Raw genomic sequence first — 56,753 nt, 5'->3', positions numbered from 1 at the left:
GATATTTCTTGATATTGCGGACATAGGTGGTGTTGTCCTTCATGCAGTCCATAACATACTGAACATGGGAACTGTCCAGCTTCATAAACCGGGACTTTACTACCTCCGCCGGATAATCGTCTCCGGCAATACGGATGACTTTGCGGGCAGAACACACGGTATCCACGATCAGGTCAACGATCTCGTCAAGCTGCTCACGGTCGATGTGGCTGTCCTGCACCAGATAGCTGTACTCGATGTTATCCAAAATCACTTCACGATAACATTCTCTGGCTCCCATCCGATCCGTTCCCATCCTTGCCCCTGCGGGGGTAGGGGGATTTGATTGGATAGGATTTGATAGTTCCGTACTTGATAAATCAGTCTTTGGTTGATTAGTATTTAATTGTGCAGGGTTTTCCGTACACGGTTCCGCCGTATCCGGGATACCCATATCCGGGTTTTCCGTATATGGCTTTGCCGTACCCGGTAAAGGCGTACCTGGGCTTGACGGCGGCTCGCACTGAGGCATTTCGTAAATGACATACTCGGTATCCGTGATCTTGCCTTTTTCGTCCCGAAGCTGGGTGCGCCGGATATACCCGTGGTTTTCCAGCTCCTTCAATGCCGCACCGATGCTGTCCACACCTTCCCGGCAGATCGCCGCAAGACCTCTGGTGGTGTAATTCCACTCGTCAGGGAGCGACAACATCATGGACAGCAGCCCTTTGGATTTCAGGGTCAGCGTCCGATCTTTCAAGTGATGGTTCGACATGACCGTATAATCACGGGTCTTTTCAATACGAAAAACAGCCATCTTCGCACCTCCTTCCTGTGAAAATAAAAAGTGTTGATTTTGAGCGGTTTACCCGTCTGTATGCCTCCGTTTTCTCCCGCATGGGAAAACATCCACGCCCTGTTCAGAACGCAAGCCACAGGGGGAAAAACAGAAGATATCCTACTGATTTTGATACAGTTTTCAGTCGGCTACCTCTCACGGTCTTTATGGTCATAGTGGAGGTCGCCGGAAAGCACCTTCGCATGGCTACGGATTTTGATGTGCCCCTGTTCCTGATTCTCCAAAGCCTTGCTGTATCCGGCGTCAGTCAGGAACAGGCGCATTTTCTCACCTTTCCAGCCAACAGGCGAGTCATGGGTAAGAACATCAAAGACGATCATGTGTCTGGTTGCCGGGTCGAAACGCTCCAAAGCCATAATGTCATGGCCGGATAACTTCTGCGCCCCGGATTGCTGTCTGGCTTCTGCCAGCATTTCTCCGATGGTGCGGGCTTTCTCCGGCAGACGGTATTCGGCCTGCGCTTTGCGGATCAAATCCATGCACTCCTGATCCGACAGGGGACGGAGCTTGTCCAGAAGGCCTTCCGCCGTTTCTTTCGTTGCCGGGTTCGGCGCATAGCGCCATGTCATGTAAATCTCATTCATGGCGGCGTTCTGATTGGTACTTTCAATCTGAAACACCATCCTCATTTCTGCTTCTGTCAGTTTCATTGCCAGCCTCCTTCAAAATGGGTATAAAAAAACGCCATAGGTTTTCAATGCCTATGGCTTGTGGGTACAGGAAAAGGGCGCTGATACTTGCATATCAACGCCCTTTGAGCCTGTCAGTATTTGATTGTTTCGACTTCGCACCGTGTTTGCACCATGAAAAACATTGATTTCACTGACTTTTTCAATGTTTTCTTATCTGGTGCTACCATTGCGGCATCGTCCCTTTTTGTTATCTGCTTTTGTTCTGAAGCACCGGCTCAGGAAATGGCATCCACGTCCCACTTCATGCGGACGGCATCCGCGCCATCCAGTTTGATGTTCAGGGCACCGGCATTGTCCAGCACCTGCTCCGGGGTGCGGGCACCGCACAGCACATGCAGGCCGGGGATCATCCGGGCCGTCAGGGCAATGACCAGCTGGGCCATGGTGCAGTCGTATTTTCCGGTCAGGTCGTCCCACTTGGCCAGCAGGTCCAGCGCCTGCTTCCGGCGGGCGGGCTGGAAGCTGGGGTTGCTGTTCCGGGTGCTGCCCTCGGGGAAAGTGGTCTCCATGGTGACCCTGCCGGTGAGCAGACCCTGCTCCAGCGGGGAGTAGGCCTGCACCGAAACGCCCAGCTCCCTGCAGGTGGGCAGGAGCTGCTTTTCGATGCGGCGGGTCAGCAGGCTGTACTTCTCCTGAATGACATCCAGCTGGCCGTACCGGCAGTAGCCCCGGATGAGATCCGCCGTCACGTTGGACGCACCAATGGCGCGGATCTTGCCCTGCTCCTTCAGCTTCATCATGGCCTCCACGGTCTCCTCCAGCGGATAGAGGCCGAGGTCCGGGCTCTGCCAGTGGGTGTACAGCACATCCAGGTGGTCGGTGCCCAGGCGGCGCAGGCTGTCCTCCACGTCCTCAATGATGCTCTGCGCCGAGAGGTCCCGGTAGACGGCGGTGCCGTCCACGACCTTGTGGAGCACCGGCGTTTCATGCCGCCACTCCAGGCCGCATTTGGTGGAGAGCACCACCTTGTCCCGGTCGATGTGCTTCAGGGCCTCGCCCACCACGGTCTCGCTGTGGTACAGGCCGTAGATGGGCGCGGTGTCGATCCACCGGATGCCCTGCTCCACAGCAGTCTGGATGGCTTTGACCGAAAGGGCATCATCGTTGTCGCCCCACCAGCTGCCGCCGCCGATGGCCCAGGTGCCCATGCCCAGAAAAGGCACTTCGATGCCGCTGCGGCCAATGTTCAGGTTTTCCATATACGTTTCCCTCCATGCCAGCAGTGTTCCCCGCAATGGGAACCATTCATACAGAGGCTGGCATCTTTTGTTGTATTTTTGCTTTTTATAAAAAAGAGAACTGCGGTGCGAGTCAGCTCCGCACGGCAGCTCTCTTTTTTCCAATCAGATATTGCCGAACTCGCTCAATTCCAGCGTGTCGTTGTGGGTCTCAGCCCAGCGGACGGCCCAATCAGAGGTGAACAGCAGCAGACGGTTGCCCTTCATATCCTCCACAGCCTTGGTATCGCTGGTCAGATCCAGGTCGCGCAGGTTGTAGGTGTCGGGGTCGTTCTTCACCCAGCGCAGCTGCTCAAAGGGCAGCTGCTGCATCCGGATCTCCACGTTGTACTCGGTGTTCAGGCGGTACTCCAGCACTTCCAGCTGCAGCACACCGACCACGCCGACCACGACCTCCTCCATGCCGCCGCCGACTTCGCGGAAGATCTGGATGGCACCCTCCTGGGCGATCTGCTCCATACCCTTCACGAACTGCTTGCGCTTCATGGTGTCCTTCTGCTCGATGCGGGCAAAATGCTCCGGTGAGAAGGTGGGGATGCCCGCAAACTCGACCTTCTTTTTGCCGGTGCACAGGGTGTCGCCGATGGAGAAGATGCCCGGGTCAAACAGGCCGATGATATCGCCCGCGTAGGCCTCATCCACGATGGCGCGATCCTGCGCCATCAGCTGGGTGCCGGTGGCAAGCTTGATGTTCTTGCCCTCCTGCACGTGGTAAGCCTCCATGCCGCGCTCGAACTTGCCGGAGCAGATGCGCATAAAGGCGATGCGGTCACGGTGGGCCTTGTTCATGTTGGCCTGGATCTTGAAGATGAAGGCCGAGAACTCGTCGCGGCAGGGGTCCACCGGCTCGCCGGTCAGGCTGTCCACACGGGCCAGCGGGGTGGGGGTGAGCCGCAGGAAGTTTTCCAGAAAGGGCTCCACGCCGAAGTTGGTCAGAGCAGAGCCAAAGAACACGGGGCTCAGCTCACCGCGCAGCACCTTGTCGAGGTCAAATTCCTCGGCAGCGCCGTCCAGCAGCTCGATCTCGTCCACCAGCTGCTGGTGCAGGTAGGGGGTCAGCAGCTCGTCCAGTGCGGCATCGCCCAGTTCGGCCTCGGTCTCGTTGACCTTCTTCACGCCGTTGGCGCGGCCGTCGCTGGAGAAAGCCAGCACCTTGCGGGTGTTGCGGTCAAACACGCCCTTGAACTCCTTGCCGCAGCCGATGGGCCAGTTCATGGGGTAGGTCTTGATGCCCAGGATCTCCTCAATGTTCTCCATCAGCTCAAAGGGGTCGCGGGCTTCGCGGTCCATCTTGTTGATGAAGGTAAAGATGGGGATGTGACGCAGGGTGCAGACCTTGAACAGCTTGATGGTCTGGGCCTCAACGCCCTTTGCCGCATCGATGACCATGACAGCGGAGTCCGCTGCCATCAGGGTGCGGTAGGTATCCTCCGAAAAGTCCTGATGGCCCGGGGTATCCAGAATGTTCACGCACTTGCCTGCATAGTTGAACTGCAGGACAGAGGAAGTGACAGAAATACCGCGCTGCTTCTCGATGTCCATCCAGTCGGACACAGCGTGCTTGGCGCTCTGCTTGCCCTTGACGGAGCCGGCCTGATTGATGGCTCCACCGTACAGCAGCAGCTTTTCGGTCAGGGTCGTTTTGCCGGCATCGGGGTGGCTGATGATCGCAAACGTCCGGCGGCGCTCGATCTCTTCACGATTTGTCATATATTGATTTCTCCTAAATTGATGGGGGATATTTGTCAAAACAAAGATGCACTTACATCGGAAACTCCCATAGTTTCTTGCTCTTGGGCAGGCTTCGTCTTTGTACAACCTCTCCGTCATTGCTACGCAATGCCACCTCTCCTAGTAGGAGAGGCCTTGGCAAAACGGGAAAGCTTTACGCAATGCCAAGGGCTCCCCTACTAGGGGAGCTGTCGAGCGAATGCGAGACTGAGAGGTTGTACAGAGCAGAACCTGCCCTCCAAAATTACACACAACTTATATTTTACCAGCAATTCCACCTAGATGCAAGAGTTTTTGTTATTTTTTCAGGAGGAAGCAGGGCAAGGGGGCGGTATCGGCCCAATTGGCGAAACCGCAGACAAGGGCGGTGCACTGTTTCAGGGGCCGGGAGCGCATCCATTGGAGGATCTCGGTCTTTTCGTCGGAACCGATGACCTTGCCGCTGTACAGGATGGCGCTGAGCACCCCGCCGGGCCGCAGGGCCTCGAGGGCAGCTTCCAGCGCCGGGATGCTGCTTTGGGCGTGGGAGAACACCCCGTGGTCGGCACCGGGCAGCCAGCCGAAGTTGAACATCACGGCATCGACGGTGCCGGGCTGTACATATTGTAAGAGGTTGGCGTGGCTGTCGCAGTGAAGCTCTGCCGCAAGGCCCTTCCGTGCAAGGTTCTGTCGGGTGGAGGCAATGGCTTCGGGCTGGATGTCAAAGCCCAGCACTCGGTCCTCTTCGCCCACAAGGCGGCAGAGAAAGGCCGTGTCGCCCCCGTTGCCGCAGGTGGCATCGATGCAGAGCCTGGGGTCAGCCAGCCGCGCGGCGAGGAAGTCCTGCACAAGCTTCACGGCCGTCAGGTCGGGGGTGCGGCGGCGGCACAGGCCGCTGCCCTCTGCCGCAAAGCCGAACTTTGCCCAGAAGGCCAGCTCCCCCGCATCGGCAGGCAGAGGAGCCGTGAACACCGTGGCGCTCTCTTTGTCATAGCCGCCCAGGCTGCGCAATACCTCTTTTAACAGGTAGGAACCGTAGCCCTTGCGCCGCCATTCCGGCACAATGGTCAGGGCAGTGATGTCCGCGCCCTGCTCCGCGGGCCGGGCCCGGCAGGTGCCAATGATGGTTTTCTCTTTATACAGGGCATAACCGCCCGGAATCTTTTCCAGTTTCATAATTTGCTCCTTTTCGCGGGCTTGCCCTGCTGGGCTAAACCTCTCCGTCATCATCGCTTCGCTCGATGCCACCTCTCCTAGTAGGAGAGGCCTTGGCATACCGTCGCGTTTTCGTGGGTCAGCGCTTCGCTCCTGTTTGTCCTGCGGCAGGCATTGGTTTTGGAGCGCCAGCGATCATTGCGAAAAACAAATCCTCTGCCAAGGGCTCCCCTACTAGGGGAGCTGTCGCGGCAGCGCCCGCGACTGAGAGGTTTAGCAAAGCGAAGATGACGGAGAGGTTTCGCAACGCTGCCGGCTTCTGCGCTGCACCTTTAAAATACCAAGCCCCCGCGCCGCTGTCAAGGCTTCCCGCTGCGACCTTATTTCACATATTCTTCACCCGGTCAGCGATTCCTTTTCACAATTACCGGATACAATAGAAACAGTTCCAAGGAGGTGCGGCAGAAGCGCCCCCTCCGAACCATTCCCTTTGAGAAAGGAAGTAACCAGTATGGATAACGAGAACAAGTGGGAATACGATTATTCCTCTGAACATAGCCAGACCGGCGAGACCGGCTACCCCAACGTCGGCTCCTCCGGCATGAACACCGCCAACACGGCAGGCACCTACGGCGAGGCCGCACAGGCTGCCCCCCAGGCCGAGCCGAACAGCGGCAGCGATGGCGGCGCGGTGCCGCCTCCGGAAGGCCCCCGGTATCAGGCCGCACAGGGAAGCCCCAAGCAGCCTCCCAAAAAGCGCCGCCGGAAAAACGGCAATATCGCCCGCAGTGCAGTTGCGCTGGTGCTGGCAGCAGCCATGGGCTTTGTCGGCGGCTTTGTTGGAGCCCGGGTGGGCAACACAGGCGGCAAGGTGGTCATCCAGCAGGTGGCACCTTCCTCCACGTCCAGCAGTGATTCCGGCTCTGCCTCCGCGGTGAACACCGCTTCCGGCATGACCACCGCTCAGGTCTCTGAGATGGTCAGCCCCAGCGTTGTGGTCATTACCACCGAGCAGGTGGTCTACTCCCAGTGGTCCTGGTACGGCCAGAGCCAGGTGGAGAGCGGCGCTGGCAGCGGTGTCGTGATCAGCTCCGACGGTTATATCCTGACCTGTGCGCATGTTGTGTCCGGCGCGTCCAACATCACCGTAACCATCGGCGATACCGATTACCCCGCCACCGTGGTGGGCGAGGATGACACCAGCGATGTGGCTGTCCTCAAGATCGATGCCACTGACCTGACCCCCGCCACCGTTGGCAACAGCGACAGCCTTGCCGTGGGCGAGAGCGTGCTGGCCGTGGGCAACCCGCTGGGTGAGCTGGGCGGCACCGTGACCAGCGGCATCGTCAGCGCCCTGAACCGCAGCGTGACCATTCAGGGCACCAGCTCCACCAACACCATGTCCCTGATCCAGATGGATGCCTCTGTCAGCCCCGGCAACTCCGGCGGCGGCCTGTTCAACATGAACGGTGAGCTCATCGGTCTGGTCAACGCAAAGTCCTCCTCCAGCGATGCGGAGGGTCTGGGCTTTGCCATCCCCATCAACGATGCCATCAAGGTGGCACAGGATCTGCTGGAGAATGGCTATGTCTCCGGCCGCCCCTACATGGGCATCACCTATCTGGCTGTGACCGATGCCCAGACCGCCGCACAGCTCAACGTCAATGCCTACGGCGTTTACGTTGTGGATGTTGTGCAGGGCGGCCCCGCCGACAAGGCCGGTCTGAAGACCGGTGACCGCATCGTGAGCATCGACGGCACCGAGATCGCCCAGAAGGACGACCTTGGCACCCTGATCCAGCAGCATGCCGCCGGTGATACCCTTTCCATCACCGTGGCCCGGGAAGGCCAGATGCAGACCGTCAGCCTGACCCTGGGCGAAAAGAACGCCCAGACTCAGCAGGCACAGAAAAACTCCTGATTCTCCCCAATCTTTTTCCTGATCCATAAATCAAAAATCCCCTGACCGGCGTTGAACTGGTCAGGGGATTTTTAATTGCAGGTTGTCAAGCAACGGCAGACCGTATTTTTATACCTGCCCGAACACGGTGGCACTCAGGGGCAGGAGGACGGTCTGGCCGGTGCAGATGCGGCTGCTGCCCCGCCACAGGCTGGAGGAGATGCCGTCACTCAGCAGCTTCCAGCTGCCGCCGGGCAGGGTGACGACCTGCGCCGTCTCGGTGGGGTTATAGTAGACGCACAGGGCGCTCCATGCCGCGCCGTCGCCCCACTGGGCGGGGAGCCGCCAGCCCACAAGAGGCTGTTCCAGCGGGAAGAACTCGATGGCGGCAGGGCTGGCCTTGTCCAGCGCGCCCAGCCGGGGGAACGCCGCCCGCAGACCAATGAGCCCGCGGTAGTAATCCACAAGGCTGTGGAACTGTTCGGCCCGGTGCCAGTCCAGCCGGTTGAGGGCCGGGCTGGAGCGGTAGCTGTTGCCCTGCCCCTTCTTGGTGCGGGCAAACTCCTCGCCCGCCTGCCAGAAAGGCAGGCCCATGCTGGTCAGGTAGATGCCCGCTGCCAGCCGGTTCTGGGCCAGGGCGGTCTTGTCCACAGCGGCAAACTCCGGGCGGGCGTAGCGCACCATCAGGAGCTTATCCCACAGGGTAAAGTTGTCGTGGGCCGAAACGTAGCTGATGATCTGCCCCGGGGCGTGAGGCGGCAGCTTTTCACTGCGGCACCACGCCGCCACCGAAGCACCGATATCCCAGAAACTCCCGGGCTTGCCCTCCACAAAGCCCGGCTCCCGGGCATCGAAGCAGCCGCCCTTGATGGCATCCCGGGTGTTGTCGCAAAAGATGCCGATGCGCTCGTTCAGCATATTCAGGTTGTTCTTGTTGGCCTCGTACCGGTGCAGGGCGCTGCAGCCGCCCTGCCACGGCTCACCGTACATCAGGATATCCCGCCCACCGGGCAGCTTGTCCAGTTCAGCCCGGAGGAGGTTCATGGTCTCCACGTCATACAGGCCCATCAGGTCAAACCGGAAGCCGTCGATGTGATATTCCCGTGCCCAGTAGAGCACCGAATCAATGAGATAGCGCCGGGCCATGGGCCGCTCGGAGGCAAACTCGTTGCCGCAGCCGCTGCCGTTGGAGAGGGAACCGTCGTCGTTCTGGCGGAAGTAGTAGAGGGGCACCACCCGGTTCAGCACATTATCGGAGCGGTACATGTGGTTATACACCACGTCCATTACAACGCCGATGCCCGCCGCATGGAGGGCCGCGATCATCTGCTTGCACTCCCGCACCCGCACCTCACCCCGGGTGGGGTCGGTGGAGTAGCTGCCCTCGGGCACATTGAAGTTGGTGGGGTCGTAGCCCCAGTTATACTGCCGGGTCAGGGGGCGGCTCTCATCCACGCTGCCAAAATCGAAGATGGGCATGAGCTGGACATAGCTCACCCCCAGCCGTTTGAGGTAATTCAGGCAGGTGGGGTGGATGCCGTCGCTGCTCAGGGTCGTGCCCTGTTGGGTAAAGGCCAGAAATTTGCCCCGCCAGGCTGTGTGCACACCGCTGGCCGGGTCCTGCGAGAAATCCCGGACGCTGACCTCCCAAACGCTGCGCCGGGCCGGTGGGATCACCGGCCGCACATCCCGCTCCCAGCCCTGCGGGTCTACCCGGGCCGGGTCAAAGATCATGCTGCGCACCCCGTTCACCCCTGCCGAGCGGGCGTAAGGGTCCGCTGCATTGCAGGTGCCAAACGGGGTGGTAAGGGTGAAATCGTAGTATTTTCCGTGCTGGTCGCCGGGCAGATAGATGCTCCACACACCCTTGTCCTGCTGCTGCAGGGGCAGGGTGCCCACACAGGCCCCGCCGGTGCCCCGGCGGTACAGGTTCACTGCTGCCTGTTTTGCCGTGGGAGCCCACAGGCGCAGGTGTGTCCCGGCGGGGGTATACTCCACCCCCAGCGGGCCGTAGTATTCCGTCTGGCGGGCAAAGGCTTCGCTCTCAAACAGCGTCTTCCATTCAGCAGGTGTTCTTGGCTCCATGGCAATTCATCCTTTCATTTGACAATAGTGTAACGAACTTTGTCCTTTATTTCAACCCTTTCCTTGCAAAACGTACCAGACTCCACTATACTGAAAGAAAAAGCACTGCACGGAGGGAAGTTTTATGGCATACACCGATGATTGGGAAAGTCTGATGAACGGCGTGTTCGGCCCGGGGGGCAGATTCAAGGCCGCCCCCGGCACTTCTGCACCCAAAGCAGGCGGCAGCGCCGCCCTGCCTGACCTGAACGCGGCGCTTCTGGAACAACAGAAACGGCTGGATGAGCTGTTGAAGCAGCAGAACGCCCAGCTCAAAACCCAGAGCGATGCCACCGCCGCCGCGCTGGAAAGCAGCCGCCAGATGCTGCGGGACATGGAGGACGAAGGCCTGCTGGCCAGGGGCACCACCGACGTGAAGCCGGAGCACCTGGGCAGCTTTGAAGGCCTTGCCGCCGAGGTCAAGCAGACGGTGCTGGGGCAGGATGCTTTTGTGGACAGCGTGGTGCGGGCCATGCGCCGCCCCTTTGTGCTGGGCACCGAAGCCCCCGCCGCCCGCAACGTCATCCTGCTCACAGGCGGGGCAGGCACAGGCAGGCATTTTGCACTGGAAGAAACTGTCCGCTGCATGGCGGCCCGGGGCCTTTTGCAGAGCGACAGGATCGCCACGCTGGATCTGGCCCTTTACCCCAATTCCGGAGCCGAGAAGCTCTTCCTGCAGGACCTCTACGCTGCCCTGCACGCACCCGGGGAGATCCTTGCCTTTGAGCACTATGAGAGCTGCTATCCCGGCTTTCTGAAGACCCTGTCTGATCTGGCCGTCAAGGGCAGTGCCCCCCTGTCCAGCCGGTATCTCGTGAACAAAGAGGGCATCCTTGTGGATGCAGGCACGGCGCTGGCCCCGGGAGCCGTCAGCCGCATCGACCCCTGCGGCAAATACCTCATCTTCTACTCCCACAAGGGCCGGGAGGCACTGGCTGACAAATTCGGTGCGGCGCTGGTGTCGGCACTGGGGGATGTCTGCGAGACGGCCTCCTACACCCGGGAGGATCTGGCCGCCCTTGCCGCACAGCAGCTCAACGCGCTGGCCCAGAAGATCCGCACCCGGCTGGGGCTGACCCTTTCCGCCGGGGCCGATGTGCGGGACTATGTCGCAGCCCAGTGCACCGCGCAGAAGGGTGCCGCCGGGCTGGCCGAATGCTGTGACCGCATCTTCCGTGCCCTGAGCGAATACTGTCTGCGGACCGATGAAACCCTTACCGGCACCGTGACCCTGACCGCCGGGCCGGAAGGGGTGCTGTTCCGCCTGAACGACGGCGCAGACCAGCCCCTGTTCGACCTGCTGCCTGCCGCCTACACCGGCGCGCTGGATGCCATCCGCGCCGAGATCAACGAGCTGGTGGGCCTTGCCCCGGTCAAGGAATATGTGTTCGGTCTGGCCGACAACCTGCAGGTGCAGCAGCGCCGCGCCGCCGCCGGGCTCAAGACTGCCAGCCTTTCGATGCACATGATCTTCACGGGCAACCCCGGCACCGGCAAGACCACCATTGCCCGGCTGGTGGCGAAATACCTGAAAGCCATCGGTGCCCTCAATGGCGGCCAGTTGGTGGAGGTGACCCGTGCCGACCTGGTGGGCCGCTACACCGGCCACACCGCCCCCCTGACCAACAGCGTCATCGAGAGCGCGCTGGGTGGTGTGCTCTTCATTGACGAGGCATACAGCCTCTACCGCGGTGAGCAGGACAGCTTCGGGCTGGAAGCCATTGACACGCTGGTAAAGGGGATGGAGGATCACCGGGATGAGCTGGTGGTCATTCTGGCAGGTTACACCAGGGAGATGGAGACCTTCCTCACCGCCAACAGCGGCCTTGCCAGCCGTTTTCCCAACCGGATCGAGTTCCCGGACTACACCGCCGTGGAGCTGCTGCAGATCACCCAGGTCCTTGCCAAAAACAAGGGCTACACCCTGGCCGAAGCCTGCACCGAACCCCTGCTGGGCTATTATGCCCGCTGGCAGGAATCCGATGCCCGCACCGCCGGCAATGGCCGCCTTGCCCGCAACACACTGGAAAAGGCCATCTTCCACCAGAGCCGCCGCCTTGTCGCCGAGCCCGCTGCCGCGCTGGATCTGATCCTGCCCAGTGATCTGGAATTGAAGGAACCGTAAACACGCAAAAAGGACTGCTTTCGCAGTCCTTTTTTGTTATTGATGCTGTTCTGCCAGCCGGGCGGTCATCTCCCGCATTCCCTGCCGCACTTCGGGCGGGGCGACCACTTCTATCTTGCCGCCAAAGCCGCAGACCCAGCCATAGAACTGGTCACTGACGCAGATGGGGACATCAAAATGGAAGCAGCCATTCTCCTCGGGTAAAAACATGGGCGTTGCGCCAAAGCGCTCCCGCATGGCACCTTCCAGATCAGCGGTGCACCGTAGGGTAACGCGATGCTCCGGCCCGCCGTACATTCCAAAGTGCTTGCGCAGATAGGCAGGCAGGTCAAGATCCGCAAACTGCTCCTGACCCCGCCGGGGCGCATCCAGCACCCGGACCCCGCTCATCTTGTCCACCCGGTAATGGCGGATGCCCTTTTCGTCGGCAAAGGCAATGAGGTAGTAGCACCCGTTCTCCCAGGCCAGCCGCCACGGGCTGACGGTCCTTTTCTCTTTCTCGCGGCTGTCGGCTTTTCTGTAGAGGAACTCCACCATTTTACCGTTGTTGATGGCCTCGTGCAGGGCATCGATGCTGTACAGCAGGCTCTTGCTGTCGGTCTTGGGGCGGCCCTCCACATAGACCTGACGCTGCAGCTGGCTGCCCTCGTAGTTGGAGCAGAGCTTTTCCAGCTTGTGGATCAGCCGCCTGCTCGTGGTGCCGGATACCACCCGGCTTGCCTGCACGGCATCCACCAGCAGCTTGAGCTCCGCCAGATCAAAGGTTCGGCTGGCAAGGAAATACCCGCCGCCCCGGCCCCGGCGCAGCTTGATGTCATAGCCCAGCGCACCCAGTGCCTCAATATCGCTGTACACGCTCTTGCGCTCGCAGCGGATGCCCTGCGCCTCCAGCAGCTCCACCAGCTGCGGCACGTTCAGCAGGTGGTTTTCATCGGTCTGCTGCTCAAAAATGCGCAATAGCGCCAGCAGCTTGGATTTCTGGCCTTCCTGTTTGGGCATTCGGTACACCTCATTTTTTCGTGTTGTGCCAAACCTCTCAGTCTCGCTTCCAGCTCCCCCCCAGCAGGGGAGCCAGAAAAAAACAGCAGTGCTGTGTGCTGAAAAGGTTACGGCGCTTTCTTATCAAACGCCGCGCGGCGCTGGGTGGACAGGCGGAACATCTCCTCCAGCTTTTCCCGGTCATCGGCCACAAGGGCGTTGCGCATCTCGTTCAGCGCCCCGCTGAACTGGTCGATCTCGGAGATGAGGTTTTCCTTGTTCCAGAGGAACAGCTCCGCCCACATCTTATCGTTGATGCGTGCAATGCGGGTCAGGTCCCGGAAGGAATCGCCGGTGTACTCGCACAGCGAGGTATTGTCGTTGGCGCACATCAGGCTGACGGCGATGGCATGGCAGAGCTGGCTGACATAGCCGATCATCCTGTCATGCTCCTGCACGGTCAGGGTGCAGATATGCTTGAAGCCCAGCACCTCGGCCAGCTCCCTGGCCCACTGAATGGCCTCCGGGGTGTTCTTTTCCGTGGGGGTCACAATGAAGTTGGCCGGGGCAAAATTCACCTCGGCGGCGTGCTCCACGCTGGAGGTCTCACGGCCCGCCATGGGGTGGCTGGCAATGAACTCCACGCCCGGCCTGCACATGGCCTGGATGGGCTCCACCAGACCAGTCTTTACGCCCGACACATCGGTAAAGATGCAGCCCTCCTTCAGCAGGTGGCCGTAGGTCCGGAACCACTCGATCAGGGCCGTGGGGTACAAGCCAAAGATGATATGATCGGCCTGACATACCAGATCCTCAAAATCGTGGGTCTTGCCGCTGGCGATATAGCCGTGGTCGAGGGCATACTGCAGATGGCCCTCACTGCGGTTGATGCCGTCCACATGGAACCCGGCCCTGCTCAGCTCCAAGGCGTACTTGCCGCCCAGCAGGCCCAGACCCACAATGAGATAACGCTTTGATTTATCCAACATGTTCCACCTCCGCGCCCAAAGGCTTGATGGCTTCCAGAAAATCCGGCCAGCTCTTGGCAATGGCCTCGGCTCCGCTGATGGGCAGGGCCAGCCCGGCGGCCAGCGCCAGCACCGCAAGGCTCATCACCACGCGGTGGTCGTTGTGGCCGGAAAGCGGCTGCTCCGGGGCATGGAGCGCTCCGGCACAACCATGGATGGTAATGGTGCCGCCCTCGCTCTCCAGCTGCCCGCCGCAGGCCCGCAGCTCGGTCTCCATGGCCTCGATGCGGTCACTCTCCTTGATGCGGAGACGCTCGGCGTTGCGGATGACTGTGGTGCCCTCACACAGCAGGCCCAGCACCATCAGCACGGGGCCAAGGTCGGGGCAGTCGGCAAGGTCGATGTCCGTTCCGTGGAGCGGGGCCTTTTCAAACACCACGCCCTGCCCGGTGCGGGTGAATCTTGCGCCGCACCGCCGGAGGATCTCCAGAATGGCGGCATCGCCCTGCAAGGTCTCCTCAGACAGGCCGGTGATGGCCACACCGCCGGTCACAGCGCCCAGCACGGCAGGAAAAGCCGCCTGGCTGTAATCGCCTTCCACGGTGTAATCACAGGGAAGATAGTGCTGCCCGCCGGGAATTTCCAGCGTATTTTCATCCAGCCAGCGGCTCTCCACGCCAAAGGCGTGCTGCACCGCGCGGGTCATATCGATGTAGCTCCGGCTCTCCACGGGCGGGATGAGGTGCAGGGTGCTGGTGCCGCCCAGCAGGGGCAGGGCAAACAGCAGCCCGCTGATGAACTGGCTGGACACGTTGCCCGCCAGCTCGTACTCGCCCGGGGTCAGGGCACCTTCCACAGTCAGGCGGTCCGCGCCCTGCTCAAAACGCAGGCCCTGCTGCTGATACAGCGTTTTGTAGACCGACTGGGGCCGCTCCATCAGCCGCCCACGGCCTGTAAAAGTCACTTCCTGCCCGGTCAGGCTGGCCAGTGGGATGAGGAAGCGCAGGGTGCTGCCGCTCTCACAGCAGTCCACGGGGGCATCAACCGGCAGAAAGCGGCCAAGCCCCTCCACCACCGCGTCGTTTTCACCGGTGGTGACACGGGCACACAGTCGGCCCGCCGCGCCCAGCGTGGCAGAGATATCCTTGCTGAAAGCAAGATGATGGAGATGGGAGGTCCCCTTTGCCAACGCCGCGCAGAGCACCGCCCGGTGAGCCATGCTTTTGCTGGGCGGCGCAGCGATCCTGCCCGCCACTGCGCGGGCGCGTTTTACCACCACATCCATCTTACATATCCCGGCCAATGGCCCATGCGACCTGACGGCACTTTGCCATGGCCTGTGCAAAGGCATCCGGGGTCAGGCACTGTGCGCCATCGCTCCATGCGTGGCGGGGATCATAGTGGACTTCCACCTCCAGACCGTCGGCACCGGCGGCCACAGCGGCGATCATCATCGGCTCAACCAGATTGGCCTTGCCGGTGGCGTGGCTGGGGTCCACGATGATGGGCAGATGGGTCTTTTCGTGGATGATAGGCACAGCGGAGAGGTCGAGGGTGTTGCGGGTGTACTTCTCAAAGGTGCGGATGCCCCGCTCGCAGAGAATGACCTGCTCGTTGCCGCCGGCCATGATATACTCTGCGGACATGATCCACTCCTCGATGGTGTTGCACAGGCCGCGCTTGAGCAGAACAGGCTTGTGCATCTTACCCACGGCCTTGAGCAGCTGGAAATTCTGCATGTTGCGGGCACCGATCTGTACCACGTCCACATATTCCTCAAACTCCGGGATCCGGTCCTCGCTCATCAGCTCGGACACGATGGGCATTCCGGTGGCCTCCCGGGCCTTGACCATATCGAGGATGCCCTCGGTCTCCAGACCCTGGAAGGAGTAGGGAGAGGTGCGGGGCTTATAAGCGCCGCCGCGGAACAGGCTTGCACCGCCCGCCTTTACGCCGTTGGCAATGCGCAGTGCCTGCTCCTCGCCCTCGATGCTGCAGGGGCCTGCCATCACGGCGATCTTCTCGCCCCTGCCGATCTTCACGCCGCCGCAGTCGATGATGGAATCGGCGGGGTGGAACAGGCGGTTGGCCCGCTTATAGGGGGCGGACACGCGGGTGACGTTGTCGATCCAGGGGTTGGCCAGCACGTCGCGCTCATCGATCTTGGTGGTATCGCCCACCAGACCGAACACATTGTAATCCTTGCCGGTGATCAGGGTCACATCCAGGCCCTGCTTCTCGAATTTGTCTACGATCTTTTCCAGCTCTTCCTTGGGGGTGCCTTTTTTGGTCGAAATGATCATCTCTTTTGATTCCTTTCCCTTTTCTGAACCTCTCAGTCTCGCTTCGCTCGACAGCTCCCCTAATAGGGGAGCCCTTGGCAAAACCGGGAACTTCTCCTGAATGCCAAGGCCTCTCCTACTAGGAGAGGTGGCAATGCGTCAGCATTGACGGAGAGGTTGTTCATTTACTGCACTAGGTGCGTCTGCGCGCCGCCATCCAGCCGGAGCAGCTGCACAAGGTAGGCGCAGGCATGGAGATATCCGCTGATCCCCTCGCCTGCAAAGCGGCCCTGACAGCCAAAGGAGACCACATCCACGCTGCGGAAGGGCTCCTTGCCGCTGGGGTCGGCCAGCATCACTTCCACGGCGGGCACGCCGCACACCTGCAGCGCTTCCAGAATGGCTACGCTGTAATAGGCGTAGCCGCCCGGGTTGAGGATGATGCCCTCGGCCCGGCCTGCCGCCGACTGGATCTCATCGATGAGGTCACCCTCGTGGTTGGACTGAAAAAAGTCCACCTGAACATCCATCTGGGCACAGCCCGCCTCGATATAATCCAGCAGTGTATTAAAATCGATCTGCCCCTCCATGCCCGGCTCCGTGAACTGGGTCAGGTTGAGGTTGGGACCGTTAATGACTAAAAATTTCATCCAGCGCCTCCATTGCCGCCGTCACGGCATCCGCAGGGGTGGTCTTGTTGGGGATCACAGCATCCGCTGCCGCCAGATAGAGCGGGCGGCGCTGGGCTTCCATGGTTTTCAGGGCCTCTGGGCTGGTGGAAAGGGGCCTGCCGCCGCCCACCAGCAGATCTTCCAGCGGCCGGTCGATAAAGAGCACGATGCCGTTGGCGTGGAGCGCCCGGAGGTTTGCCGGGTCCTTGACCACGCCGCCGCCGCAGGAGATGACCTGCCGGTTCTCCCTGGCAAAGCGGGCGGTCTGCGCGGCCTCCAGCTTCCGGAAGCCTGCCTCCCCCTCAGCGGCAAAGATGTCCGGGATGCTCCGGCCGTCGGCCTTGACGATCTCCTCGTCCAGATCCACAAACCGCTTGCCCAGCCGTTCCGCCAGAGCGCGGCCCAGGGTGGATTTGCCCGAGGAGGGCATCCCGATGAGGGCAATGTTCAGCTGTTCCCGCCGCAGTTCGCTGGTCACACGGGCGATCTCGGCACCGGCATCCTCAAACTTGCGGTCGAGGAAAAATTCTGCCGCATACACTGCCTGCGCCACCAGCATCTCCAGGCCGCCGACGGCAACGGGCACCCCCAGCTCCTCGGCCCGGAGGATGAGCTCGGTCTTATCGGGATTATAGATAACATCGATCACGGCTTCCAGCCCGGGCATGGAGGTGATACCCAGGGCGCTCACGCCCACATTGGGGTACATGCCCACCGGCGTGGTGTTGATGATGATCTGCGCCCCGGTGGTCAGGGCCTGAGCATAAGTCAGCTCTCCCTTTTCGGGGTCGGGATGGCGGCTGACGGTATAGATCTGTTTCGCGCCCCGGTCATGGGCCACGGCCCATGTGGTGTTGTGGGTGCCGCCGGTGCCCAGAATGAGCACGGTCCTGTCCTTGAACTCCACCCCGTGTGCATCGCACAGGTAGGAGAAGCCGGGGTAATCGGTGTTGTAGCCGTAGAGCAGGCCGTTCCTGTTGACGATGGTGTTCACGGCGTTGATGGCCTTGGCGTGGGGGTCGATGTAGGAGCAGTACTCCATGACCACCAGCTTATAGGGGATGGTGACATTGATGGCCCTGAACTGCCGCCGGGTCAGAAAGGCCCGGACTTCCTCTTCCGTGGGCAGGGGGCACAGGTCGTACCGGTAGCCGCAGAGCATCTCGTGGATGACCTTGGAGTAGGAGTGGCCCAGCCGCCCGCCGATGAGTCCGTATTCCATTTACAGCACCTCCTTGCGGTAGCCGGTGGGGTCCTCCATCCAGGCCATGCCGTATTTTGCGGTGAGCAGGTCGCCCACGGCCAGCGCGGCGGCGCAGGTCTGCACAATGGCGGCCCGGGGCACGATGCAGGGGTCGTGGCGGCCCTGAATGGACAGCTCCGCGTCCTTCTTTGCCATATAATCCACCGTGTCCTGCGTTTTGTAGATGCTGGGGGTAGGCTTGACCGCCGTGCGGAACACCACGGGCATCCCGTTGGAGATGCCGCCGTTCAGGCCCGCATTGTGGTTGGTGGCGGTGACGATGCGCTCCCCCTGCATCCGGAAGGCATCGTTGGCCTCCGAGCCCTTCTGGTCCACAAAGCCGAAGCCGGAGCCGAACTCGATGCCCTTGACCGCCGGGATGGAGAAGGCCAGGTGAGCGAGCTTGCTCTCCACGCTGTCGAAATAGGGTTCACCCACGCCTGCGGGCAGGCCCAGAATGGCGGTCTCCAGCACGCCGCCCACACTGTCGCCCTCGGCACCGGCGGCACGAATGGCAGCTTTCATGGGTTCCTCCACACTGCCGTCCAGCAGGGCAAAGCCCTCGGACTTGTTCAGCAGTGTCTCGGCCTGCGCCGCCAGCGCGGCGGGATCATCCAGCGCAAAGGGGGCATCGCTGATCCCGGCACACCGCCCGATGTGCGTCACGATCTCGATCCCGGCCCGGTTCAGGGCTCCCAGCACCAAAGCGCCGCCCGCCACCAGCGCGGCGGTGACGCGGCCCGAAAAGTGGCCGCCGCCCCGGGCATCCTGATAGCCGTGGTACTTGGCGTAGGCGGTGTAATCCGCATGGCCGGGCCGCAGCAGGTCAGCCGTTTTGGCATAGTCGCCGCTGCGGGTGTTCTGGTTTTCGATCATCAGGGCAATGGCGGTGCCGGTAGTGCGGCCGTTGACCACGCCGGACAAAAACTGCACCGCATCCCCCTCCACACGGGTGGTGGAAAGGCCGTCGCCCCGGGCACGGCGCTTGTCCATGCAGGCAGCAAGAAAGGCTTCGTCCACGGGCACGCCCGCCGCCATGCCGTCCAGCACCGCGCCGACAGCCCTGCCGTGGCTCTCGCCAAAAATGGTCAGCGAAAGGTCGCTGCCAAAGGTGTTTTTCATGGCTTACTCCTCCACACCCAGCAGGGGACGCAGGCCCTCCACGGGGATGGTCTCGGCCCGCCAGCAGCCCAGACCCGGCACCTTGATTACCGTGATCTGGCCGCCCTGGGCCTTTTTATCGTGCAGCATCTCGGCCAGCACCTTTTCCTTGTTATAGGTGGTGCGGGTGGGCAGGCCAATGCGGCGGTAGACCGCCCGCACCCGCTTCTGCAGCGCCTTGGATTCGATCATGGGCAGCATCCCCAGCGCCACGCACTCGCCGTGGAACAGGCCCACGGTGCGGCGGCCCTTGATGCCCTTGACGGCCTCGATGCCGTGGCCGATGGTGTGGCCGAAGTTCAGAGCCTTGCGCATCCCGCGCTCGGTCTCATCCTGCTCCACAACGTTCTTCTTGAACCGCAGGCTGCGGTAGATGATCTCGCTGATCTGGGTGTCGATATCGCCCTTTTCAAAGATGGCGAACAGCTCGGGGTCGGCCAGCAGGCCCGCCTTGACCGCCTCCGCCAGGCCGTTGATGTAGTGGCGGCGGGGCAGGGTGGAAAGGGTGGCCGGGTCCACGATGACCAGCTTGGGCTGCCAGAACGCGCCCACGATGTTTTTGGTATCGCCCAGATCCACAGCGGTCTTGCCGCCAATGGAGGAATCGATCATGGAAAGGGTGGTGGTGGGGCAGTTGATAAAATCGATGCCCCGCATGTAGATGGCAGCGGCAAATCCGGCCAGATCACCGACCACGCCGCCGCCCACGGCCACCACCAGGTCGCCGCGGCCCATGTTGAACTCCAGCATCTGCCGGAGCACCGTTTCCAGAATCTTGAAGCTCTTGCTGGCCTCGCCCTGCGGCACCGTGATGATGGTGGATTCCCGGCACTGGTCGGCCACGCGCTGGGCATACTCGGCAGGCACGCCGCTGTCGGTGACAACGGCCACCTTGCGGTCCAGCCGGGCAAACTGGTACAGGTTTTCCAGTGCACCGTTTTTCAGGATGATATCATAACTGCGCTCGCCCAGATTCATGGTGAGCTTTGTCCCGATGAAATCGCTCATTTCGTATACACTCCTAACAGCCGTACCGTGCGGCAGACATGATTCAGCTCGCGCAGCAGCGCGGCGGTCTCGTCGGCTGTGGGATCGCCCACCAGCTCGACGTAAAAATAATACTCAAACGGCACATGGGGCATGGGCCGGCTCTTGATGGACTCCATATTGAAGCCGCTGGCACCGATGATCTGGATCACCTCGGCCAGCTTGCCGGGCTTGTTGTCCACCGTGAACAGCAGCGAGAACCGGTTGCCCGCCGTGGGCTTTTCGCGGCTGAGCACGATAAAGCGGGTGGTGTTGTCGCCGTCGGTGTTGATGCGCGGCACCAACACCTCCAGCCCGTACAGGGCGGCCGTTTCCACGCTGGCAATGGCGGCCTTGGTCCGATCGCCCGTTTCGGCCACATATTTTGCCGCCATGGCCGTGTTGGGCATGGCCGTGGCCGGCAGGCGGAACTGTTTTAAGAACGTCTCGCTCTGGGCAATGGCCTGCTGGTGGCTGTACACATGGGTCAGGTCCGCCAGCTGGGTGCCGGGCAGCACCAGCAAGTTCTGGGAGATGGGCAGATCGTAGACATCCACCACCCACAGATCCGGGTGGTTGTAGCACAGATCCAGCACCGCCGACACATCCCCCGCGTGGCTGTTTTCAAAGGGCACCACGCCGTGGGCGGCATCGCCCTTTTCCACAGCATCGAACACCTCATCCCAGGTGGCATAGCTCACGGCCTCGGCATGGGGAAAGAGCGCCCGGAGCGCGATGTGGGCAAAGGCACCCTCCACACCCTGATAGGCGGCGCGGCTGCGGCCCAGCACCTCGGCCTCGTACTGCTTGGCCACGTCCATCATGTTCTGCACATGGTCCCGGTAATAGGGGCGCAGGGCCGGGTCCCCGATCCGCGCTTCGGCCTTGTCCAGCACCACCTTTTCGCGGGCGGCATCAAAGATGGGCAGGCCGTGGGCCTTTTTGTATTCCGCCACGCTGAGCACCGCCTTCATCCGCCGCTCAAACAGGGCAGCCAGCTGGGCATCCACCGTGTCGATCTCCCGGCGGGCCTGTTCCAGTGCGTCCATCATTCCACATCCTTTGCATTTCGTGATACTGGATTAGTATACCATAACTCGGACACGGAAACAACAAAGGGCGCACGGTTTCAGGGTGGACAACTTTTCAACTAGCACCTGTAAAAAGCGAATAGAATTGAAGAGGTGCCGCCCGTGGCAGCACCTCTTCAGCGTTTCAGATCTTCCCGGCTTCGCGCCGTTCCATAGTATCTCCCATAGGGGTTTTCCAGCTCAGCGGCACGGGGCGGAACAGCCGCGGCAGGCGGTTCCGGCGCGGGGGCCGGGCGGCGGGGCGCGCCTTTTTCCCGGCGCAGGATACGAAACCGCATCGGCTCACCTCTCCGCTTCCACGGTGGAGACTGCCCCGGCGGTCAGTGCCTGCCAGAGCTCCTCGCCTCCCGCAAGGTTCTCCTCGGTGCCGGTGTTCCAGGCTCCGCGCATCCCGACGTAGAAATCCGCAAGATAGGTCTGGCTGTCGCCGCCCTGGGCGTGGGTGGTGTCGGCGCGGTACTCGCCCAGGTCCAGCCCGGTCAGCACCGGGCAGTCCGTCCAGCGGTAGACCATGTTCCACCAGTCGCTGTCGCTTCCGGCTTCGGGCAGGGTGCCGTCCAGATACCGCAGGGAGCCGGTGCTCTCCTGAAAGCCTGCCGGGTCATACAGCAGGAACACCGAACTCAGGCCGCCCGCCACATCTGTGGCCAGCTTGGTGGTGCCCGCCATGGTCAGGTAGGCATCGCTCTCGGTCTGGGTATCCCCGGCAGAATAATCCAGCGTGTAGACATTCAGGGTCACGACCGTTTTGCCGTCGCCGTTCAGGTCCTCGCCGTACCGGGCCAGCTGCTCCTGCAGGGCGGTCACGGTGTCATCCGGCAGGTAGTAGGGGGCCACCGCTGCCACATTATAATCGGGCTTGGTGGTAAAGAAATACTGCCCGATGAAGCTGTAAGCCACAAAGGCCGCTGCAATGCCGATCAGGAGGACCCACTTGAGGTTATAATCCCACCAGTTGGCCCAGCGCTCTTTGCGGGTATACTGTTTTTCCGCCCGCGGGGCAAGGTCTGCGGGGTCGATGTCCCGCTCGTAACGATAGCTTGCCATAGTTCTCCTTACAGTTGGGCCAGAATGGTCTGGCGCACGGCATCGGGCAGCTGCTTCTGTTCCGCCTTGCTCATGCCTGCGGTCTGGATGGCGGGCAGGATGCGCACCCGGATATCGCCGGGCGTGGCCCGCAGGCCGTGGCCCTCAAACAGGCCCCGCGCACCGGAGATGGCCACCGGCACCACGGGCACCCCCGTCTTGATGGCAATGCGGAAGGCACCGGCCTTGAACTCGCCCGCGCCGCCCTCTTCGCCCTTGTAGCGGGTGCCCTCGGGGAAGATGACGAAGCTCCGGCCGCTCTCCACGATGGCGGTGGCATCGTTCAGGGCCTTGACGGAAGCGCGGATGTCATCCCGCTTGACGAACACACAGCCCAGCAGCTTCATCCAGCGGTTGAGCAGGGGGATCTTTTCCAGCTCCTCCTTTGCCAGAATGCCGTGGGGCGCGTCCAGCGCGGTCAGCAGGATGGGGATATCATAGTAGCTGCGGTGGTTGCCCACGAACACGCAGGGCCCCGCCGGGATATTCTTCTGCCCTTCCACCGTCATCCGGGCCCCCGTAACACGCAGGATGCCCCGGCTCCAACGGGGGATGTTGGCCTTGACGATCTGCTCCACCGTGTCCAGATCCCCGGCAGCCAGGGCACGCTCGGCCCGGCGCAGGGTGGCATAGTGCACGATCATATAGCCAAACAGATAAACGAATAACGCAATGGTGCGTAAAATGCTCAAATTCCTTTCCTCCTTCCGGCCAAAAAGGCCAGTATCATTGTAACATACTTTGGGACAAAATGGGAGAGAACACACTTTTTTTACAAATACGTGCTTTTTAGCTTGCAAAATCCACAAAATCCGGGTATATTTATAAGCAGAAAGATAGCACAATGGCATTGCTGCCCATTACAAAAGAGAGGTATTCCGGAACAAATGGGTTTATTTCCTTCTTCTAAAGATTTCAAGGACGGGCCGGGCGTTGAAAAGGACACGCCCCGCAAAACGGGCGTAGGCCGCTTTTTTGAGCTGGTGGGCCGCGATATGAGCGGCATGTTCCTTGCAAACCTGCTCACCTGCATCGGCTTTCTGCCGGTGATCTGCCTGGTGTACATCGGCTTCCTGATGAACAACCTGACCGTGATGATCGTCAGCGCCATTGCGGGCGGCATCCTTGCAGGCCCCGCGCTGGCCGGCATGTATGATACGGTGCTGCGCGCCCTGCGTGACGAGGCCGGTTACTGGTGGACGACTTACCGCCGGGCCTTCCGGCAGAACTTCAAGGCCAGCATCCTGCCCGGCATCCTGTACTGCGTGGTCGTCACAGTGCAGATCTTCCTGGTCTATTTCTGCTTCAACATGCTGTACCACGGCACCAACGTGGGCGTTCCCATGTGGGTGGCCACGGTGCTGAACCTTGTGCTGTTCCACATGCTGTTTTCCTACATGTGGCCCCAGATCGTGCTGCTGGATCAGCCCCTGCGCCTGACGCTGAAAAACAGCCTGAACTGCATGATCGCGTTCCTGCCCCACGCGCTGGCCGCAGCGCTGGTCACCATCCTGTTCTGGGGCCTGGTGATCCTGTGCATGCCGCTGGGCCTGCTGCTGATGCTGGTGTTCGGCTTCTGGTTCCAGTGCGAGATCTGCTGCCAGATCGTCTACGGCGACCTGAACCGGGTGTTCCACATTGAGGAGAGCATCCAGAAGCTCCACGATGCCCAGCTGGAAAAGGAGCTGCGCGCCGAGCGCGGCCAGGACACCCCCGAAGAATAACACTGCGCCGTCCACAGCGCGCAAAGGAGAGAAGTGCGGATGGAACAACGGAACAATCTGGTGCTGCACGGCACCGAGACCTTCTCCCGGGGCGCACTGGACAATGTGGCGCTGGAAAGCGGCGCGGTGGTGCTGGATTCCTCCGCCGGCCGCTACCTGCCCTACGGCAGCTATACCACCCCGGAGTTCGCCATGCCGGCCTTCTGCAACCTGAATGTCAGCTGGAACGCCAGCGCCCCCCACAACACCATGGTCGAGGTGCGCTGCCGGGTCTATGCCGGGAACACCTGGACCGGCTGGCTCAGCTTTGGCAAGTGGGCACCGGATTACCCTCGCTGCAGCATCAAAGCCCAGAGCGAGGACGGGCTGGTGTTCCTGATGGGGGACACCGTCACCGTTGCCACGCCGGGCGGCGGCACCGGCATCCAGCTGCAGGTGAATCTTTCCACCAACGATGACAAGGCAACTCCGGCTGTCCGGCTGCTGGCCGCCGCCGCACGCCCCCTTGCCTGGGAGAAGCACAACGGCCACCCGCTGAACCGGCGGCTCTACCTGCCGGAATACTGCCTGAGCGCCCACGACCCCAGCTTTGGCCGGGAGATGGACCTGCCCCTTGTGATGGCGGCCCTGATGAACCGCTACGGCGAGGATATCCTGCCTGAGGAAGTGGCCTACGCTATGGAGGACAAAGCCACCAGCTCCACCGGTAATGCCGCCTTTGCGGCTGCTGCGGCGGGCTGCTGCGGCTACCCCTGCTGGCAGGCCTGGATGGATCTGGCCGACCTGCGCGCCCAGATCCACGATGACTGCTCCATCGCAGTCCGGGTGGAGCGCCGCATCCGGGGCCAGCGGGACCCCGTGGGGGTCTGGATGGGCCTGCGGGGCTTTGGGCACGATGATGCCGTTCTGGCGGATTTCGTGCTGCTGAACGACCCCACTGCCGACAGCGACGGTGCCGTGAACTGCACCATGGCGCTGACGGATTTTATGCGATATTTCACGGGCCGGGCCATTGCCCTGCGGCCCAAGCAGCGGGAAGTGGCCGCCGACCTGCCCAACCGGGTGCGGTGCGACCTGACCCGCGCCGAGGATGGCAGCTATTTCTTTGAGCAGCGGGGCCAGCAGGACCCGCTGCCGGAGGATTTTTCCGGCTGGGCGGCCTATGCCGTCCATGATGGCGTGGCCCACGCCACCACCGCCCACCGCACCTTCCGCCGGATGGAGCGCACGCCCGAGGGCGGGCTGCTCTTCCCGCCCGAACAGCTGGCCGCAGGCGGCCGCTGCAGCGTGTACGCGGTGGACCAGACCGGGCGGATGCGGGTGGCGGAAGTTCGTCTCCCCGCGCCCCCCAAGCCCGCGGCAGAGCCTGCCGCACCCCAACAGGACCCAAGCACCGTGCAGCCCGGCCTCTGAGCCGGCAGCGCAAAGCGCTTTTCGGGATAGAAACCACAACATAGGGAGGAACACATTATGGCAAAAACGATCATCACCATTGGACGTGAGTACTGCACCGGCGGCAACTACATCGCAGAGGATGTTGCAAACGCACTGGGCATCAAGCTCTACGACAAGGAGCTGATCACCATGGCCGCAAAGCACTCCGGCCTCTCGGAGGAAGCCGTAGCCGCCAGCGAAAAACGCCGCACCCACAGCCTGCTGTACAGCCTGTATACCATGGGCAACGAGCTCCCGCTGGGTGATCAGGTGTTCATCCTGCAGAGCCGCATCATCAAGCAGCTGGCCGAGGAAGGCCCCTGCGTCATTCTGGGCCGCTGCGGTGACTATGTGCTGCGGGAGCGCAAGGATGTGCTGCGCGTGTTCATCTACGCACCGGTGGAATGGCGGCGTGAGCTGGCCAAGACCGACCCGTTGGTCAAAGCACACGACGAGAAGGGCATCAAGGAAGAGATCGAAAAGACCGACCGCAACCGTGCTGCCTACTACAACTACTACACCCAGAACCGCTGGGGCGATGCCCACAACTATGATCTGGCCATCAACGCCGCCCTGGGCCGCGAGACCTGCGTCAAGATGATCCTGGACGCTGTCGCCGCCAAGGAAAAGACCATGGCTGAGTGATCCCCGCCGGGCCGGACGGCCCAAAAAACAATGCTGCTTCGTGGGTAGGGTGCTTTTGTGCTCTGCCCACGTTTTTGGCAACGGCAACGACCACCGCCAGTGGCGGATGAAGGGAGGAGCCGTTGGCGCGGCGGTCAGCGAAACGCGGGTGCTGTTTACAGCACGAAGCGATCGCCGGACACCACAGGAGGGGCGGGACACCTCCCTCCTGTTCAAGCATAAACCCTCGTCTATCATTCAACGTCAAAAGGAGAAATCGTGGAAAACAAACAGCTCAATCTTTCCGAACCCGAAAATATCATGGGCACCATGGATGTCAACCCGCTGCTGATCAAGCTCAGCATCCCGATGATGATCTCCATGCTGGTGCAGGCACTGTACAACGTGGTGGACTCGATCTTTGTCGCCCGTGTCAGTGAGAACGCTCTGACCGCCGTCTCTCTGGCCTTTTCGCTGCAGAACATGATGTTCGCCGTGGGCATCGGCACCGGCGTGGGTGTCAACGCCCTGCTCTCCAAGAGCCTGGGCGAAAAGAACCAGTCCCGCGCCAACAAGACCGCCGAGAACGGCCTGTTCCTGGCACTGTGCAGCTACCTGGTCTTTCTGGTGCTGGGCCTGACCGTTGTGCGCCCCTACTTCTACGCCCAGACCGCCGATGCCGACATCGCCGAGCAGGGCATCCGCTACCTGACCATCTGCTGCGTGCTCAGCCTGGGCATGTTCATGCAGGTGATGAACGAGAAACTGCTGGCCGCCACCAGCCGCACCACCCTGAGCATGATCAGCCAGCTGGTGGGTGCCATCGTCAACATCATCCTTGACCCCATCTTCATCTTCGGCTACTGCGGCGAGGCTCTGTCCGGCACCACCGGTGCAGCTTTGGCCACCGTCATCGGCCAGTTCTGCGGCGCAGGGGTCTCCTTCTACCTCAACCTCCGCAAGAACCCCGATATCCAGCTGGATTTCAAGGGCTTCCGCCCCAGCGCCGAAGCCATCAAGCGGATCTACGTTGTCGGCCTGCCCAGCATCGCCATGCAGTGCGTGGGCAGCGTGATGACCTTCCTGATGAACCAGATCCTGATGGCCTTTACCGCCACCGCCGTGGCCGTGTTCGGCGTTTACTTCAAGCTGCAGAGCTTCGTGTTCATGCCCATCTTTGGCATGAACAACGGCATGGTGCCCATCATCGGCTACAACTACGGTGCCCGCAAGCCCGACCGCGTCAAAAAGACCATCAAGTGCGCCATGTTCTATGCCGAGGCCATCATGCTGGTCGGCTTCCTGCTGTTCCAGTTCCTGCCCGACAAGCTGCTGGGCCTGTTCTCCGCCAGCGAGGCCATGCTGGCCATCGGCAAGCCTGCCCTGCGCATCATCTGCTTCCACTTCCTGCTGGCCGGCATGAGCATCATCCTGTCCTCCACCTTCCAGGCGCTGGGCAACGGCATGTTCAGCCTGATCATCTCGGTCTGCCGCCAGCTGGTGGTCCTGCTGCCCGCCGCCTGGCTGCTGAGTAAGACTGGCAACGTGAATATGGTGTGGTGGTCCTTCGTCATTGCAGAGCTGGTCAGTGTGACCCTGAGCTTTGTGTTCTTTGCCCGCCTGGACAAGAAGATCATCGAGCCCATGTACGACAACGCTGCCGCTGCACAGTAAACCGTTTCAGAACCTGTCCGACACAAGAAAGGAACGTGACCTTTTATGGCAAAGAAGTTGAAATGGAATCTGATCCTGATGAGCGTGCTCTACCTGGGGCTGGGCATCTTCCTGCTCATGCGGCCCTCCACCGCCCTCAACGTGGTCTGCTACGCCCTGGGCGGCGTGGTGCTGGTGTGCGCCGCCGTTCAGCTGGTGCGCTACTTTGCCGTGGAGCGCGGCATCTTTCAGAGCCAGCTTACCCTCATCTCGGGCATCATCTGCCTGGGCCTGGGCGCGTTCCTTATCCTCCGCAGCGACATCGTGGTGCGCATCCTGCCCATCGTGTTCGGCCTGTTCGTCATCTTCGACAGTCTGGGCCGCATCCAGAACGCTCTGGATCTGCGCCGCTGTGAGTACCCCAGCTGGAAGGGCTTCCTGCTGCTGCCGGTGCTCAGCGTGGTGCTGGGCGTGGTGATGATCCTGAACCCCTTCGGCACCATGGAGACGCTGGTCATGGCCATTGGCATCATCCTCATCATCGAGGGTGCCATCAACCTGCTCAGTGCCCTGTACACCGTGCTGGCCATCCGCCGCTTTTCCAAGCTCCACCCCGAGACCCAGTCCATGCTGGAATCCCTGACCGGTCAGGACCTGAACGGCGACGGCGTGATCGCCCCGGACATCGCCCCTGCCGACGTGGAAGCCTCCGCCGTGGAGCTGGATCATGTGGATGAGAGCGCTGAGGTGGAGCAGGAAGAGGATTAAACTCCCTCCGTCATCGCTGCGCGATGCCACCTCCCTCCATGAGGGAGGCTTTGGCCACCCCCATAAAGCTTCCCTCCGAGAAAAGGCTCCCTCTCCGAGGGAGCTGTCGCCGACAGGCGACTGAGGGAGTTTGCAACTAATAGTAAAGGATAAAACTAGAGATGGAAAAATACGATCTGATCATTGTGGGTGCCGGTCCGGCCGGCATCTTCACCGCTGTAGAGCTGCTGCGCCACGGCAGCAAGAAAAAGATCCTGCTGGTGGAAAAGGGCAAGCCGGTGGAAAAGCGCCACTGCCCCAAGGCCGAGCTGGGCCACTGCGTCAACTGCCGTCCCACCTGCGCCATCACCACCGGCTTCTCCGGTGCTGGCGCGTTCTCTGACGGCAAGCTGAGCCTTTCCTATGAGGTGGGCGGCGACCTGCCCAGCCTGATCGGCGAGGAGTTCGCACAGGAGCTAATCCATTACACCGATAAGATCTACCTCGAGTTCGGTGCCGACCCCCATGTGGAGGGCATCTACACCGGCGAGGACATCAAGGAGATCCGCAAGAACGCCATCCACGCCGGCCTGAAGCTGGTGGACTGCCCCATCCGTCATCTGGGCACCGAGAAGGCCCAGCAGCTGTATCTGGCCATCCAGAACTATCTGGCCGACAACGGCGTGGAGATGCTGTTCAGCACCGAGTGCGAGAACATCATCCTGGAGAACGAGGAGTGCAAGGGCGTGTTCATCAAGGGACCCAAGGACGAGGAAGCCCATGCTGTTTATGCCGATACTGTGGTCATCGGCACGGGCCGCCGCGGTGCCGACTGGCTGGAGAAGATCTGCGCCGAGCACCACATCGCCCACAAGCCCGGCACCGTTGACATCGGCGTGCGCGTGGAGTGCCGCAACGAGGTCATGGAAAAGGTGAACAAGGTGCTGTACGAGTCCAAACTCATCGGCTACCCCAAGCCCTGGAAGAACAAGGTGCGCACCTTCTGCCAGAACCCCGGCGGCTTTGTGGCTCAGGAGAACTACGACAACGACCTGGCCGTGGTCAATGGCCACAGCTTCAAGGAGAAGAAGAGCGAGAACACCAACCTGGCCATCCTCGTCTCCCACAACTTCACCGAACCCTTCAACCAGCCCATCGCCTACGCCCAGAAGGTGGGTGAGCTGACCAACATGCTGGGCGCGGGCCACATCCTGGTTCAGCGCTACGGCGACATTCTGGACGGCAAGCGCACCTGGCCCAAGGAGCTGGCGCAATCCAACGTCAAGCCCACCCTGAAGGATGCCGTGGCCGGTGATATCACCGCCGCCATGCCTTACCGCGCCATGACCAACATCATCGAGTTCATCAAGATGCTGGATATGGTCGTGCCCGGTTTTGCCGCCAACGAGACCCTGCTTTACAGCCCCGAGCTGAAGTTCTACTCCAACAAGGTCAAGATGGACGAGAACCTCGACACCAATATCCGGGGCCTGCACTGCCTGGGTGACTCCTCCGGCTGGACCCGCGGCCTGATGATGGCCTCCGTCATGGGCGTGCTCATGGGCCGGAAGCTGGCCGAAAAGGAAGGGTGCTGATCGCACCTTCTCGCCCCTCAAAACGCAAAAAGGACTGCTCCAGCGGAGCAGTCCTTTTTGTAATTTCAGCGCAGCTTATTCCGGTTTGGAGAATTTGACAGGCAGCGGGTTCTGGCGGGATCCCGGTTTATTTTGGAATGATATGCATTTTCTTGCCAGATTCAATTGATTTTTCACCAAAAAATCGGTATACTATTCCCAGAGTACTGTGCGTTGTGCCCAATGCACAGCGCGCACAGGGAGGTATTGCTATGCACGATTCCCCGGGAAGCGTCGTCACCCAGCTGTGCTCCGGGCTCCAGCTTTACAGCGCCGAACGGCGCATTGCGGACTGCATTCTTGCAGATGTAAAGTGGGCCTCGGTCGCCACCTCTGCGGAGCTTGCAAAGGCCAGCCACTCGTCCGAAGCCACGGTCACCCGGCTGTGCCACAAGCTCGGCTACGCAAATTACCGCAAATTCCAACTGGAGCTTGCGCGGGATGTGCTGGAGCAGCAGGAAACGGAGGCCCGCAAAAGGCCCCCCAATGACCCGCTGCATCAGGCCCTGCTTGATCTTCAGAACAACCGTCAGGAGGAGGTTCAGGCCACCATTCAGGCCTTGAACCTTGTCCAGCTGAGGAAGGTGCTTTCCATTCTGCGGGCGGCAGAGATCATTGAGATCGAAGCCAACGGCAGCAGCCTGCCCGTTGCCATGGATGCCTCACTCAAGCTGAGCAGTCTGGGCAAGCGCTGCACGATCAACCCAGTGCCGGAAAAGGCACCGTCTTTTTCTTCGGCACTGACCCCAAAAGATGCCCTGCTGCTCATTTCCAGCGCAGGCCGCTGCGAGGCGTTGGAGACGGCCGCCCGTGCCGCCAAGAAGAACGGCACACCGGTCATCCTCATCACCTGCGACAAGCGCTCGGCGCTGGCAGGCCACGCCAGCTATACCCTGCTGGCCTCCAACCGCATCCAGCGCATTGCCAGCGATATGCTGCCTTCCCAGCTTTCGGCAGCGCTGGTGGTGGAGGTGCTCTACTACCTGCTGGTGGGCAATTTCGATCTGAATTAAGCGCAAAAAAGTCCCGGCCGTTCTGGTCGGGACTTTTTGCTGTGTTTAAGCGATCATGCGTTAAAAACGTACTTGTCCATGCGGTGGAACGCCTCCTCGATGCGAGAACGGGGAGAAGCCAGATTCATGCGCAGGTGGCAGGGGCCAAAGAACATGGTGCCATCCTGGATGGCAGCGCCCACATCCCAGCAGGCGTGCTCCACATCCTCAATGGTCTTGCCGTGGGCCTTGCACCAGTCGGTGCAGTCCACGAACAGCATGTAGGTACCCTGCGGCTTGGAGACGGTCACACCCTCGAAATGCTTCTCGATGTAATCGCAGGCAAAGTCGATGTTGCCGGTCAGCACCTCGCAGAGCTCGTCGGTCCACTCGTAGCCCTCGGGCTTGTAAGCACCGATCAGGGCGTGCATGGAGAGGACGTTCATCATGTTGTAGTGGCTCAGGCTGGACTCTTTTTCCATGCGGTCACGCCACCAGCTGTTGTAAACGATATGGTAGCTGCCCACCAGACCGGCCAGATTGAAGGTCTTGGAGGGTGCATAGAAAGCGGCGGTGCGCTGGCGGGCATCCTCGCTCACAGACTGGGTGGGGATGTGCTTGTTTCCGCTCAGGATGATGTCCGACCAGATCTCATCGGAGACCACATACACATCGTACTTCTTGTACAGCTCCATGGCCTTTTCCAGCTCCCAGCGCTCCCACACACGGCCGCAGGGGTTGTGGGGGTTGCACATGATGGCGGCATGGATCTTTTCCTCTTTCAGGTGCTTTTCCATGTCCTCAAAGTCCATCCGCCACACGCCGTTTTCATCCTTGACCAGCGGGCTGTGGACAGCCTCGTAGCCGTTGTTCTTCAGGCTCATGGTGAAGCCGATGTAGGTGGGGCTGTGGATCAGGATCTTGTCGCCCTTGGAGCAGACGCAGTTCAGGGCACTGATCACGCCGCCCAGCACGCCGTTCTCGTAGCCGATGCACTCCTTGGTCAGGCCCTGCACGCCGTTGCGCTTTGCCTGCCACCGGATGATGGAATCGAAGTATTCATCGGTGGGGTTGAAGTAGCCAAACGCGGGGTGGTTGGTGCGCTCGATGATGGCTTCCTGGATGGTGGGCACGGTGGGGAAGTTCATATCGGCCACCCACATGGGGATGGCATCAAAGCCCTCCTTGGGGGCGGCGGGGGCAAAGCCGGTGCCAAGGCCATCCACTGCAATGGCATCCTTGCCGTGGCGGTCCATGATGGAAGTGAAATCGTATTTCATAGCGGTGCTCCTTCTCTCAAAATTTTTATCTGGCCCCACTTTAACACACTTTGCCGCCGGGTGCAAGCAGCCAGCACGTTTCCCCGGATATCGTGCGGAAAAATCACGAATTTTTACGGTAATTGCACGCAAAAAGCCGGCCGGCATACGCCGACCGGCTTTTATTGACTTTCTGGATCAGCCCAGCATCTCGTGAGCGGTCTTGCAGATGGTCGCTGCATCCAGACCGTACAGCTTGAGCAGGTCCCATGCGGGGCCGGAGCAGCCGAACTTGTCCTGCACGCCCACACGGCGGACAGGGGTGGGCAGCTTCTCGCTCAGGACAGCGCAGACAGCCTCGCCCAGACCGCCGATGACGCTGTGCTCCTCGGCGGTGATAACCTTGCCGCACTCCTTGGCGGCCTTGAGGACGATCTCCTCGTCCAGAGGCTTGATGGTGTGGATGTTGATGACCCGGGCGTGGATGCCCTCGGCAGCCAGCTGCTCGGCAGCCAGACGGGCCTCGTTGACCATCAGGCCGGTGGCGATGATGGCAATGTCGTTGCCCTCGGTGATCTGCTCGCCCTTGCCCAGCTCAAAGTGGTAGGTAGCCTCATCGTGGAACACAGGCACAGCCAGACGGCCGAAGCGCAGGTAAACAGGGCCCTGCATGGCGTAAGCGGCACGCACAGCGGCACGGGCCTCCACATCGTCTGCGGGGCAGATCACGGTCATGCCGGGCAGGCTGCGCATCAGGGCAAAGTCCTCGCAGCACTGGTGGGAAGCACCGTCCTCACCCACGGAGATGCCGCCGTGGGTGGCACCGATCTTGACGTTCAGGCGGGGGTAGGCGATCGAGTTGCGGATCTGCTCAAAGGCACGGCCTGCGGCAAACATGGCAAAGCTGGAAACAAAGGGAACATAACCCATGGTGGCCAGACCTGCGGCCACGCCCATCATGTTGCCCTCTGCAATGCCGCAGTCGAAGTGACGGTCCGGGTACGCCTTGCGGAACATGCCGGTCTTGGTGGCGGCAGCCAGATCAGCGTCCAGCACCACCAGGTCGTCGTGGCCCTCAGCGGCCAGCTCCTTCAGGGTGTTGCCGTAGCTGTCACGGGTAGCGATCTTCTTCACTTCTGCCATCTTACTTGTCCTCCTCTTCCAGCGCGGCGTAAGCTGCATTCAGCTCCTGCATGGCCTGTGCGTATTCCTCATCGTTGGGGCCCTTGCCGTGCCAGTCAACGGAGTTCTCCATAAAGGAAACGCCCTTGCCCTTGAGGGTATCCAGAATGATGCAGGTGGGCTTTTCGTTCTCAGCGTGGAAAGCGGCGATGGCGCTCTCAATGGCATCAAGATCGTGGCCGTTGATGGTCAGCACATTGAAGTTGAAGGCCTTCAGCTTCTCCTCCAGCGGGGCGCTGTTCATCACGGTCTCGGTGGTGCCGTCGATCTGCAGATGGTTGCGGTCCAGCATGACGCAGAGGTTTGACAGGCCGTAGTGAGAAGCAAACATAAAGGCCTCCCAGCACTCGCCTTCTTCCACCTCGCCGTCACCCAGGATGGTGTAAACATTGATGGGCTTACCGGCGTGCTTGGCACCCAGTGCCATGCCGCAGGCGGCGCTCACGCCCTGACCCAGACTGCCAGTGGACATATCCACGCCCGGCACACTGTTCATGTTGGGGTGGCCCTGCAGGTAGCTGCCGATCTTGCGCAGGGTCTTGAGGTCCTCCACCGGGAAGAACCCACGCTCAGCCAGCGCGGCGTACAGCGCCGGGGCCGCATGGCCCTTGGAGAGCACCAAACGGTCGCGGTCAGGGTTCTTGGGATCCTTCGGATCCACCTTCATCTCTACGAAATAGAGGTACGCCAGCACCTCGGCGATATCCAGGCTGCCGCCCGGATGGCCGCACTTGGCGCTGTGAGTGCCCTCGATCACGCCCATGCGGATGTGGCAGGCGTGTTTTGCCAGGGTAAGCTTTTCTGCATTTGTCATCTTTGGTCCTCCCGTATGAACCTCAGCGTTTGCATCGGATATGGTACGCACCCGGGCCGTACGCCCCGATGCGCTATTTCTCAAGTCTATATTATCTATTCTATGCAAAAACGTCAAGGTTCTTTCGTCAAAATGTACATCCCTTGGCAAAATCGCTTGTAAATGTTCCCGTTTTTGTTGAAAATGCAGGTCCATTTTGCCCCCGCAAAACATTTTTGCAGCTTTTGGCCGCTTTGCAATATCATCTTTTGCCGCTGTATGATATAATAAGATGAATTTGTTTGCTTTTTTTATCATTTTGGGAGGTTCCTATGTCTTTTTCCTCACCCACATCCCGGGCACAGCGCAGCCGCAGGATTTTGCCCTGGCTGCTGTACCTGTATGCCCTTGTGCTGTTCGCCATGCACTTTGTCCGCATTTTTGACAACTCCTTCTGGGGAGATGAGGGGTTCAGCATCGGCCTTGCCCAAATGAATGTTTTTGAAATGCTCCAAGTCACAGCGGCAGATAATCATCCGCCGCTGTACTACCTTTTCACACAGCTCCTATATCATCTTCTGGGCAATCACGGATATGTCTATCATCTGTCGGCTCTGATTCCCTATGGACTCATTCTGATTCTTGCCTGTACGGTGATTTTCAGACAGTTCGGATTGATTCCCGCAGTTGTTGTTTCCACTTTTGCCTCTTTGACTGATACCGCTATCATGTTCAATGTCGAGGCCCGAATGTATTCACTCGGCGCTTTCTTTGTGTTAGCGGCCTATCTGGCACTCCATAACATTCTTCATTCCGGTAAAACCTCCGATTGGGTCATTTTCAGCGTCGCCTCTCTTTGTGCCGCTTATACGCACTACTATGCCCTGATTTCCGTTGCATTTTTCTATCTGGCTCTGCTTTCTCTGCTTCCGCAGGATAAGAGCAGCTTCAAAAAAATCCTTATCACTTATTGTGCCGCAGTGGTCGTCTACCTTCCCTGGCTTCTGGTATTGCTTCCCACTTTCAAACGTGCTGCGGCAGACTGGTGGTCCACCTTCATTCCTTCTCCGATCAATTGTATCGGATTCTTCTTCAATCCTTCTTGGACAGTCCTCATTTTCGGTCTTGCATTCCTTCTTTATTTCACAGCACAGGCCAAGTCGTCCTCTAAATGGCTCTTCGCCCCTGATACGATTTGGCTTTTGACTGGCTTGCTTTCTGCCGCCGGCACCTCCGCAGTCGGGCTGATCGTTTCACATGCCGTTCGCCCGCTTTTTCTCGTTCGATACCTTTATCCGCTCACCGCAGTCGTTTACCTGGTTTTTGGCTTTCTTCTGTCTAAAGTCCGTTGGAGAACCATTCTGTCCAGTATTCTGATTTTGGGAACGCTGGTGTGCAGTCTACCGGATTTCTACCAAACCTATCAGCGGGAAAAGCGCATCGACCTTGCGACCACCCAGTGTCTGGAAGTTATTACCCCCTCTCAGGATGCAGTTCTTTATACAACGAACTACTTCCTAGACTGGACACTCTTTGATTATTACTTTCCGGGACGTGTCCATGCTCAAATCGAATCCTCCAATACTTCTCAGTGCTTCACTTCTTCCGATCCTGAGATCTGGCTCTTTATGGAACATGCGCTTTCTGATGCCGAATTGAATGCAGCCTCCGACAATGGTTATTCTCACACCAATGTCTGTAACAGTACATTTGCAGAAGGCCCCGGTGAAGATTCCTTTTATTACATCTACAAATTTCAAAAATCCGCAAACACCGCCCCGTAACCCTCCTCATCCGCTGAGCTTGACAAGGCGGCTTTGCATCTGCTATACTTTTTGCACAATTCCCGGCTGAAGCCGGGGCTTTGCGGGCCGAAGCCCGTGTTTCTCCCCGCAAACATTATTTTGAAACAGACACCATGAAGGGGTCTGCCGCTGGCGCGCGTGCTGGCGGCAGGCCCTTTTTGTCTGTGCATTTTCAGGAGGAATCATTGATGAATACCAAGACCCGTTCCGCGACCCGTGATCTGGTGCTGGCCGCACTGTTTCTGGCACTGGCCTTTGTGCTGCCCATGATCACTGGCCATGTGCCTCAGATCGGCAATATGCTCTGCCCCATGCACTTCCCGGTGCTGCTGGCTGGCTTCGTGCTGGGCGGCCCCTGGGGCCTGGCACTGGGCTTTGCCGCCCCGCTGCTCCGCTCGGTGCTGTTCGGGATGCCCCCGATGTACCCCATTGCCATCGCCATGGCCTTTGAGCTGGCCACATACGGCGCTGTGGCCGGTTTCATGTACCGCAAGGTGCAGCACACCCTGCCCATGATCTACGCCGCCCTTGTCACCTCGATGGTGTCAGGCCGCCTTGTCTGGGGTGCAGTGCGCTTTGTGCTGGCCGGTCTGTCCGGCTCCAGCTTCCCGTTCAGCGCGTTCCTGTCCGGTGCGGTGCTCACTGCCGTGCCCGGCATCGTGGCGCAGCTCATCCTCATTCCGCTGATCGTGGCTGCACTGCAGAAAGCCAGGCTGACGGCTTAAAATCCCTGCGCTGACCGAACCCACACAGCAAAAAAGCCCGGAACCGTACCTGCTATGGCGGCAGGTGGTTCCGGGCTTTTCAGTTCATATTACAGTGTGGCAGCAGCTGTAACAAAAAAGAAGGAGAATCTTCAACCGGCAAATTGGAGAAGATCAGCCGGCAAAGCTTGCATTGACAGCGCGGCGGTTGCTCTGGTTGACAAAGTTCTTCTTTGCGCTCTCGAGCAGGCTTGCAAAAGCCAGGCCAATGCCGCAGTTATCGGACACGCCCTCGGTGACAGTCAGGTAAGCGTCCATCATAGTGTTGTCCAGGATAGCAGTGTTCTTGTTCATCATAATAAATATCCTCCGTATATCGGTAAATGTCATTGTGTTTTTTGGCAGGGCCTCTATCTCCCTGCATCCTCAAAGCGGAACCTTTCAGAACCCTTCGTTCTTTTGTTCCCCTCTCTGAGGATGGCCATATTATGCCACTCAATTATGAAATCGTTTTATAAATTCTATGAACAAACTATGAATTTAGTGATACATTTTTAACGTTCTTTCGTTCTTTGCGCAACTAGCACAAAACGTTTTTTATGAAAAATAAAGTTCTTGTATACATGGACGATTGAAGCCTTGTTTGGAAAACTTTTTCAGATTTTCTCTCTGTTTTGCCCAGAATTTCTTCTGCAAAAGTGGATACTCTCATGCAAAATCCGTCAGAATCCGTCAATTTCAAACAGGACGAGGGCTTTCCTGTGCAAAATGCCCAGAAAAAAGTTCCAAACAAAAAGGCCGCCGTGCCAGCAGCACAGCAGCCTTTGAAAAGCCATTTCAGTTTTGCATCACTTGCACAGGAACGCCGGCAGGGGCTTGCCCTCCCTGCGCCACTGGTGATATTCCGCAGTGGCGGCAAATTCCACGTCACCGGCGGAGTTCAGGGCAGTTTCCACGGAATCCTGCACCACGCCAATGATAAAGCCGACACCGACCACCTGCATGGCGATATCATTGGAGATGCCAAACAGGGAGCAGGCCATGGGGATCAGCAGCAGGGAGCCGCCAGCCACGCCGGAAGCGCCGCAGGCACCCAGAGCACTCATCACCGAAAGAAGGATGGCGGCGGGCAGGGACACCTGAATGCCCAGCGTATTGGCCGCAGCCAGCGTCATAATGGTAATGGTGATGGCGGCACCATCCATATTGATGGTAGCGCCCAGCGGGATGGAGACGGAATATATATCCTTATCCAGCCCCAGCTTTTCGCACAGATCCATATTGACCGGAATGTTGGCGGCAGAGCTGCGGGTGAAGAAGGCGGTCAGGCCGGATTCACGCAGGCAGCGGAACACCAGCGGATACGGGTTGCAGTGCAGATACACAAAGATGATAAAGGGCGAGACGACCAGTGCCATAAAGAGCATGGTGCCCACCAGCAGGAGCAGCAGCCTGCCGTACTGGGTAAAGATGGACAGGCCGTTGCTGGACACGTTGGTGTACACAAGGCCCATGATGCCGAAGGGTGCCAGATTGATGATCCAGCGGACGATCTGGGAAACTGCATCCGCTGTGTTCGCCAGGAACAGCTTGGTGCTGTCTGCGCCGTACTTCTTCATGGCCAGACCGAACAGGCAGGCCCAGAACAGGATGCCGATGTAATTGCCGTTCAGCAGGGCACTGACGGGGTTTGCCACAAAGTTGGTGAGCAGGGTGTTCATCACATCGCCCAGACCCTGGGGCACCACCTCGGATTCTGCCGCCTCAGCCAGAACGATGGTCTGAGGGAACAGGAAGCTGGTCGCCGCCGCAATGGCGGCGGCCAGGAAGGTGGTGAGCATGTACAGCCAGATGACCGTGCCAAAGCGCCGGTCCAGCTTGGACGTGCCCTGCGCCAGCGCACTGGCCACGATAACGAACACCAGCACCGGGGCAATGCCCTTCAGGGCACCCACGAACAGGCTGCCGAATTCTTCCACCCAGCCCGCACCGGGCACCGCCAGTGCCAGCACCGCACCGACCACAAGGCCGATGACGATGCGCAGGATCAGGCTGGTGGCGTTGTACCTTGCCGCAACCGCTTTCAACGTTTTCATAACTTTTCTACTCCCCTATCCAGATTGTGCGCCTATTGCGCACAGTTTTCCCATTCCTCTACACGGAACAAGTACGATTATACGCCTCGCAGGCCGAAAAGTCAAAGATTTTACCTGCTTTTTTTGTTTTTCATTTCAACATATACAGACACGAGCTTTTTTCACTGTCCGTATATGAAATACAGATTCACAAAAAGAGACCGCACCCCGTGTGTTTCGGGATGCGGTCTGTTCCTGTTTTAGTCGAGATAGGACACCTTGCCGGGCACAAAGCCCTGAATGCCCATGCCGGGCGCGTCGGAGACGGTGATGTTCTTTTCGTTGAACACGGCACCGCCGAGGATGTGGTCCTCGCTGCAGAGCACCGGGCCGTCGAGGTCGATCTTGGTGATGATCTTCTTGGCGCAGGCCAGCTCCACAGCGGCGTTGACCGAGATCTTTGCTTCCAGCATACAGCCGATCATGCACTCCACGCCGTACACCTCAGCGGCGGCGGCAATGCGCAAGGCATTGGTGATGCCGCCGCACTTCATCAGCTTGATGTTCACCAGGTCGGCCGCGCCGGTCTGCATGATCCGCAGGGCATCTGCCGGGCTGAACACGCTCTCGTCGGCCAGTACGGGCACATCGGCATGGCGGGTGACATACTGCATCCCCTCAAGGTCTGCGGCGGGCACGGGCTGCTCCACGAACTCAATGTCCAGCCCCTTCTCCTGCATCTGGTTCAGGATGCGGACCGCCTGCTTGGCGTTCCAGGCCTGATTGGCATCGATGCGGAGCTTGATGTCCCGGCCCACGGCCTGCCGCACCGCGGCAAGGCGGGCCACATCCAGCTCAGGGTCAATGCCCACCTTGACCTTCAGGCAGTCGTAGCCGCGCTGGACGGCGGTGCGGGCATCCCGGGCCATCTCCTCGGGCGGGTTGACACTGATGGTGATATCGGTCACGATGTTTTTGCGGGCACCGCCCAGCATCCGGTAAACAGGGGCGCTGTACTTCTGGCCCAGCAGATCCCACAGGGCCATGTCCACAGCGGCCTTGGCGCTGGTGTTATGGACAAGCGCCTTCTGCACAGCGGCGGTCAGATCCTCAAATTCATCGAGGTCGCGGCCCAGCAGGGCAGGGGCGATATGATCCTGAATGGCACCGAGGATGGCCCCGGTGGTGTCGCCGGTGATGACACCGGTCGGGGGTGCTTCGCCGTAGCCCACCGCACCGGTATCGGTGTGGAGCTCCACGATAACATCCTCAACGCTGTTCACAGTGCGCAGTGCTGTTTTGAACGGCACCCGCAGCGGGGTGGAAATGCGGCCCAGCCGCACCTGCGTGATCTTCATAGTCCCGTCCTCCTTCTTATTCCAGCGGCAGGTTTGCCAGCTTGACAATGGCGTTTGCAATGATCTGGGCGTTCTGCACCAGACGTTCCAGATCGATGCATTCATCGGGCTGATGCTCTGTGACCGGGTCACCCGCGAACAGGGGGCCAAAAGCCACCACGTTAGGCAGCATCTTGGCGTAGGTGCCGCCGCCGATGCACTTGGGCGGGGCATTGTCGCCGGTGGCATCCCGGTAAACCTCCAGCAGGGCGCTGACCAGCGGGGTCTCGGCAGGGTAGTAGAGCTTTTCCTTGTGCACCTGCCCATCCAGCGCCCAGCCTGCGGCCTCAAAGGCGGCCTGCACAGCGGGCTGGCAGTCTGCCCGTTCCATGGTCACGGGATAGCGGTAGTTCAGCTTGACCCACAGATGCTGCGCGTCGCCCTCGATCAGCCCCCAGTTGCAGCTCATGGGGCCGGAGAGCGCATCCTCCAGCCGGTGGCCCAGCAGGCGCTCGCCGTAGGGGTCGGTGCCCAGCTTCTCGGCCAGAAAGTGCACGGCCTGTTTTGCATCCCCCTCCAGCGGCAGCCGGTCGAGGTAGCACACCAGCCGCCCAATGGCGTTTTCGCCCTGCTCCGGGTGGCTGCCGTGGGCCGAAACGCCCACCGCTTCCACCTGATAGCCGCCGGGGATGGCTGTCACGGTGATGTGCTCCGCATCCGGCAGGGCGGCCCCCGCCGGGGCGGTCAGCACAGCGCAGGCGTAGTCCGGCACCACATTGCCGGCCACGCCGCCCTGCACCCTGTTCAGCTGCCAGGCCCCGGTCTGGTGCAGCTGCACAGCATAGCTTTCGTTCAGGATGCCCTTTTCGCCGTTGATGAGCGGATACTCGCCGTCCGGGGTGAAGCCCAGCACCGGGATCTCCCCGCCGTGGGCCTTGTAGTACAGCACGTCCCGGTCGTTGGTCTCCTCGTTCAGGCCGAACAGCAGCCGGACACGGCGGTTGAGCGGAATGCCCAGATCCCGGATGGCTTTCAGCGCGAACAGGCTGGCCACCACCGGGCCTTTGTCGTCAATGGCACCCCGGCCATACAGCCTGCCGCCCTCGATCTCGGCGGCGTAGGGCGGGTGATGCCAGCCCTCGCCCTCGGGCACCACGTCCAGATGCCCCAGCACCGCCACCATCTCGTCCCCGGTGCCGATCTCGCACCAGCCGATGTACCGATCCATGTCGGTGGTCTCAAAGCCCAGCTCATGGCAGAGGGTCAGCGCCTCGGCAAAGCAGGCATCCACCTCCTCGCCAAAGGGCTTGCCCGGCAGCGGGTCGGCCTCCACACTGCGCCTGCGCACCAGCCGCTGGAGCGCCGCCACCATCTGGGGCCGCAGCGCCGCCACGGCCTCGTTCAGTTTTTTGTCCATACGTTCCACCCCTTTTGTGATTCATTTCACAGCTTGTATTATAGAACGATTGCCCCCGCTCCACAAGCCCCAAGTTCGGCAAAAAAGGTCTTGACACCGCGCAGTGTGTACGCTATTATGTACATAAGAGGTGATGCACGATGACGACCACTAATATCACGAACTTTCGCAAGAATGCTTTCCAGTATGTAGAGCAGACCGTAAAGTACAATGAACCGCTGAACATCTGCACCAAAGACGGCAACGCTGTTCTGCTTTCGGAAGAAGATTACAGCGGCATTATGGAAACGCTTTATCTCGTCTCCGTGCCGGGAATGCGGGAAAAGCTCCTGGCGGCCAAGGCCGAACCGCTGGAAGATTGTGTTGACGAATCGGCTGTGGAGTGGTAAATGTACAAAATTGTTTATGCGAAAACCGCGCTCAAGGACATTCCAAAGCTGAAATCTGCCCATCTTGACGAAAAAGCGAAGGCGCTGATCTCCGTTATAAAAGAAAATCCGTTCCAGAACCCACCGCCCTATGAAAAGCTGGTGGGCGATTTGAACGGCTCGCACAGCAGGCGCATCAACGTACAGCACCGCCTTGTGTATGATGTTTTTGAAGAAGAGCAAACCATCAAGATTTTAAGCCTTTAGACACATTACGAAAGATGACCCGAAAACGGACTGTTTTGCAGTTCGTTTTTTTTTTTTTTTTTTTAAATTTTTTTGAAAAAGGGTGAAAGGATTTCGCGCGGCGTGTATTTAAGGAAGTAAGAGCATCCATTTTTGCCGGAGCTTCACTTCCGGCCCAAAGAAAGTGAGGGACCCCCTATGAAGAAACGACTACTCAGCCTTCTGGTGGCGCTGTGCATGGCGGTAACGCTCCTGCCTGTGTCGGCACTTACAGCGTGGGCGGAGGGAGGCGGCCAATTAAAAATTGTAGATGGCTATCCTGTCGGTTCCGGTAAGAACCATGATGAAGATTGTTCTGGTGATGGCTGGAGCTATGACGGTTCTACACAAACGCTTGACCTGCATCCTGCCAGCTCGACAGAATATGATTTTTTTTCAATTATTTCCGGCTATGGAAATGTCACCAAATGTAAACTCACGATTGGAGGAAAGGCAACCATTGTTAGGGGAAATTTCGACAACGCTGTGATAAATAACGGAAAAATCAGTGGCGGTTATTTTTTTTCTTCTTCCTCTTCCCTCATAAATCATGGTTCTATCACTGGTGGAAAATTTCTCCATGCCATATCCAATGAATCCAGTGGCACGATTGAAAATGGCACGTTTATATCCGTTACCAACAATGGCACCATAAATGGCGGCATTTTTCGTAAAAAGCCAGAGGGTGGCCATGTTGCTAAAGGCTATACCTTGAATGTGAACCTCCAGAACACTGGTATCTATAAGATTAGCCGCGCAACAATCAATGGTCTCAACGGTGGCTGTTATATTATTCCCAATTCCGACCATGATACCAGTGTCACCATCGAATATACTTTTTCCCCTATCAGTCAACCAATATTATTTCCTATTGATGTTACATTCGGAGACACAAACGGCACACCTTGTTTGTTAAAAGATTGGGCACCAAGTGCAAGCTATTCTACTGACCATGCACCCTCTGATAGTTTTTTTGTCACTTTCACCGCACCATCCACTGGTACAGACACCGTTACCCTGAGCATGCTGACCCGGCTGGTAATTGACGAAAACGGCTACCCCGTTGGCCCTATGGGCAGCAACAAAAAATACAGCGGCAACGGCTGGAATTTTGATGCGAGCAATAACACGCTGACGCTGGAAAGCGGCAATTATGATTTTTCCGGTTCAGGAACCGCACTGCGCCCCCTGAACCCGGATGTCCAGTTGGTGGTTGAACCCGGTGCCAAGCTGACCGGCGGCGCAGCTGGAGATGGGTCTGGTGTCACTTGGCAGCTGACCGAAAACACGGATGACCCGAGTACTTATACGTTGACGATTCGCGGCAGTGGTGCAATGGAAGATTATCTAATGAGCGGTCATCAACCATGGCGCAGTTTCCGGGATCAAATCACCTCTGTTGTCGTTTCTCCCGGTGTAACTTCAATTGGTAATCTTGCTTTTACTCGGTTTAGCAAGCTAATTCATGTTGATATTGCAGATAGCGTAGTATCTATTGGCGAACATGTTTTTTCTGAGTGTTCCAGCCTCACTAACATTACAGTTCCACAAAGTGTCACATATATCGATGCGTATGCCTTTGATTCTTGCACCAATTTAAGCAGCATAACACTTTCAACAAATAACATAACTTCTATCAGGCCTTATACTTTTTCTGGTTGTTCTGAATTGAGCAGTATTGTAATCCCCGACGGCGTAACTTCTATCCAATTGGGTGCTTTTTCTAACTGCACTAAGCTCACCAGTATCACGATTCCTGATAGTGTGACAACTATTGACCCCTGGGCTTTCAAGAATTGTTCTAGCCTGACTAGTATCACGATTCCCAGCAGCGTAACTTCAATTGGCTCGAATGTTTTCACTGGTTGTACTAGCCTGAATGACATCCGCTACTCTGGCACAAGTGAAAGCGTTATTTCTGCTCTTTCTGACTATGTCCCCACTCTCGTCACCTTCGACTATGGCGACAAAGTGCCTGAAGCAGAGCGAATGATAAAAGTGTTCGTCAAAACGGGCGGGACATTGACAGCTCCCACCACAATTCCCACCGTTTCCGGCTACGAGTTCAAGGGCTGGCTCACCAAAGATGACGAGCCGTATGATTTCACTGGCGCTCCCACCGGCCGGTTCACCCTTTACGCCAACTGGGAGAAGATTCCCGACCAGAAGCCCGAACCCACACCTGACCCCACTCCCGAAACCTACACCCTGACGGTAAAAGGCGGCACGTTCACCTACAACGGCGGCGAAGCCATGACCAGCGCCAACGTGCCGGTGGATGCCGAGGTCAAGGTGACGCTGAACCAGAGCGCCGTGCCCGAGGGCATGGTGTTCGACCTGTGGGCCATGGATGAAGCCAGCCTGCTGGGCAACCCGGCGGTCGCCTACAACCAGGAGAGCTTTACCATCCCGGCGGGTAGCGTGGCCAAGGGCAGCACCGTGACCGTGGAAGCCCAGTACCGGGATGCCACCATCGAGAGCGAGCCCAGCATTCTGGGCACTGCCGCCATCATCGGCGTGGCCGGTGCAGGCACGGCGGTCATCGTGTGGCAGGGCTACCGCATCGGCATGGAGCTGTACGAGAAGTATTTCCAGCCCACGCCGGAAGAAACTGCGGCAGAGCAGCCCGCCCCGGAAGCTCCGGCAGCAGCTGCCGCTTCCTGAACGCAGGCGCACCCGCTCCCTTCCACGGCTGACAGAACCGCATAAAAACAGCGCCGCTCCATCGTTTGTGGGGCGGCGCATTTTTGCGGTTCAATCCCGGCGCAAAGGCAGGGTAAGGGACATTTTCTGGTAGGCAATGCGGGGCGTGCCATCCTCCACATGGATGATGCCGCACTTGGTAAAGCCGTTTTTTTCCAGCAGGTGCTGCATGATCTTGTTGTCGGCGTGGGTGTCGGCCCGCAGGCTCTCGCAGTGCTCCAGACACCAGGTGATCACAGCGGCGGCAACGCCGGGGTGCCTGCCCGCCGAAGCCAGCCGGTGGATGGTGCCGTAGGGCAGGGTATCGTTCAGCCACTTGCCATCCTCGATCCGGGCATAGGTGGGGTCCGGGCCAAGGATAAAGGCAAACACGCCCTCCAGCTCGCCGTTGACAAGGTAGAGGAACAGCCGGTTGGAATCAATGTCCTCTTCCAGCAGCTCCTGCGGCGGGAAATGATCTCCCCACTGGGTGGGGTTGCCGGAATCCGCCATCGCCTGCCGGGCGCGGGCATAAATTTTCAGGATCGCATCCAGATCTGCACGTCTTGCTCCACGAAACATCTTCATCCAACCTCTCTTCCGGCAGGCCGCTGCCCGCCCTGATCGTTCTGCTTTAATATAACACAAAACGGCCCTCTCCGTCAAAGCCTGCTGCAAAGGCGGAGAGGGTCGTTCACTGATGCACTTATGTGCGCTGGCTGCGTGCCCGGCGGTACTCCCGGGGGCTCTGGCCATACCGCTCATGGAACAGGCGGTAGAAGTAGCTGGTGTTCTCGTAGCCCACCTGGGTGATGATCTGCTGGATGTTCAGGTCGCTGCGGCGCAGCAGGCGGGCGGCGGTCTCCATCCGGTGCTTCTGCAGCAGCTCCTTATAGGTCTTTCCGGTCTGGGCCCGGACGCACTCGCTGACATACGCCAGCGAAACGCCGTATCTGCGGGCCACATTGGAAAGGCTTGCTTCGCGGTAATTCTGGGTGATCTCCTGTAATGCCGCCTGGACCAGCGCTTCGCGGCTGACCGCCTCGCCGCGCGTTTCCAGCGGGAAATTCTTGGTCTGTACCATAGCGTAAAACCCTCCGTTGCGGCAGCGGCGGGCGGGGACAGGGGGATGCCGGACACCCGCCGCAGCCAGTTCATCAGGCTTTCTGGGGAAGCCTTTCTGCCTATAATACGGGCGGGGCACAGAAATAATTGCAGAAAGCTCAAATTTTTACAGAAACAAGAGATCAGAACATATTTTCGTTATGATAACGCCCGCTGCGGACGAACTCCACCCACTCGGCCAGGTTCACGGCGTGGTCGCCGATGCGCTCCAGATATTTGATGACCATGAGCAGATCCAGGGCGGCATCCACCTTGCCGGGGTCGGCGGCGATCTCCTGCGCCAGCGTATGCTTGATGGCGTTGAAATCGTAGTCCACCTCATCGTCGGCAGCAATGACCCTGAGGGCGGCCTGCTCGTCCTCAGAGGTCAGGGCATTCAGGGCATCCTGGATCATCTTGTGCGCCTTCTGGCCCATCTTGATAGCCTGGCTCACAGCAGGGTCACCCTCCTTGCGGACAGTAACCAGATGGGGGATGATCTCCGCGATATCGGAGGCATGGTCGCCGATGCGCTCCACATCCGTGACCACCTTCATGGTGGTGGAGATGCGGCGCAGGTCGCCTGCCACCGGCTGCTGGCGGAGCAGCAGGGTCATGCAGCGGTGCTCAATGTCCCGCTCCATGTTGTTGATGCGGCCATCGCCCTGCGCCACGGCGGCGGCAGCCTCGGCATCGGCGGTGCAGAGGGCTTCCATTGCAGCTTCCACGGCATCGGCAGCGCTCTGACCCATCTCGGTCAGGGCCGTTTTCAGGGCGGCAAGGTCATTTTCGTATTGTGTACGGTTGCTCATTGCGTTTTTCTCCTTAGCCGAACCGGCCCGAAATGTAATCCTCGGTGCGCTTATCCTGCGGGGTGCTGAAGATCTGTGCCGTGGGGCCGGCTTCCACCAGCTCGCCCAGCAGGAAGAAGGCGGTGCGGTCGCTGATACGGGCTGCCTGCTGCATGTTATGGGTCACGATGACCACAGTGTAGTTCTTTTTCAGCTCGCTCATCAGCTCCTCCACCTTCATGGTGGAGCCGGGGTCCAGGGCGCTGGTGGGCTCATCCATCAGCAGGACTTCGGGCTTGACAGCCAGGGCGCGGGCAATGCACAGGCGCTGCTGCTGGCCGCCGGAAAGACCCAGAGCGCTCTTTTTCAGGCGGTCCTTGACCTCGTTCCAGAGGGCGGCACCCTTCAGGGAGCTTTCCACCAGCTCGTCCAGCTCTGCCTTATTGTGCACACCGTGCAGCCTGGGGCCGTAGGTGATGTTATCGTAGATGCTCATGGGGAAGGGGTTGGCCTTCTGGAACACCATGCCCACCCGGCGGCGCAGCTCAGTAGGCTGCATCTCGCGGGCAAAGATGTCCTGCCCTTTCAGGCGGACATCGCCCTCGATGCGGACCCCGGGCACAAGGTCGTTCATCCGGTTCAGGGTCTTCAGGAAGGTGGACTTGCCGCAGCCGGAGGGGCCGATAAGGGCCGTGATCTCCCGCTCGCCCATGTCCAGCGAAATATCTTTCAGCGCCTTGAAATCCCCGTACCAGAGGTTCAGGTTTTTGGCTGTGAGAATGGGTGATACGTTTTCCATAGTTTTCCTCTTGTATTGACTCCCTCAGTCGCGGCTATGCCGCGCCAGCTCCCTCTGAGAGGGAGCCTTTTGCGTTGCGGGCAGGATAAGCCTCCCTCCGTGAGGGAGGTGGCATCGCGCAGCGATGACGGAGGGAGTTATTTACTGCTTCTGTTTCAGTTTGGTTTTGGCCAGCCGGGCTGCCAGATTGATGGCAAGCACCAGCACCAGCAGCACTGCACCAATGGCCCAGGCGGAGTCGAAATCGCCATCCTCAAAGGCACGGAGGTAGAGCAGCACCGACAGGGTGGCACCGTTGGAGGTATAGGCCTTGAACACGCCGTTGGCAATGACCTCGGCGGCACCGGCGGTGAAGAGCAGCGCGGCGCTTTCGCCCACGATGCGGCCCACGGCCAGGATGCAGCCGGTCACGATGCCGTCGATGCTGCAGGGCAGCACGATGGTGCGGATGATGTGCCATTTGCCCGCGCCCAGACCCAGCGCACCCTCACGGTAGCCCTGGGGCACCGTTTTCAGGGATTCCTGGGTGGTGCGGATGATGGTGGGCAGGTTCATGATCACCAGCGTCAGGCTGCCGGAGAGCAGGCAGGTCTGGAAGCCCAGTGTCTGGGCGAACACCAGCATACCCACCAGACCGTAAATGATACTGGGGATGCCTGCCAGCGTCTCGTTGGTGAACTCGATCACCGAAATGACCTTGCGGTTCTGGGCGTACTCGGTCAGGTAAACGGCCGCGCCCACACCCAGCGGCAGTACGATCAAAAGCGTCAGCAGGATGACATACAGCGTGTTGAGGATCGCAGGCAGGATGCCGTCCGTGCCCTTCAGCACACTGGCGGTGGTGGTCAGGAATTTCCAGCTGATGTGCGGGATGCCGCGCACCAGCACCATGCCCAGAATGCCCGCCACCAGTACGATGACCAGCACAGCCGAGGCCCAGACCAGAGCGTTCATCACGCGGTTCCAGGTGCGGCGGGAGGCAGAAGCACTGTTATTCATCGCGCTTTCCTCCCTTCAGCACCACATTGAGCAGGATATTGATGCCCATGATAAAGACGAACAGCACCAGCGCAATGCTGAACAGCGCCTGTTTCTGCAGGCCGCTGGCGTAGCTCATCTCCTTGGCAATGGCGGTGGTCAGGAAGGTGACGCTGCGGAACAGGCTGTCCGGCATGTTGGGGCTGTTGCCAGCCACCATCATCACGGCCATGGCCTCGCCGATGGCGCGGCCGATGCCCAGCACGATACCGGCGGCAATGCCGCTCCTGGCAGCGGGGACGCTGACCTTGAACCAGGTCTCGGCATCCGTTGCGCCCAGAGCCAGGCTGCCCTGCTCATACTCCGGCGGCACAGCGTTGAGCGCTGTGACCGACACCGACACGATGCTGGGCAGGATCATCACCGCCAGCACCACGATGGCGCTCAGCAGGCAGGCACCGGAGGCCTTGCCAAAGGTCTTGGCCACGGCGGGCACCAGCACCTGCATGCCCAGCAGGCCGAATACCACGCTGGGGATGCCGCTCAGCAGCTCAATGGCGGTCACGACCACGGTGCGCACCTTCGGGCCTGCGGCTTTGGAGAGGAACACCGCCGTCAGCAGGCCGATAGGCACACCGATCACGGTGGCACCCAGCGTGCCGTAAACGCTGGACAGGATGAAGGGCAGGATGCCGTAGGCCGGGTCGGCAGCGGTGGAAGCCCACCGGGTGCCAAACAGGAACCGGAACAGCCCGATCTTCTGGATGGCAGGCACACCGGAGAGGACCATGTACACCGAGATCAGGAGCACACAGCCCACCGCCAGAATGCCGCAGAGGAAGAAGATGAAGTTCATCACCGCTTCCAGCCACTCAGCAGGGGTTCTGGGGAGAGAAATCTTTTTGTTGTTCATAGCATCATTGCTTTCCGCAATTACTCATTCACAGGAACAGCACCGGCAGTGCGGATCAGGTCAGCAGCATCGGCACTGGTGGCAAAGTCGAAGAAAGCCTGTGCCTGCTCAGACAGGGTGACAGACTTGTTGGTGACGAACACGAAGGGACGCTGCACCTCGTAGCTGCCGTCCTTGACGGTATCCTCGCTGCACTCCACGCCGCCAACGGTGACCATCTTCACGGTGTCGCCCACAGCGGACAGGGAAGCGTAGCCGATGGCCAGAGGGTTGGCCTCCACAGCGCTGATGACAGCGCCGGTAGCGGTCAGCTCCTGCGCGTACTTGCAGCTGTCCTTGACATCCACGATGCTCTCAAAGCCATCACGGGTGCCGGAGCCAGCCTCACGGCCGATCAGAACGATCTCGCCGTCGTCGCCGCCGACCTCAGACCAGTTGGTGATCTCGCCGGTGAACATCTGCTTGAGCTGGTCAACGGTCAGGTCCTCCACCTTGCTTGCATTGTTGACGATGATGGCAATGCCGTCCAGAGCGATGGTGGTGCCCTCCACATCAGCCTTCTCGTCGTCCTTCAGGGCACGAGAGGACAGGCCGATGTCCAGGGTCTTATCGGTAGCACCGGTGATGCCTGCGCCGGAACCGGTGGGGTCGTAGCTGACAGTGACACCCGGCTCAACCTCGGCAAAGCCTTCGGTCAGGGCAGCGATGACGTTCTTCATGGAGGTGGAACCACCGGTAGCAACGTTGCCGGACAGGGCAGCAGCGGTGGAAGAAGCAGTGGAGCCTGCAGCGGCAGAGGTAGAAGAAGCTGCAGCAGAGGAAGCAGAACCGCCGCAGGCGGTCAGGGCAGCAGCGGCAGCAACTGCACCGCAGACAGTGAGAAACGAACGACGCGTGATCTTTTTCATAATATTTGTCCTCCAAACATCCGGGCTTTCCGTTCCCGGCTCTTGTTTTCGTGTTTTCCTTGGGTACGGCACTATTGTATCCCAGTCGGTAAGCCGCTTCGACCACAAGCGGGAAAAATCGAGGTAAATTGTTTGGACATGTTTTTGCTCCAATGTAAAATTTGGGCGCAAAAAAGCCCGGGGTGCGGGTGCACCTCGGGCTTTTGGGGGATATTAGACTTTATCGACAGCGGAGACTGTCACTTTGCCGTCACTCGTCAGAGCAAACTCAGCATTCTTGCCCTGCAAGGTCACATACAGCTTGAACGGCGTGCCCTTCTTAAAGGTCTCGTAGTCGCTGACCGATGCCTTGAACTGCGGCACGACGGTTTTGCTGAACGCACCGGCGGTTTTCACCAGAACGTCTGTCTTGTTCTGGAGCTCCAGCTCGTTCTTGTCGATCTTGGCGTGGAACACTTTTATGAACGCATCTCCTACAAGGCCGCTGCCATTGTACTTGATGCGTACATTGGGTTTGCAGAGATAACTTTTGGCGTTTTCATCGCCAACCACTTCGTCGCCGGTCAACACCATATCCGCGGCTACCGTCACTTCAAACTCACCCAGCCCGATGGTTGCGGACGGGATCTCGCTGCCGCCCCCATCGCAGCCGGTGAGGACACCAGCGGCAGAAGCGGCCAGCACAGCGGCGGCAGATGCTTTCAGAAAATCACGGCGGGAAAAAACATTGCGCATCAGAAATTTCTCCCATTTCAGATCTGGTTTATTCCTATCACCATAGTACCATATTTACCCAGACTGTCAAGGGACAGAATTCAACCCCTCAGTCTCGCTGCGCTCGCCAGCTCCCCTCATAGGGGAGCCCTTGGCATATCGGGAAAGTCTGCACGGATGGACAAAGCACCGTCGTTAAAGCTCGACCTCCACGCCATCGGGGCGGTAGAAGGTGACGTTCCTGCGCCACTGGGGCTCGCCCATGGTGCGGCGGTAGCAGTCTGCCAGCTGCCGCACGGCTTCCTCGGGGCTGCGCACCTTTCCGCCGCAGCAGGGGAGCACCAGCACCCGGAACCAGGCATCAAAGAGATGCTCTGTCCAGCCGGTGTCCTTGGCCCCGCACCGGGCGTAAAAGCCCAGGCGGCGCACAGCCATGGCCTCGTCCTCCGCTTTTTCAGGGCACTCCGCTTCAATGAGGATGGCCTGCGCGCCCTTCTCGTGGTCAGGCAGGGCGGCCAGCAGAGCGGCTCCGATGCCGCCGGCCCGATACTGGGGCAGAACGGCAAAGTAGTCCAGCTGGCTCACCTCACAGCCCACGGGCCGCACCATCAACAGATACGCCACCAGCGCGTCGTCCTCATACACGCCCCAGGTGTGGGCGGTACCGGCGGCCTCGCTGTTCAGGATCATGCTCAGGGGCTTCAGCTCTCCGGCAGGAAAATCCCGGCGCATCTCGTTCAGGTAAACGTTCGTCAGCTCTTCGGCGGTCAGCAGCCGCCAGGTCAGGCTCTCGGGGTTCATACGATACGGGTTCCTTTCTGGTAGACAGCCTGAATATTCAGTTCCTTGTCCGCCAGGATCACATTGCCGTAGCGGCCTGCAGCCAGACTGCCGTAATCATTGTCGATGCCAATGCTCTTGGCGGGGTTTTCGCTGGCGGCGCGGACAGCGCTTTCCAGCGGGACGTTCATCTCCAGCACGGCACGCTTCATGCAGTCGTACAGGCAGGTGGCACTGCCCGCAATGGTGCCGGGGTGCTCGGTCAGGGTGGCGCGGGGGCCGCTGACCGTGACCGCCTGACCGCCCAGGCTGTACTGGCCGTCGGGCAGGCCGCAGGCCATCATGCTGTCGGCGATCAGGATGACATGGTCATCCCCGAAGGTGTTGAAGGTGAACCGCACCATGGCCGGGTGGATGTGAACGTTGTCGGTGATGAGCTCCACCTCCGCGCCCCGTTCCAGCGCCGCAATGATGGGGCCAGGCTCCCGGTGGGTGATACCGGGCATGGCGTTGTACAGGTGGGTCATGTGGGTCGCGCCTGCGTCAAAGGCGGCGTTGGCGGTGTCGTAGCTGGTGCAGGTGTGGGCAATGGAGATCCGCACCTCGTCATGGCAGGCAGCAATGAACTCCAGCGCACCCGGCTCCTCCGGGGCGATATCCACCAGCTTGATCAGGCCGTTTGCCCGCTTCTGCAGGCGGCGGAACATGGCAACATCCGCCTTGTGGAGATACTCCGGGTTCTGGGCACCCACCTTGTTGGGGCTGATGAAGGGGCCCTCCATGTTGATACCCACAAGGTCTGCGCCTCTGCCGTTTTGATGGGCGGCGGCAGCATCCATCACGCCGTTCAGGATCTCTTCCGAGAAAGTCATAGTGGCGGGGCAGATGGCCAGCACACCCTTACCGGCCTCAAAATCGGCCAGGGTCTGGATGGCTTCTTCATTGCCGTCACAGAAATCCTTGCCCATGGCACCGTGGAAGTGGATATCCACCAGGCCCGGCAGAGCGTAAGCGCCCTTGGCATCCACGATCTCTTCGCCTTCCTCCGGCTGTGCAAAGGGCACGATGCGCCCCTCCCGGATGGTCAGGCTCCCCTCCTCAAAGGTGTGGCGGGGGGTATAAATCAGAGCATTTTTGATGATCATAGTATCGGTCTCCTAACCTCTCAGGCGCTTCGCGCCAGCTCCCCTGATAGGGGAGCCAAGTTCATGCTGTTACTTTCTTGCCTCTCCTACCAGGAGAGGTGGCATCGCGTCAGCGATGACGGAGAGGTTCTGTAATTACAGCAGGCTCAGTGCTTCCTCATCGGCCACAAGGATGCAGTCGGGGTGCATCTGCAGGATGGAGCCCGGGCACTCGGGGGTCACAGGGCCGGAGACGACCGCCTTGACTGCCTTTGCCTTTGCCAGACCGTTGGCCACCACCAGCACCTTGCGGGCCTGCATGATGGTCTTGATGCCCATGGTGTAGGCCTGCTTGGGCACCAGATCCTCGTTGCCGTCAAAGAAGCGCTTGTTGGCCTCGATGGTGGCAGGGGTCAGATCCACGCAGTGGGTCTCCAGCTCAAAGGCCTCGCCCGGCTCGTTGAAGCCGATGTGGCCGTTGGGGCCAAGGCCCAGCAGCTGCAGGTCGATGCCGCCCACGCTGTGGATGATCTCATTGTACTTTTTGCAGGCATCCGCAGCATCGGGGTTGGTGCCGTCGGGCAGGTGGATGGCCTCGGGGCGGATGTTGACCTTGTCAAACAGGTTCTTGTGCATAAAGCTCCAATAGCTTTCGGGGTGCTCCTTGGGCAGGCCGCGGTACTCGTCCAGATTGACGGTGGTGACCTCAGAGAAATCCAGGTCGCCCTTGTTGTACCAGTCCACCAGCTGAGCGTATGCGCCAACAGGGGTGCCGCCGGTCGCCAGACCCAGCACGCAGTTGGGCTTCATAATGACCTGTGCGGAGATGATGTTGGCAGCCTTGCGGGACATGTCCTTGTAATCTTTTGCACGAATGATCTTCATAATGGGGAACCTCCTGTTATTTTGCTTTGTTGTTTTCAGTATAGCATATTTTCCAGCCAAAAGGGTAGCCGGTTTGTGAACAAAACAAAATGCCGCCGAAAGCGGGGCGTAAACGCCCGCCCTCAGCGGCATTTTTACAGTTTGGGAACGGATGCGGAAGCAACCAGCCTTCCGCACGGAAACGTGCTCAGAAGGATGCTTACAGCATCTTCTTCAGCTCATCATACACGAACTGCACCTTGGTGCCGATGATGACCTGGCAGGTGGTCTTGTCGGGGCGGATGACACCGGCAGCACCGGCAGCCTTCACAGCCTTCTCATCCACAGCGGTGTAGTCCTTAATGGTGAAGCGCAGGCGGGTAGCGCAGTAGTCCACGCTGGAGACGTTCTCCTTGCCGCCGATGGCCTTCAGCACGCCAGCAGCAACCTCAGTATAGTTGTTGTTGGCCAGAACGACCTTCTTCTCAGCCTCTTCGGCATCCTCGTCCTCACGGCCGGGGGTCTTCAGGTCGAACTTGGTGATGGCGAAGTAGAACACGAAGTAGAACACCACGAATGCAGCGATGCCCAGAGGAATGATCATCCAGGTCTTAGCAGCTGCAGGCAGAGAAGCGGAGAACACCAGGTCGGTAGCACCTGCGGAGAAGCAGAAGCCAGCACGGAAACCGGAGTAGTAGGTGATGATGGTGAAGATGCCGTACAGAGCGGAGTACACAACGTACAGCGGGAAGCACAGGAACATGAAGCCGAACTCAAAGGGCTCGGTAACGCCGCAGACGAAGGCGCAGATAGCAGCGGACAGAACCAGACCGATGGCAGCCTTCTTGTTCTTGGCGGTACGGACCATGGCCAGTGCAGCACCGGCGATACCGAACATCATGCAGGGGAAGAAGCCGGACATGTACATACCCAGGCTCCAGCCCACGTCAGCAGAGGTCTCGCCTGCCCAGAAGTGGGACAGGTCGCCCAGGCCGATGGTGTCGAACCAGAACACGTTGTTCAGAGCGTGGTGCAGGCCGGTGGGGATCAGCAGACGGTTCAGGAAAGCGTAGATGCCAGCGCCGATACCGTCCATGCCTTCGATGCCTCTGCCAATGGCGACCAGTGCATCGAAGATGACGGGCCAGACGAACAGCAGAGCGACAGAAACAACGATGGAGATCAGGCCGGTGGCGATTGCAACGAAGCGCTTGCCGGAGAAGAATGCCAGCCAGTCAGGCATCTGAGTGCTCTTGAACTTGTTGTAGCAGGCTGCACCCACCACAGCGGCCAGGATGCCGATGAAAGAGTTGCCGGCCACCTTCTGGAAAGCGATGTAGGTAGCGGTGCCCTCTTCCAGGGTGCGCACCATGCTGACCACGCCGGGGCTCAGCAGCTGCTGCATCATCAGGTAGCTGACCAGGCCAGCCAGACCAGCGGTACCGTCGTGGTCATCAGCCAGGCCAACGGCTGCGCCGATGGCGAACAGCCATGCCATGTTATCGATCAGAGCGCCGCCTGCCTTGACCAGCAGGAAGCCAACGGTGTAAGCTGCACCGGAAGTTGCAGCACCGGGGACACCCATGACACCCGGGGCCAGAGCATAGCCGAGACCCATCAGGATGCCGCAGATCGGCAGCACAGCGACGGGAAGCATCAGAGCTTTGCCCAGTTTCTGGAGATACTTCATCATAAGACACATTCCTCCTTAAAGAATGTTGTTGTTATGGATGCCTCTGGTTGCAGGCTGTCCATAATTGCGTAACAATATTTTAACACATCCTCCGAAAAAAAGAAATAGGGTCTGCGCCCGTTTTCGCAATTTTGCACCAAAAATCCTTGAATTTGCATCTTTCGTGAAAAACTTTTTGGAATTATTGCGCATTTCAGAGCAGGATCTTGAAAAAACTTTTCTTTTGCCCTTTCTCCTCAAACCGCTTGCATCCCGCGCCGGAATCGGGTACTATACTTATAAATAGAAAACACAAGACCCAGGGAGGTTCTTTTTATGGAATGGACTGATATCCGCCTGACCGTGGCCAAGGCCGATGCCGACAACGCCGAGGCTGTTGCCACCATGATCGCCGAAGGCGGCATCTATATCGAGGATTACAGCGACATCGAGCAGCAGGTGGCCGAGATCGCCCACGTGGATCTGATCGAGCAGGAGCTGCTGGACAAGCCCCGCGACACTGTGATCATCCACATGTATCTGGAGCCGGGCGCTTCCCCCGTGGAGACGCTGGCCCTCATTCAGGCCCGGATGGAAGCGGCAGGCATCGCCTACACCGTGGAGACCGAGGGCGTGGAGCAGGAGGACTGGCAGAACGGCTGGCGCAAATACTACCACCCCATGGACATTGGCAAACGGCTGGCCATCGTGCCCTCCTGGCAGGAGTACGACACCGACCGCGTCAAGCTGATCCTTGACCCCGGCCTTGCCTTTGGCACCGGCGGCCACGAGACCACCAGCCTCTGCCTGGAAGCGCTGGACGAGCGGGTCAGGGGCGGTGAGCGGGTGCTGGACATCGGCACCGGCAGCGGCATCCTTGCCATTGCCGCCCTCAAGCTGGGCGCAGGCAGTGCCGAGGGCGTGGACATCGACCCCGTGGCTGTGCGCACCGCAGGCGAGAATGCTGCCCTGAACGGCGTGGCCGACAAGCTGACCGTTCTGGTGGGCGACCTGTCCGACAAGGCCAGCGGCAGGTACGATATCATCACCGCCAACATCGTGGCAAACGCCATCATCAGCCTTGCCCCCGCCGTGCCCGGCCT

General features: G+C 59.7%; 52 protein-coding genes (2 of these 52 cut by a window edge). 15 read left to right on the top strand and 37 right to left on the bottom strand.

Features of this window, described 5'->3' with window-relative positions:
* The 5 genes from J3352_RS06570 to J3352_RS06550 all read right to left on the bottom strand — a co-directional run.
* Window positions 1–796, bottom strand: partial view of a DUF6017 domain-containing protein gene (locus J3352_RS06570; RefSeq protein WP_156066373.1) — the 5' portion only. It extends 101 nt beyond the left edge of the window; 796 of the gene's 897 nt are visible here — the first part of the coding sequence; it begins with the start codon at window positions 794–796; its stop codon lies off the left edge, out of view.
* Window positions 797–966: 170 nt separating this feature from the next.
* Window positions 967–1,488 (bottom strand): DUF5720 family protein, encoded by a 522-nt coding sequence (locus J3352_RS06565; RefSeq protein ID WP_156066371.1) that lies wholly within the window; start codon window positions 1,486–1,488, stop codon window positions 967–969.
* 257 nt (window positions 1,489–1,745) lie between these two features.
* Entirely contained in the window at window positions 1,746–2,729 is a 984-nt protein-coding gene (locus J3352_RS06560; protein ID WP_154276846.1) for an aldo/keto reductase, read from the bottom strand.
* Between the two features lie 144 nt (window positions 2,730–2,873).
* On the bottom strand, window positions 2,874–4,478 hold the full coding sequence (locus tag J3352_RS06555; RefSeq protein ID WP_005928402.1) for a peptide chain release factor 3: 1,605 nt from the start codon (window positions 4,476–4,478) through the stop codon (window positions 2,874–2,876).
* 318 nt (window positions 4,479–4,796) lie between these two features.
* The gene (locus J3352_RS06550; RefSeq protein ID WP_242699902.1) at window positions 4,797–5,654 is read right to left on the bottom strand and encodes a GNAT family N-acetyltransferase; all 858 of its coding nucleotides are present in this window, start codon (window positions 5,652–5,654) and stop codon (window positions 4,797–4,799) included.
* 490 nt (window positions 5,655–6,144) lie between these two features.
* Here J3352_RS06550 and J3352_RS06545 point away from each other — a divergent pair, with 490 nt between their 5' ends.
* Entirely contained in the window at window positions 6,145–7,554 is a 1,410-nt protein-coding gene (locus J3352_RS06545) for a S1C family serine protease (protein ID WP_156066367.1), read from the top strand.
* A gap of 108 nt (window positions 7,555–7,662) precedes the next feature.
* On the opposite strand, the gene pulA is transcribed toward J3352_RS06545, so the two are convergent.
* Window positions 7,663–9,618, bottom strand: coding sequence for a type I pullulanase (gene pulA, locus J3352_RS06540; protein ID WP_156066365.1), 1,956 nt, complete (start codon window positions 9,616–9,618; stop codon window positions 7,663–7,665).
* Between the two features lie 124 nt (window positions 9,619–9,742).
* Between pulA and J3352_RS06535 the strand changes: the two genes are divergently transcribed.
* Entirely contained in the window at window positions 9,743–11,782 is a 2,040-nt protein-coding gene (locus J3352_RS06535; RefSeq protein ID WP_156066363.1) for an AAA family ATPase, read from the top strand.
* Window positions 11,783–11,818: 36 nt separating this feature from the next.
* On the opposite strand, the gene J3352_RS06530 is transcribed toward J3352_RS06535, so the two are convergent.
* The 12 genes from J3352_RS06530 to J3352_RS06475 form a co-directional block, all read right to left on the bottom strand.
* Window positions 11,819–12,781: a YafY family protein gene (locus J3352_RS06530; RefSeq protein WP_156066361.1), complete on the bottom strand. Its 963-nt coding sequence runs from the start codon at window positions 12,779–12,781 to the stop codon at window positions 11,819–11,821.
* A 107-nt stretch (window positions 12,782–12,888) separates the two neighbouring features.
* Window positions 12,889–13,749, bottom strand: a complete 861-nt coding sequence (locus tag J3352_RS06525; protein ID WP_156066359.1) for a prephenate dehydrogenase — start codon at window positions 13,747–13,749, stop codon at window positions 12,889–12,891.
* Window positions 13,739–15,013 (bottom strand): 3-phosphoshikimate 1-carboxyvinyltransferase, encoded by a 1,275-nt coding sequence (aroA, locus tag J3352_RS06520; protein WP_156066357.1) that lies wholly within the window; start codon window positions 15,011–15,013, stop codon window positions 13,739–13,741. Before aroA ends, J3352_RS06525 begins: the two co-directional genes overlap by 11 nt.
* 1 nt (window position 15,014) lies before the next feature.
* On the bottom strand, window positions 15,015–16,031 hold the full coding sequence (gene aroF / locus J3352_RS06515) for a 3-deoxy-7-phosphoheptulonate synthase (RefSeq protein ID WP_005928429.1): 1,017 nt from the start codon (window positions 16,029–16,031) through the stop codon (window positions 15,015–15,017).
* Window positions 16,032–16,195: 164 nt separating this feature from the next.
* Window positions 16,196–16,660, bottom strand: a complete 465-nt coding sequence (locus J3352_RS06510; protein WP_156066355.1) for a type II 3-dehydroquinate dehydratase — start codon at window positions 16,658–16,660, stop codon at window positions 16,196–16,198.
* Complete coding sequence (locus J3352_RS06505; protein ID WP_156066352.1) at window positions 16,641–17,903, bottom strand: shikimate kinase; 1,263 nt, start codon at window positions 17,901–17,903, stop codon at window positions 16,641–16,643. Before J3352_RS06505 ends, J3352_RS06510 begins: the two co-directional genes overlap by 20 nt.
* Window positions 17,904–19,046 carry a chorismate synthase gene (aroC, locus tag J3352_RS06500; protein WP_156066350.1) on the bottom strand — a complete coding sequence of 381 codons (1,143 nt, stop codon included), beginning with the start codon at window positions 19,044–19,046 and terminating at the stop codon, window positions 17,904–17,906. It abuts the gene before it with no gap.
* A gap of 3 nt (window positions 19,047–19,049) precedes the next feature.
* Window positions 19,050–20,093, bottom strand: a complete 1,044-nt coding sequence (gene aroB, locus J3352_RS06495) for a 3-dehydroquinate synthase (RefSeq protein ID WP_005928440.1) — start codon at window positions 20,091–20,093, stop codon at window positions 19,050–19,052.
* On the bottom strand, window positions 20,090–21,160 hold the full coding sequence (locus J3352_RS06490) for a chorismate mutase (RefSeq protein WP_156066469.1): 1,071 nt from the start codon (window positions 21,158–21,160) through the stop codon (window positions 20,090–20,092). Before J3352_RS06490 ends, aroB begins: the two co-directional genes overlap by 4 nt.
* Window positions 21,161–21,318: 158 nt before the next feature.
* Entirely contained in the window at window positions 21,319–21,480 is a 162-nt protein-coding gene (locus J3352_RS06485; protein ID WP_181967289.1) for a hypothetical protein, read from the bottom strand.
* Window positions 21,481–21,484: 4 nt separating this feature from the next.
* Window positions 21,485–22,249: a hypothetical protein gene (locus tag J3352_RS06480; RefSeq protein ID WP_156066348.1), complete on the bottom strand. Its 765-nt coding sequence runs from the start codon at window positions 22,247–22,249 to the stop codon at window positions 21,485–21,487.
* Window positions 22,250–22,257: 8 nt separating this feature from the next.
* Window positions 22,258–22,980, bottom strand: a complete 723-nt coding sequence (locus tag J3352_RS06475) for a 1-acyl-sn-glycerol-3-phosphate acyltransferase (protein ID WP_154276838.1) — start codon at window positions 22,978–22,980, stop codon at window positions 22,258–22,260.
* A 195-nt stretch (window positions 22,981–23,175) separates the two neighbouring features.
* Here J3352_RS06475 and J3352_RS06470 point away from each other — a divergent pair, with 195 nt between their 5' ends.
* The 7 genes from J3352_RS06470 (at window position 23,176) to J3352_RS06440 (ending at window position 31,117) form a co-directional block, all read left to right on the top strand.
* On the top strand, window positions 23,176–24,012 hold the full coding sequence (locus J3352_RS06470) for a DUF624 domain-containing protein (protein WP_117534582.1): 837 nt from the start codon (window positions 23,176–23,178) through the stop codon (window positions 24,010–24,012).
* Window positions 24,013–24,051: 39 nt separating this feature from the next.
* Window positions 24,052–25,425: a hypothetical protein gene (locus J3352_RS06465; protein WP_156066346.1), complete on the top strand. Its 1,374-nt coding sequence runs from the start codon at window positions 24,052–24,054 to the stop codon at window positions 25,423–25,425.
* 57 nt (window positions 25,426–25,482) lie between these two features.
* Window positions 25,483–26,091 (top strand): AAA family ATPase, encoded by a 609-nt coding sequence (locus J3352_RS06460; RefSeq protein ID WP_097769755.1) that lies wholly within the window; start codon window positions 25,483–25,485, stop codon window positions 26,089–26,091.
* A gap of 300 nt (window positions 26,092–26,391) precedes the next feature.
* Window positions 26,392–27,744 (top strand): MATE family efflux transporter, encoded by a 1,353-nt coding sequence (locus J3352_RS06455; protein WP_050762769.1) that lies wholly within the window; start codon window positions 26,392–26,394, stop codon window positions 27,742–27,744.
* A 45-nt stretch (window positions 27,745–27,789) separates the two neighbouring features.
* Entirely contained in the window at window positions 27,790–28,491 is a 702-nt protein-coding gene (locus J3352_RS06450) for an HdeD family acid-resistance protein (RefSeq protein ID WP_097769757.1), read from the top strand.
* A 161-nt stretch (window positions 28,492–28,652) separates the two neighbouring features.
* Window positions 28,653–30,065 carry an NAD(P)/FAD-dependent oxidoreductase gene (locus tag J3352_RS06445; protein ID WP_005928470.1) on the top strand — a complete coding sequence of 471 codons (1,413 nt, stop codon included), beginning with the start codon at window positions 28,653–28,655 and terminating at the stop codon, window positions 30,063–30,065.
* A 251-nt stretch (window positions 30,066–30,316) separates the two neighbouring features.
* Window positions 30,317–31,117: a MurR/RpiR family transcriptional regulator gene (locus J3352_RS06440; protein ID WP_156066344.1), complete on the top strand. Its 801-nt coding sequence runs from the start codon at window positions 30,317–30,319 to the stop codon at window positions 31,115–31,117.
* A 53-nt stretch (window positions 31,118–31,170) separates the two neighbouring features.
* Here J3352_RS06440 and J3352_RS06435 read toward each other — a convergent pair whose 3' ends face one another.
* The 3 genes from J3352_RS06435 to J3352_RS06425 all read right to left on the bottom strand — a co-directional run bounded on the left by J3352_RS06435 (window position 31,171) and on the right by J3352_RS06425 (window position 34,351).
* The gene (locus J3352_RS06435) at window positions 31,171–32,376 is read right to left on the bottom strand and encodes a MalY/PatB family protein (RefSeq protein ID WP_005928475.1); all 1,206 of its coding nucleotides are present in this window, start codon (window positions 32,374–32,376) and stop codon (window positions 31,171–31,173) included.
* 177 nt (window positions 32,377–32,553) lie between these two features.
* Window positions 32,554–33,498 carry a transketolase family protein gene (locus J3352_RS06430; RefSeq protein WP_005928481.1) on the bottom strand — a complete coding sequence of 315 codons (945 nt, stop codon included), beginning with the start codon at window positions 33,496–33,498 and terminating at the stop codon, window positions 32,554–32,556.
* A gap of 1 nt (window position 33,499) precedes the next feature.
* Window positions 33,500–34,351, bottom strand: a complete 852-nt coding sequence (locus tag J3352_RS06425; RefSeq protein ID WP_097772996.1) for a transketolase — start codon at window positions 34,349–34,351, stop codon at window positions 33,500–33,502.
* A gap of 311 nt (window positions 34,352–34,662) precedes the next feature.
* On the opposite strand from J3352_RS06425, the gene J3352_RS06420 reads away from it, so the two are divergent.
* A complete protein-coding gene (locus J3352_RS06420) occupies window positions 34,663–36,114 on the top strand; it encodes a glycosyltransferase family 39 protein (RefSeq protein WP_097772997.1) in 1,452 nt (483 codons plus the stop codon).
* Between the two features lie 209 nt (window positions 36,115–36,323).
* On the top strand, window positions 36,324–36,860 hold the full coding sequence (locus J3352_RS06415; protein ID WP_197036528.1) for an ECF transporter S component: 537 nt from the start codon (window positions 36,324–36,326) through the stop codon (window positions 36,858–36,860).
* 153 nt (window positions 36,861–37,013) lie between these two features.
* Here J3352_RS06415 and J3352_RS06410 read toward each other — a convergent pair whose 3' ends face one another.
* The 4 genes from J3352_RS06410 to J3352_RS06395 form a co-directional block, all read right to left on the bottom strand.
* Complete coding sequence (locus J3352_RS06410) at window positions 37,014–37,196, bottom strand: hypothetical protein (protein ID WP_035393180.1); 183 nt, start codon at window positions 37,194–37,196, stop codon at window positions 37,014–37,016.
* A 491-nt stretch (window positions 37,197–37,687) separates the two neighbouring features.
* On the bottom strand, window positions 37,688–38,926 hold the full coding sequence (gene sstT, locus J3352_RS06405) for a serine/threonine transporter SstT (RefSeq protein WP_347562994.1): 1,239 nt from the start codon (window positions 38,924–38,926) through the stop codon (window positions 37,688–37,690).
* A 248-nt stretch (window positions 38,927–39,174) separates the two neighbouring features.
* Entirely contained in the window at window positions 39,175–40,272 is a 1,098-nt protein-coding gene (locus J3352_RS06400; protein WP_097772999.1) for a dipeptide epimerase, read from the bottom strand.
* A gap of 16 nt (window positions 40,273–40,288) precedes the next feature.
* The gene (locus J3352_RS06395; protein ID WP_097773000.1) at window positions 40,289–41,668 is read right to left on the bottom strand and encodes a Sapep family Mn(2+)-dependent dipeptidase; all 1,380 of its coding nucleotides are present in this window, start codon (window positions 41,666–41,668) and stop codon (window positions 40,289–40,291) included.
* A gap of 140 nt (window positions 41,669–41,808) precedes the next feature.
* Between J3352_RS06395 and J3352_RS06390 the strand changes: the two genes are divergently transcribed.
* The 3 genes from J3352_RS06390 to J3352_RS06380 all read left to right on the top strand — a co-directional run bounded on the left by J3352_RS06390 (window position 41,809) and on the right by J3352_RS06380 (window position 44,985).
* The gene (locus J3352_RS06390; protein ID WP_097773001.1) at window positions 41,809–42,057 is read left to right on the top strand and encodes a type II toxin-antitoxin system Phd/YefM family antitoxin; all 249 of its coding nucleotides are present in this window, start codon (window positions 41,809–41,811) and stop codon (window positions 42,055–42,057) included.
* Window positions 42,058–42,303, top strand: coding sequence for a Txe/YoeB family addiction module toxin (locus J3352_RS06385; RefSeq protein ID WP_156066338.1), 246 nt, complete (start codon window positions 42,058–42,060; stop codon window positions 42,301–42,303). It abuts the gene before it with no gap.
* 177 nt (window positions 42,304–42,480) lie between these two features.
* Window positions 42,481–44,985 (top strand): leucine-rich repeat protein, encoded by a 2,505-nt coding sequence (locus tag J3352_RS06380; RefSeq protein WP_156066336.1) that lies wholly within the window; start codon window positions 42,481–42,483, stop codon window positions 44,983–44,985.
* A gap of 90 nt (window positions 44,986–45,075) precedes the next feature.
* Here the strand turns inward: J3352_RS06380 and J3352_RS06375 are convergent, their stop codons facing one another.
* The 12 genes from J3352_RS06375 to J3352_RS06320 all read right to left on the bottom strand — a co-directional run bounded on the left by J3352_RS06375 (window position 45,076) and on the right by J3352_RS06320 (window position 55,671).
* A complete protein-coding gene (locus J3352_RS06375) occupies window positions 45,076–45,585 on the bottom strand; it encodes a GNAT family N-acetyltransferase (protein ID WP_156066467.1) in 510 nt (169 codons plus the stop codon).
* Window positions 45,586–45,709: 124 nt separating this feature from the next.
* The gene (locus tag J3352_RS06370; protein ID WP_207700495.1) at window positions 45,710–46,087 is read right to left on the bottom strand and encodes a helix-turn-helix transcriptional regulator; all 378 of its coding nucleotides are present in this window, start codon (window positions 46,085–46,087) and stop codon (window positions 45,710–45,712) included.
* Between the two features lie 163 nt (window positions 46,088–46,250).
* On the bottom strand, window positions 46,251–46,919 hold the full coding sequence (gene phoU, locus J3352_RS06365; protein ID WP_097773005.1) for a phosphate signaling complex protein PhoU: 669 nt from the start codon (window positions 46,917–46,919) through the stop codon (window positions 46,251–46,253).
* Between the two features lie 13 nt (window positions 46,920–46,932).
* On the bottom strand, window positions 46,933–47,697 hold the full coding sequence (pstB, locus tag J3352_RS06360) for a phosphate ABC transporter ATP-binding protein PstB (protein WP_097773006.1): 765 nt from the start codon (window positions 47,695–47,697) through the stop codon (window positions 46,933–46,935).
* Between the two features lie 141 nt (window positions 47,698–47,838).
* On the bottom strand, window positions 47,839–48,696 hold the full coding sequence (gene pstA, locus J3352_RS06355) for a phosphate ABC transporter permease PstA (RefSeq protein WP_097773007.1): 858 nt from the start codon (window positions 48,694–48,696) through the stop codon (window positions 47,839–47,841).
* Window positions 48,689–49,588, bottom strand: coding sequence for a phosphate ABC transporter permease subunit PstC (pstC, locus tag J3352_RS06350; RefSeq protein ID WP_097773008.1), 900 nt, complete (start codon window positions 49,586–49,588; stop codon window positions 48,689–48,691). The genes pstA and pstC overlap by 8 nt, the downstream gene beginning before the upstream one ends.
* A 20-nt stretch (window positions 49,589–49,608) precedes the next feature.
* Window positions 49,609–50,496: a phosphate ABC transporter substrate-binding protein gene (locus J3352_RS06345; RefSeq protein WP_097773009.1), complete on the bottom strand. Its 888-nt coding sequence runs from the start codon at window positions 50,494–50,496 to the stop codon at window positions 49,609–49,611.
* 213 nt (window positions 50,497–50,709) lie between these two features.
* Window positions 50,710–51,231, bottom strand: a complete 522-nt coding sequence (locus J3352_RS06340) for a twin-arginine translocation signal domain-containing protein (protein ID WP_097773010.1) — start codon at window positions 51,229–51,231, stop codon at window positions 50,710–50,712.
* Window positions 51,232–51,405: 174 nt separating this feature from the next.
* A complete protein-coding gene (locus J3352_RS06335; protein ID WP_097773011.1) occupies window positions 51,406–52,011 on the bottom strand; it encodes a GNAT family N-acetyltransferase in 606 nt (201 codons plus the stop codon).
* Window positions 52,008–53,135 carry an N-acetylglucosamine-6-phosphate deacetylase gene (gene nagA, locus J3352_RS06330; RefSeq protein ID WP_005928694.1) on the bottom strand — a complete coding sequence of 376 codons (1,128 nt, stop codon included), beginning with the start codon at window positions 53,133–53,135 and terminating at the stop codon, window positions 52,008–52,010. The genes J3352_RS06335 and nagA overlap by 4 nt, the downstream gene beginning before the upstream one ends.
* A 135-nt stretch (window positions 53,136–53,270) precedes the next feature.
* A complete protein-coding gene (nagB, locus tag J3352_RS06325; RefSeq protein ID WP_035393193.1) occupies window positions 53,271–53,999 on the bottom strand; it encodes a glucosamine-6-phosphate deaminase in 729 nt (242 codons plus the stop codon).
* A 199-nt stretch (window positions 54,000–54,198) separates the two neighbouring features.
* A complete protein-coding gene (locus J3352_RS06320) occupies window positions 54,199–55,671 on the bottom strand; it encodes a PTS transporter subunit EIIC (protein WP_156066334.1) in 1,473 nt (490 codons plus the stop codon).
* Window positions 55,672–55,986: 315 nt separating this feature from the next.
* Between J3352_RS06320 and prmA the strand changes: the two genes are divergently transcribed.
* On the top strand, window positions 55,987–56,753 hold the 5' portion of the coding sequence (prmA, locus tag J3352_RS06315; protein ID WP_156066332.1) for a 50S ribosomal protein L11 methyltransferase. The gene runs 148 nt beyond the window's last position; the window shows 767 of its 915 coding nt (coding positions 1–767); the start codon lies at window positions 55,987–55,989; the stop codon falls past the right edge of the window.

It is taken from the genome of Faecalibacterium sp. Marseille-Q4164 (assembly GCF_017377545.1).
Lineage (GTDB): Bacteria > Bacillota > Clostridia > Oscillospirales > Ruminococcaceae > Faecalibacterium > Faecalibacterium duncaniae.
This window is presented reverse-complemented; position numbering and strand designations above follow the sequence as displayed.

Coding starts and splice junctions, on each gene's coding strand:
- J3352_RS06565 (WP_156066371.1), bottom strand. CDS start 1,488: ATGAAACTGACAGAAGCAGAAATGAGGATGGTGTTTCAGATTGAAAGT.
- J3352_RS06560 (WP_154276846.1), bottom strand. CDS start 2,729: ATGGAAAACCTGAACATTGGCCGCAGCGGCATCGAAGTGCCTTTTCTG.
- J3352_RS06555 (WP_005928402.1), bottom strand. CDS start 4,478: ATGACAAATCGTGAAGAGATCGAGCGCCGCCGGACGTTTGCGATCATC.
- J3352_RS06550 (WP_242699902.1), bottom strand. CDS start 5,654: ATGAAACTGGAAAAGATTCCGGGCGGTTATGCCCTGTATAAAGAGAAA.
- J3352_RS06545 (WP_156066367.1), top strand. CDS start 6,145: ATGGATAACGAGAACAAGTGGGAATACGATTATTCCTCTGAACATAGC.
- pulA (WP_156066365.1), bottom strand. CDS start 9,618: ATGGAGCCAAGAACACCTGCTGAATGGAAGACGCTGTTTGAGAGCGAA.
- J3352_RS06535 (WP_156066363.1), top strand. CDS start 9,743: ATGGCATACACCGATGATTGGGAAAGTCTGATGAACGGCGTGTTCGGC.
- J3352_RS06530 (WP_156066361.1), bottom strand. CDS start 12,781: ATGCCCAAACAGGAAGGCCAGAAATCCAAGCTGCTGGCGCTATTGCGC.
- J3352_RS06525 (WP_156066359.1), bottom strand. CDS start 13,749: ATGTTGGATAAATCAAAGCGTTATCTCATTGTGGGTCTGGGCCTGCTG.
- aroA (WP_156066357.1), bottom strand. CDS start 15,013: ATGGATGTGGTGGTAAAACGCGCCCGCGCAGTGGCGGGCAGGATCGCT.
- aroF (WP_005928429.1), bottom strand. CDS start 16,031: ATGATCATTTCGACCAAAAAAGGCACCCCCAAGGAAGAGCTGGAAAAG.
- J3352_RS06510 (WP_156066355.1), bottom strand. CDS start 16,660: ATGAAATTTTTAGTCATTAACGGTCCCAACCTCAACCTGACCCAGTTC.
- J3352_RS06505 (WP_156066352.1), bottom strand. CDS start 17,903: ATGGAATACGGACTCATCGGCGGGCGGCTGGGCCACTCCTACTCCAAG.
- aroC (WP_156066350.1), bottom strand. CDS start 19,046: ATGAAAAACACCTTTGGCAGCGACCTTTCGCTGACCATTTTTGGCGAG.
- aroB (WP_005928440.1), bottom strand. CDS start 20,093: ATGAGCGATTTCATCGGGACAAAGCTCACCATGAATCTGGGCGAGCGC.
- J3352_RS06490 (WP_156066469.1), bottom strand. CDS start 21,160: ATGGACGCACTGGAACAGGCCCGCCGGGAGATCGACACGGTGGATGCC.
- J3352_RS06485 (WP_181967289.1), bottom strand. CDS start 21,480: ATGCGGTTTCGTATCCTGCGCCGGGAAAAAGGCGCGCCCCGCCGCCCG.
- J3352_RS06480 (WP_156066348.1), bottom strand. CDS start 22,249: ATGGCAAGCTATCGTTACGAGCGGGACATCGACCCCGCAGACCTTGCC.
- J3352_RS06470 (WP_117534582.1), top strand. CDS start 23,176: ATGGGTTTATTTCCTTCTTCTAAAGATTTCAAGGACGGGCCGGGCGTT.
- J3352_RS06465 (WP_156066346.1), top strand. CDS start 24,052: ATGGAACAACGGAACAATCTGGTGCTGCACGGCACCGAGACCTTCTCC.
- J3352_RS06460 (WP_097769755.1), top strand. CDS start 25,483: ATGGCAAAAACGATCATCACCATTGGACGTGAGTACTGCACCGGCGGC.
- J3352_RS06455 (WP_050762769.1), top strand. CDS start 26,392: ATGGGCACCATGGATGTCAACCCGCTGCTGATCAAGCTCAGCATCCCG.
- J3352_RS06450 (WP_097769757.1), top strand. CDS start 27,790: ATGGCAAAGAAGTTGAAATGGAATCTGATCCTGATGAGCGTGCTCTAC.
- J3352_RS06445 (WP_005928470.1), top strand. CDS start 28,653: ATGGAAAAATACGATCTGATCATTGTGGGTGCCGGTCCGGCCGGCATC.
- J3352_RS06440 (WP_156066344.1), top strand. CDS start 30,317: ATGCACGATTCCCCGGGAAGCGTCGTCACCCAGCTGTGCTCCGGGCTC.
- J3352_RS06435 (WP_005928475.1), bottom strand. CDS start 32,376: ATGAAATACGATTTCACTTCCATCATGGACCGCCACGGCAAGGATGCC.
- J3352_RS06430 (WP_005928481.1), bottom strand. CDS start 33,498: ATGGCAGAAGTGAAGAAGATCGCTACCCGTGACAGCTACGGCAACACC.
- J3352_RS06425 (WP_097772996.1), bottom strand. CDS start 34,351: ATGACAAATGCAGAAAAGCTTACCCTGGCAAAACACGCCTGCCACATC.
- J3352_RS06420 (WP_097772997.1), top strand. CDS start 34,663: ATGTCTTTTTCCTCACCCACATCCCGGGCACAGCGCAGCCGCAGGATT.
- J3352_RS06415 (WP_197036528.1), top strand. CDS start 36,324: ATGAATACCAAGACCCGTTCCGCGACCCGTGATCTGGTGCTGGCCGCA.
- J3352_RS06410 (WP_035393180.1), bottom strand. CDS start 37,196: ATGATGAACAAGAACACTGCTATCCTGGACAACACTATGATGGACGCT.
- J3352_RS06400 (WP_097772999.1), bottom strand. CDS start 40,272: ATGAAGATCACGCAGGTGCGGCTGGGCCGCATTTCCACCCCGCTGCGG.
- J3352_RS06395 (WP_097773000.1), bottom strand. CDS start 41,668: ATGGACAAAAAACTGAACGAGGCCGTGGCGGCGCTGCGGCCCCAGATG.
- J3352_RS06390 (WP_097773001.1), top strand. CDS start 41,809: ATGACGACCACTAATATCACGAACTTTCGCAAGAATGCTTTCCAGTAT.
- J3352_RS06385 (WP_156066338.1), top strand. CDS start 42,058: ATGTACAAAATTGTTTATGCGAAAACCGCGCTCAAGGACATTCCAAAG.
- J3352_RS06380 (WP_156066336.1), top strand. CDS start 42,481: ATGAAGAAACGACTACTCAGCCTTCTGGTGGCGCTGTGCATGGCGGTA.
- J3352_RS06375 (WP_156066467.1), bottom strand. CDS start 45,585: ATGTTTCGTGGAGCAAGACGTGCAGATCTGGATGCGATCCTGAAAATT.
- J3352_RS06370 (WP_207700495.1), bottom strand. CDS start 46,087: ATGGTACAGACCAAGAATTTCCCGCTGGAAACGCGCGGCGAGGCGGTC.
- phoU (WP_097773005.1), bottom strand. CDS start 46,919: ATGAGCAACCGTACACAATACGAAAATGACCTTGCCGCCCTGAAAACG.
- pstB (WP_097773006.1), bottom strand. CDS start 47,697: ATGGAAAACGTATCACCCATTCTCACAGCCAAAAACCTGAACCTCTGG.
- pstA (WP_097773007.1), bottom strand. CDS start 48,696: ATGAATAACAGTGCTTCTGCCTCCCGCCGCACCTGGAACCGCGTGATG.
- pstC (WP_097773008.1), bottom strand. CDS start 49,588: ATGAACAACAAAAAGATTTCTCTCCCCAGAACCCCTGCTGAGTGGCTG.
- J3352_RS06345 (WP_097773009.1), bottom strand. CDS start 50,496: ATGAAAAAGATCACGCGTCGTTCGTTTCTCACTGTCTGCGGTGCAGTT.
- J3352_RS06340 (WP_097773010.1), bottom strand. CDS start 51,231: ATGCGCAATGTTTTTTCCCGCCGTGATTTTCTGAAAGCATCTGCCGCC.
- J3352_RS06335 (WP_097773011.1), bottom strand. CDS start 52,011: ATGAACCCCGAGAGCCTGACCTGGCGGCTGCTGACCGCCGAAGAGCTG.
- nagA (WP_005928694.1), bottom strand. CDS start 53,135: ATGATCATCAAAAATGCTCTGATTTATACCCCCCGCCACACCTTTGAG.
- nagB (WP_035393193.1), bottom strand. CDS start 53,999: ATGAAGATCATTCGTGCAAAAGATTACAAGGACATGTCCCGCAAGGCT.
- J3352_RS06320 (WP_156066334.1), bottom strand. CDS start 55,671: ATGATGAAGTATCTCCAGAAACTGGGCAAAGCTCTGATGCTTCCCGTC.